The sequence below is a fragment of the Streptacidiphilus melanogenes genome, from assembly GCF_000787835.1.
Lineage (GTDB): Bacteria > Actinomycetota > Actinomycetes > Streptomycetales > Streptomycetaceae > Streptacidiphilus > Streptacidiphilus melanogenes.
Genome location: NZ_BBPP01000002.1, coordinates 48803 through 94087, shown reverse-complemented (window position 1 = coordinate 94087; position 45285 = coordinate 48803). Strand labels below are relative to the sequence as shown.

37 protein-coding genes are annotated in these 45285 nt (G+C 71.2%); 24 read left to right on the top strand and 13 right to left on the bottom strand.

Annotation, left to right across the window (positions count from 1 at the left end):
- Window positions 1-406 (top strand): carbohydrate binding domain-containing protein (locus TR49_RS02295; RefSeq protein WP_042376580.1); only part of this gene is annotated, 406 nt, incomplete at its 5' end.
- 42 nt (window positions 407-448) lie between these two features.
- Here TR49_RS02295 and TR49_RS02290 read toward each other — a convergent pair.
- Window positions 449-1834, bottom strand: a complete 1386-nt coding sequence (locus tag TR49_RS02290) for a class II fumarate hydratase (RefSeq protein ID WP_042376577.1) — start codon at window positions 1832-1834, stop codon at window positions 449-451.
- A 214-nt stretch (window positions 1835-2048) separates the two neighbouring features.
- The gene (locus tag TR49_RS02285; RefSeq protein WP_042376575.1) at window positions 2049-3707 is read right to left on the bottom strand and encodes a fumarate hydratase; all 1659 of its coding nucleotides are present in this window, start codon (window positions 3705-3707) and stop codon (window positions 2049-2051) included.
- A 149-nt stretch (window positions 3708-3856) separates the two neighbouring features.
- Between TR49_RS02285 and TR49_RS02280 the strand changes: the two genes are divergently transcribed.
- On the top strand, window positions 3857-4615 hold the full coding sequence (locus TR49_RS02280) for a DUF1707 SHOCT-like domain-containing protein (RefSeq protein ID WP_042376574.1): 759 nt from the start codon (window positions 3857-3859) through the stop codon (window positions 4613-4615).
- Window positions 4616-4889: 274 nt separating this feature from the next.
- Window positions 4890-5249 carry a WhiB family transcriptional regulator gene (locus tag TR49_RS02275; RefSeq protein WP_439654067.1) on the top strand — a complete coding sequence of 120 codons (360 nt, stop codon included), beginning with the start codon at window positions 4890-4892 and terminating at the stop codon, window positions 5247-5249.
- Window positions 5250-5341: 92 nt separating this feature from the next.
- Here TR49_RS02275 and glpX read toward each other — a convergent pair whose 3' ends face one another.
- On the bottom strand, window positions 5342-6382 hold the full coding sequence (glpX, locus tag TR49_RS02270; RefSeq protein WP_042376571.1) for a class II fructose-bisphosphatase: 1041 nt from the start codon (window positions 6380-6382) through the stop codon (window positions 5342-5344).
- 185 nt (window positions 6383-6567) lie between these two features.
- On the opposite strand from glpX, the gene TR49_RS02265 reads away from it, so the two are divergent.
- Window positions 6568-7122, top strand: coding sequence for a DUF4245 domain-containing protein (locus tag TR49_RS02265; RefSeq protein ID WP_236653186.1), 555 nt, complete (start codon window positions 6568-6570; stop codon window positions 7120-7122).
- 124 nt (window positions 7123-7246) lie between these two features.
- Here TR49_RS02265 and TR49_RS02260 read toward each other — a convergent pair whose 3' ends face one another.
- Window positions 7247-7846: a malonic semialdehyde reductase gene (locus tag TR49_RS02260; RefSeq protein WP_042376568.1), complete on the bottom strand. Its 600-nt coding sequence runs from the start codon at window positions 7844-7846 to the stop codon at window positions 7247-7249.
- Between the two features lie 114 nt (window positions 7847-7960).
- Window positions 7961-8290 carry an exodeoxyribonuclease VII small subunit gene (locus TR49_RS02255; RefSeq protein ID WP_084724484.1) on the bottom strand — a complete coding sequence of 110 codons (330 nt, stop codon included), beginning with the start codon at window positions 8288-8290 and terminating at the stop codon, window positions 7961-7963.
- 57 nt (window positions 8291-8347) lie between these two features.
- Here TR49_RS02255 and TR49_RS02250 point away from each other — a divergent pair, with 57 nt between their 5' ends.
- Window positions 8348-8830 (top strand): GNAT family N-acetyltransferase, encoded by a 483-nt coding sequence (locus tag TR49_RS02250; RefSeq protein ID WP_042376566.1) that lies wholly within the window; start codon window positions 8348-8350, stop codon window positions 8828-8830.
- An 87-nt stretch (window positions 8831-8917) separates the two neighbouring features.
- On the opposite strand, the gene xseA is transcribed toward TR49_RS02250, so the two are convergent.
- Window positions 8918-10168: an exodeoxyribonuclease VII large subunit gene (gene xseA, locus TR49_RS02245; protein WP_042376564.1), complete on the bottom strand. Its 1251-nt coding sequence runs from the start codon at window positions 10166-10168 to the stop codon at window positions 8918-8920.
- Between the two features lie 112 nt (window positions 10169-10280).
- On the opposite strand from xseA, the gene TR49_RS02240 reads away from it, so the two are divergent.
- On the top strand, window positions 10281-11261 hold the full coding sequence (locus tag TR49_RS02240) for a 4-hydroxy-3-methylbut-2-enyl diphosphate reductase (protein ID WP_084724483.1): 981 nt from the start codon (window positions 10281-10283) through the stop codon (window positions 11259-11261).
- Between the two features lie 167 nt (window positions 11262-11428).
- Window positions 11429-12181, top strand: coding sequence for a polyphosphate--glucose phosphotransferase (ppgK, locus tag TR49_RS02235; protein ID WP_042377023.1), 753 nt, complete (start codon window positions 11429-11431; stop codon window positions 12179-12181).
- A 66-nt stretch (window positions 12182-12247) separates the two neighbouring features.
- Here the strand turns inward: ppgK and TR49_RS02230 are convergent, their stop codons facing one another.
- Window positions 12248-12751 carry a DUF6542 domain-containing protein gene (locus TR49_RS02230; protein ID WP_152627022.1) on the bottom strand — a complete coding sequence of 168 codons (504 nt, stop codon included), beginning with the start codon at window positions 12749-12751 and terminating at the stop codon, window positions 12248-12250.
- 157 nt (window positions 12752-12908) lie between these two features.
- Between TR49_RS02230 and ychF the strand changes: the two genes are divergently transcribed.
- The 3 genes from ychF to TR49_RS02215 all read left to right on the top strand — a co-directional run bounded on the left by ychF (window position 12909) and on the right by TR49_RS02215 (window position 17419).
- Window positions 12909-13982: a redox-regulated ATPase YchF gene (ychF, locus tag TR49_RS02225; RefSeq protein WP_042376558.1), complete on the top strand. Its 1074-nt coding sequence runs from the start codon at window positions 12909-12911 to the stop codon at window positions 13980-13982.
- A gap of 188 nt (window positions 13983-14170) precedes the next feature.
- A complete protein-coding gene (locus TR49_RS02220; protein ID WP_236653185.1) occupies window positions 14171-15571 on the top strand; it encodes an FtsW/RodA/SpoVE family cell cycle protein in 1401 nt (466 codons plus the stop codon).
- Between the two features lie 132 nt (window positions 15572-15703).
- A complete protein-coding gene (locus TR49_RS02215) occupies window positions 15704-17419 on the top strand; it encodes a DUF885 domain-containing protein (protein WP_052433920.1) in 1716 nt (571 codons plus the stop codon).
- An 83-nt stretch (window positions 17420-17502) separates the two neighbouring features.
- On the opposite strand, the gene TR49_RS02210 is transcribed toward TR49_RS02215, so the two are convergent.
- On the bottom strand, window positions 17503-19770 hold the full coding sequence (locus TR49_RS02210) for an MMPL family transporter (protein ID WP_042376554.1): 2268 nt from the start codon (window positions 19768-19770) through the stop codon (window positions 17503-17505).
- 155 nt (window positions 19771-19925) lie between these two features.
- Between TR49_RS02210 and TR49_RS44875 the strand changes: the two genes are divergently transcribed.
- The 5 genes from TR49_RS44875 to TR49_RS02185 all read left to right on the top strand — a co-directional run bounded on the left by TR49_RS44875 (window position 19926) and on the right by TR49_RS02185 (window position 27791).
- Window positions 19926-20588: a TetR/AcrR family transcriptional regulator gene (locus tag TR49_RS44875; protein ID WP_052433918.1), complete on the top strand. Its 663-nt coding sequence runs from the start codon at window positions 19926-19928 to the stop codon at window positions 20586-20588.
- Window positions 20589-20603: 15 nt separating this feature from the next.
- Window positions 20604-21047 carry an RpiB/LacA/LacB family sugar-phosphate isomerase gene (locus TR49_RS02200; protein WP_042376551.1) on the top strand — a complete coding sequence of 148 codons (444 nt, stop codon included), beginning with the start codon at window positions 20604-20606 and terminating at the stop codon, window positions 21045-21047.
- Window positions 21048-21190: 143 nt separating this feature from the next.
- Window positions 21191-21598: an NUDIX domain-containing protein gene (locus tag TR49_RS02195; protein WP_042377018.1), complete on the top strand. Its 408-nt coding sequence runs from the start codon at window positions 21191-21193 to the stop codon at window positions 21596-21598.
- 755 nt (window positions 21599-22353) lie between these two features.
- Window positions 22354-24996 (top strand): SpoIIE family protein phosphatase, encoded by a 2643-nt coding sequence (locus tag TR49_RS02190; protein ID WP_052433916.1) that lies wholly within the window; start codon window positions 22354-22356, stop codon window positions 24994-24996.
- A gap of 236 nt (window positions 24997-25232) precedes the next feature.
- Entirely contained in the window at window positions 25233-27791 is a 2559-nt protein-coding gene (locus tag TR49_RS02185; RefSeq protein WP_084724481.1) for a SpoIIE family protein phosphatase, read from the top strand.
- A gap of 324 nt (window positions 27792-28115) precedes the next feature.
- On the opposite strand, the gene TR49_RS02180 is transcribed toward TR49_RS02185, so the two are convergent.
- The 4 genes from TR49_RS02180 to TR49_RS02165 all read right to left on the bottom strand — a co-directional run bounded on the left by TR49_RS02180 (window position 28116) and on the right by TR49_RS02165 (window position 32013).
- Window positions 28116-28883, bottom strand: coding sequence for a succinate dehydrogenase/fumarate reductase iron-sulfur subunit (locus TR49_RS02180; RefSeq protein ID WP_042376550.1), 768 nt, complete (start codon window positions 28881-28883; stop codon window positions 28116-28118).
- Window positions 28880-30844 carry a fumarate reductase/succinate dehydrogenase flavoprotein subunit gene (locus TR49_RS02175; RefSeq protein WP_084724480.1) on the bottom strand — a complete coding sequence of 655 codons (1965 nt, stop codon included), beginning with the start codon at window positions 30842-30844 and terminating at the stop codon, window positions 28880-28882. The genes TR49_RS02180 and TR49_RS02175 overlap by 4 nt, the downstream gene beginning before the upstream one ends.
- A gap of 21 nt (window positions 30845-30865) precedes the next feature.
- A complete protein-coding gene (gene sdhC / locus TR49_RS02170) occupies window positions 30866-31702 on the bottom strand; it encodes a succinate dehydrogenase subunit SdhC (protein ID WP_042376547.1) in 837 nt (278 codons plus the stop codon).
- 77 nt (window positions 31703-31779) lie between these two features.
- Complete coding sequence (locus tag TR49_RS02165; RefSeq protein ID WP_042376545.1) at window positions 31780-32013, bottom strand: Rv0250c family protein; 234 nt, start codon at window positions 32011-32013, stop codon at window positions 31780-31782.
- Between the two features lie 238 nt (window positions 32014-32251).
- Between TR49_RS02165 and TR49_RS02160 the strand changes: the two genes are divergently transcribed.
- The 3 genes from TR49_RS02160 to TR49_RS02150 all read left to right on the top strand — a co-directional run bounded on the left by TR49_RS02160 (window position 32252) and on the right by TR49_RS02150 (window position 35576).
- The gene (locus TR49_RS02160) at window positions 32252-33991 is read left to right on the top strand and encodes an ABC transporter family substrate-binding protein (RefSeq protein WP_052433914.1); all 1740 of its coding nucleotides are present in this window, start codon (window positions 32252-32254) and stop codon (window positions 33989-33991) included.
- A 98-nt stretch (window positions 33992-34089) separates the two neighbouring features.
- Window positions 34090-34617, top strand: coding sequence for a histidine kinase (locus TR49_RS02155; RefSeq protein WP_042376544.1), 528 nt, complete (start codon window positions 34090-34092; stop codon window positions 34615-34617).
- Between the two features lie 65 nt (window positions 34618-34682).
- Window positions 34683-35576, top strand: coding sequence for a DUF4097 family beta strand repeat-containing protein (locus TR49_RS02150; protein ID WP_042376542.1), 894 nt, complete (start codon window positions 34683-34685; stop codon window positions 35574-35576).
- 72 nt (window positions 35577-35648) lie between these two features.
- Here TR49_RS02150 and TR49_RS02145 read toward each other — a convergent pair whose 3' ends face one another.
- Window positions 35649-36824, bottom strand: a complete 1176-nt coding sequence (locus tag TR49_RS02145) for a hypothetical protein (RefSeq protein WP_042376540.1) — start codon at window positions 36822-36824, stop codon at window positions 35649-35651.
- A gap of 225 nt (window positions 36825-37049) precedes the next feature.
- Between TR49_RS02145 and typA the strand changes: the two genes are divergently transcribed.
- The 6 genes from typA to TR49_RS02115 all read left to right on the top strand — a co-directional run bounded on the left by typA (window position 37050) and on the right by TR49_RS02115 (window position 45230).
- On the top strand, window positions 37050-38954 hold the full coding sequence (gene typA / locus TR49_RS02140) for a translational GTPase TypA (protein WP_042376539.1): 1905 nt from the start codon (window positions 37050-37052) through the stop codon (window positions 38952-38954).
- Between the two features lie 424 nt (window positions 38955-39378).
- Window positions 39379-41019, top strand: coding sequence for a peptide ABC transporter substrate-binding protein (locus TR49_RS02135; protein ID WP_042376537.1), 1641 nt, complete (start codon window positions 39379-39381; stop codon window positions 41017-41019).
- A gap of 96 nt (window positions 41020-41115) precedes the next feature.
- The gene (locus TR49_RS02130; RefSeq protein ID WP_042376536.1) at window positions 41116-42039 is read left to right on the top strand and encodes an ABC transporter permease; all 924 of its coding nucleotides are present in this window, start codon (window positions 41116-41118) and stop codon (window positions 42037-42039) included.
- The gene (locus TR49_RS02125; RefSeq protein WP_042376535.1) at window positions 42032-43060 is read left to right on the top strand and encodes an ABC transporter permease; all 1029 of its coding nucleotides are present in this window, start codon (window positions 42032-42034) and stop codon (window positions 43058-43060) included. Before TR49_RS02130 ends, TR49_RS02125 begins: the two co-directional genes overlap by 8 nt.
- An 18-nt stretch (window positions 43061-43078) precedes the next feature.
- The gene (locus TR49_RS02120; protein WP_042377008.1) at window positions 43079-44137 is read left to right on the top strand and encodes an ABC transporter ATP-binding protein; all 1059 of its coding nucleotides are present in this window, start codon (window positions 43079-43081) and stop codon (window positions 44135-44137) included.
- Window positions 44130-45230: an ABC transporter ATP-binding protein gene (locus TR49_RS02115; protein WP_042376533.1), complete on the top strand. Its 1101-nt coding sequence runs from the start codon at window positions 44130-44132 to the stop codon at window positions 45228-45230. The genes TR49_RS02120 and TR49_RS02115 overlap by 8 nt, the downstream gene beginning before the upstream one ends.
- Window positions 45231-45285 lie beyond the last annotated feature (55 nt).

Sequence of the window (45285 nt, the reverse complement as noted above, 5' to 3'; positions counted from 1 at the left end):
CAACGCGAGCGGCGGAGGCGGCTCCGGCGCGCTGACCAACGGCGGGTTCGAGAGCGGCAGCCTCAGCCCGTGGACCTGCCAGTCCGGCAGCGTCGTGGTGAGCAGCCCGGTCCACTCCGGCAGCCACGCGCTGCAGGTGACGCCGACGTCCGGCACCACCGGCGAGTGCGACCAGACCGTCACCCTGCAGCCCAACCACAGCTACACACTGACCGGTTGGGTGCAGGGCCCGTACGCCTACATCGGCGTGAGCGGCGGCGCCAGCGCCAGCACCTGGTCCAGCGGCACCACCTGGAACAAGCTGACGGTGCCCTTCACCACCGGCGCCAGCGGGACGGTGACCGTCTACGTCCACGGTTGGTACGCGCAGGGCAACGTCGACGCCGACGACTTCAGCGTGAGCTGACGCCGCGGTCGCACGAACGGCTGCCGCTGAGGTGACGGCAGCTCAGGGGCGGGTCATCCGCAGCACGTCCAGAGCCTGGTCGAGCTGCTCCTCGGTGATCCGCCCCGCCGCCACATGACCGCGTTCGACCACGACCTGGCGGATCGTCTTGCGCTCCGCCAGGGCCTGCTTGGCGATCTTCGCGGCCTCCTCGTAGCCGAGGTAGCGGTTGAGCGGCGTGACCACCGACGGGGAGGACTCCGCGTACTCGCGCAGCCGCTCCACGTTGGCCGTCACGCCGTCGATCGTCCGGTCCGCGAGCAGCCGCGCGACGTTGGCGAGCAGCCGCACCGACTCCAGCACGTTCCGGGCCAGCACCGGCAGCATCACGTTCAGCTCGAAGTTGCCGCTCGCCCCCGCCACCGTGACGGTGGTGTCGTTCCCGATGACCTGGGCCGCCACCATCAGCGTGGCCTCGGGGATCACCGGGTTCACCTTGCCCGGCATGATCGACGAGCCCGGCTGCAGGTCCGGCAGGTTGATCTCGCCGAGGCCGGTGCGCGGCCCGGAGCCCATCCAGCGCAGGTCGTTGGAGATCTTCGTGAACCCGACGGCGATCGTGCGCAGCTGACCGCTCAGCTCGACCAGGCCGTCCCGCGCGCCCTGCGCCTCGAAGTGGTCGCGGGCCTCCGTGAGTGGCAGCCCCGTGGCCTTCGCCACCTCCGCGATCACCGCGGCGGAGAAGCCGGTCGGCGTGTTGATCCCCGTCCCCACCGCAGTCCCGCCCAGCGGCAGCTCCGCGACACGCGGCAGCGCCGCGCGCAGCCGCTCCACTCCGTGGCGGACCTGAGCGGCATAGCCGCCGAACTCCTGCCCGAGTGTCACCGGCGTCGCATCCATCAGGTGGGTGCGGCCGGACTTGACCACCGTCGCGAACTCCTCGGATTTGCGCGCGAGCGCGTCGGCGAGGTGGTTCAGCGCCGGGATCAGGTCGTGGGTGACGGCTGCGGTCGCGGCGATGTGGATCGAGCTCGGGAAGACGTCGTTGGACGACTGGCTCGCGTTGACGTGGTCGTTCGGATGCACCGGCCGACCGAGCCGTTCACCCGCCAGCGTCGCGACGACCTCGTTCACATTCATGTTGGACGAGGTCCCGGACCCGGTCTGGAACACGTCGATGGGGAACTGGTCGTCCCACTGCCCGGCCGCGACCTCCTTGGCCGCACTGCGGATCGCCCCCGCGGTCTCCGCGTCCAGCACCCCCAGCTTCGCGTTCACCTTCGCTGCGGCCGCCTTGATCTGCGCCAGCGCGGCGATGTGCGCGCGCTCCAGCCGCTGCCCCGAGATCGGGAAGTTCTCCACCGCGCGCTGCGTCTGCGCACCCCACTTGGCCTCGGCGGGGACGCGAACCTCACCCATCGAGTCGTGCTCGATCCGGAACTTTTCCATGTTCCGATCAGCATTCCAGCACGCCCCGCTGTTCCCGCCCCGGACGCGCCGAGGGCGTCACCGTACGTACCGCAGGCGAACGACAGGAGGCCCCTGCGCTGGGCGGGGGCCTCCTTACGAGTGAGGGCGAGCGGTCAGCCCTTCGGGCCGACCGGGCTCGTCACATGTCCCGGCTCAGCCCTTCGGGCCGACCGGGCTCGTCACATGTCCCGGCTCAGCCCTTCGGGCCGACCGGGATGTTGGTGATCAGCGGCTGGACCGGGCCCGGGTCGGTGAAGAAGTCGTTCCCCTTGTCGTCCACCACGATGAACGCCGGGAAGTCCTCGACCTCGATCCGCCAGACCGCCTCCATGCCGAGCTCCGCGTACTCCAGGACCTCGACCTTCTTGATGCAGTCCTGCGCGAGACGCGCGGCCGGGCCGCCGATGGAGCCGAGGTAGAAGCCGCCGTGCTTGCCGCAGGCGTCGGTGACCTGCTGGGAGCGGTTGCCCTTGGCCAGCATGACCATGGAGCCGCCCGCGGCCTGGAACTGGTCGACGTAGGAGTCCATGCGGCCGGCCGTGGTCGGGCCGAAGGAGCCGGAGGCGTAGCCCTCGGGGGTCTTGGCAGGGCCCGCGTAGTAGACCGGGTGGTCCTTCAGGTACTGCGGCATGCCGTCGCCCGCGTCGAGGCGCTCCTTGATCTTGGCGTGCGCGATGTCGCGCGCCACGACCAGGGTGCCGGTCAGCGACAGGCGGGTCTTGACCGGGTGCTTGCTCAGCTCGGCGCGGATCTCGTCCATCGGCCGGTTGAGGTCGATGGTGACGACGTTGTCGCTGAGGTGCTCGTCCGTGGTGTCGGGCAGGAAGCGGGCCGGGTCGCGCTCCAACTGCTCCAGGAAGACGCCCTCGGCGGTGATCTTCGCGACCGCCTGGCGGTCAGCGGAGCAGGAGACCGCGATGGCGACCGGCAGCGACGCGCCGTGTCGCGGCAGGCGGACCACGCGCACGTCGTGGCAGAAGTACTTGCCGCCGAACTGCGCGCCGATACCCAGCTTCTGGGTGAGCTCGAAGACCTTCTTCTCCAGCTCCAGGTCGCGGAAGCCGTGGCCGGTGGGGGAGCCCTCCGTCGGCAGCGTGTCCAGGTAGTGCGCGGAGGCGTACTTCGCCGTCTTCAGCGCGAACTCGGCGCTGGTGCCGCCGACGACGATGGCCAGGTGGTACGGCGGGCAGGCGGCCGTGCCGAGGGAGCGGATCTTCTGCTCCAGGAAGGCCATCATCGAGGCCTCGTTCAGGACCGCCTTGGTCTCCTGGAACAGGAACGACTTGTTGGCCGAGCCGCCGCCCTTGGCCATGAAGAGGAACTTGTAGGCGTCGCCGTCGGTCGCGTAGAGCTCGATCTGCGCAGGCAGGTTGGAGCCCGTGTTCTTCTCGTCCCACATGGTCAGCGGGGCCATCTGCGAGTAGCGCAGGTTGAGCTTGGTGTACGCGTCGTACACGCCGCGCGAGAGCGCCTCCTCGTCGCCGCCCGAGGTGAGGACGCCCTGCCCGCGCTTGCCCATGACGATCGCGGTGCCGGTGTCCTGGCACATCGGCAGCACGCCGGCCGCGGCGATGTTGGCGTTCTTCAGCAGGTCGAGCGCGACGAACTTGTCGTTCGGGCTCGCCTCCGGGTCGTCGAGGATCCGGCGCAGCTGGGTCAGGTGGGCCGGGCGCAGGTAGTGGGAGATGTCGTGCATGGCCTCGGCGGCCAGCAGGCGCAGGGCCTCCGGCTCGACCTGCAGGAAGGTGCGGCCGTTCGCCTCGAACGTGCTGACGCCCTCGGAGGTGATCAGCCGGTACGGGGTGTCGTCCTTCCCCAGCGGAAGCAGGTCGGTGTAGGCGAACTCGGGCATGGGCGGACAGTCCTTCACGGTCAGGCGTCGTCGTCGGCGCGCCTTCCAGGGTATCGACCGGTCTGACGGCCCCCTTGGGCGGTGCCGGGAGGGTGCGCGGGATCACACGTCACTGGCCACTTGACGGGACCGCTGACTATCCTCGGGCCGTGGACAACTCCTCGTCGTCAGCGCCGGAACCGGACCGCCTCCCGGAGACGACTCCGCAGAACCAGCCCGCTCCGAAGGCGGCTCCACAGCAGTCGTCCCCGTCGGTTCAGTCGGCACAGCCGGCCGGACGGCCGTTCGCCGAGCCCGCGGCGGGGGACCTCCGCGCCTCGGACGCGGACCGCGAGCGGGTGGCCGCGGCGCTGCGCGACGCCTACGCCGAGGGCCGGCTCGACGCCGAGGAGCACTCGCAGCGCCTGGACGCCGCCTATGCGGCGAAGACGCTCGGCGAACTGGTCCCGCTGACCCGCGACCTCCCGGCCCACGACCGGGTCCAGTCGCAGCCCGTGGCGGCGCCCGCCCCGGTCGAGGAGCCCGCCCCGGCCTCCGGCTCCAACCAGATCGTGGCGATCTTCGGCGGCTCGGTCCGCAAGGGGCGGTTCCGCGCGGGCCGCCAGATGCGGGCCAGGGCGATCTTCGGCGGCATCACCATCGACCTGACCGAGGCCGTCTTCGACGCACCGGAGCTGGTCATCGAGGTCGACGCGATCTTCGGCGGCGTCGAAGTGAAGGTCCCTGACAACGTCTCCCTGCACGGCGGCGGCGCGGGCATCTTCGGCGGCTTCGACGTCCGCGAGGAGGAGGGCACGGACCCGAACGGTCCGGTCGTCACCATCCGCGGCAGGGCGATCTTCGGAGGCGTCTCCGCGTCTCGTCGCCGCGGTCCCTTGCGGGCCCTGAAGGACCGGCGGCACCCGTAGGCGGCTCGCCGCAACTGTCCTTCCCTCCGCGCCTGCACGTCCTTTCGACCGGTCGCCTTTCCGGCTGCGTCATTGTCAAGCGTGGTGCGAGCCAAAGGCTTTGTCATATGACAGTCTGTCGATCGGGTTGTGTGCCGTGTGCATGAATCGGTGTACGCCGGGGTAGATCCCGTTTCACATCGCACTGTCGCAACGTCACCATGGCGTCCCCCAACGCCGCGACGTTGCGCGCGAGTTCGTGTACCCTCCCCCGGCCCGTCGTCAGGAGTGCGCCGTGCTGCATCCGATCGCGTCCCGTCAGGATGTCTTCCGCCCCCGCGTCGCGGACAGCACGGTACCGGCGCAGCGTGGCCCGGATCCGGAGGACAACCCCTGGCACACGGGCGCGGCCTGCCGCCGTGACGAGGCAGGGCTCTTCTTCGCCCCCTCCAAGGAGCCGACGGCCGCGCGCCTGGCGCGCGAGGAGCAGGCCAAGCAGGTCTGCGCCCGCTGCCCCGTCCTGCTGGAGTGCCGCGAGCACGCCCTCGACCTGCCTGAGCCCTACGGCGTCTGGGGCGGCCTCACCGCGGCCGAGCGTCGGGTGATCCTCACCCGCCGTCGCCGCCACGACCAGGACCTCCGCATCGCGGGCTAGAGGTACGCCAAGGGGCGCGGGGAACATTCCCCGCGCCCCTTGAGGTGCCGCTCGCTTCCGAAGGTGCGAAGCCCCGCGTGAAGCTCCGAGCGCTACTTCGCCCGGTCGAAGTCGATCGCGCTGTAGGCGCGGAGCTTCGACAGGCGGTGCACCGAGTCGATCTGCCGGATCGTCCCGCTCTTGGAGCGCATGACCAGCGAGCTGGTGGTCGCCGTCTCGGAGCGGTAGTGGACCCCGCGCAGCAGCTCGCCATCGGTGATGCCGGTCGCGACGAAGAACACGTTCTCGCCGCTGACCAGGTCGTCCGTGTGCAGCACACGGTCCAGGTCGTGACCGGCGTCCAGCGCCTTCTGCCGCTCCGCGGCGTCCTTCGGCCAGAGCTTGCCCTGGATCACGCCGCCGAGGCACTTGATCGCGCAGGCCGCGATGATGCCCTCGGGGGTGCCGCCGATGCCGAGCAGCAGGTCGACGCCGGTGCCTTCGCGGACCGCCATGACCGCGCCCGCGACGTCGCCGTCGGAGATGAACTTGATCCGGGCGCCCGCCTCGCGGATCTCCTGGGCCAGCTTCTCGTGACGCGGGCGGTCCAGCAGGACCACCGTCACGTCCTCCGGCGCCTTGCCCTTGGCGCGGGCCACGACCTGCACGTTGTGCGCGACCGGCGCGGTGATGTCGACCACGCCCGCCGCCTCGGGGCCGGCGACCAGCTTGTCCATGTAGAAGACCGCACTCGGGTCGAACATCGTGCCGCGGTCCGCCACCGCCAGCACCGAGAGCGCGTTCGGCATGCCCTTCGCGGTCAGCGTGGTCCCGTCGATCGGGTCCACCGCGACGTCGCACTCCGCACCGGTGCCGTCGCCGATCCGCTCGCCGTTGAAAAGCATGGGGGCCTCGTCCTTCTCCCCCTCGCCGATGACGACGACGCCGTTCATCGAGACGGTGTGGACGAGCGTGCGCATCGCGCGGACGGCCGCTCCGTCCGCGCCGTTCTTCTCGCCCTTGCCGACCCAGCGGCCGGCCGCCATGGCGGCGGCCTCGGTCACGCGTACGAGTTCGAGGGCGAGGTTGCGGTCAGGTGCCTCGGGGGCGACCTCCAGGGACGAAGGCAGACGGTTCTGGTGCTGCTCGGTCATCGATTTCCGTACCTCTCTGTACGCCGACGGCCGGAATGAGGGTGTTGCGATCGTATCTTCGACCTGGACCGATGTCTGTGGCGCCCGGCACGTGAAGGCTACGCGCAGGGCACGGAGGGGGCACGTCGGCGGTCTGCCGGCACCCCGCGGGCGGGGGCGCGACGGCGATGGTTCACCATGGTGGGGTGGCAACCGAGAACGTGACAGTGCGCAAGCGGCCGGGGATGGCCGCCAAATCCGTGCGCGACATGGTGTTGTCGCTGGCGGCAGTGCTGGCGGCCGGGATAGTGATCTACCTCTTCATCCCGCACAGCGGCGGCAGCGGCGTGCCCCCGGTCCAGTACCAGGACTCGGTTCTCTCCGCCCGCCGCGCCGCGCCCTATCCGCTGCTGGCGCCGCCGCCGCAGGCCCTGCCCTCGACCTGGAAGGCCACCTCCGTCAACTTCGACGCCTCCAACCCGGAGGCGGCCGTGTGGACGCTCGGCTTCATCGACCCGGAGGGGCAGTACGTCGCGATCGAGCAGAGCAACGCCCCGGCGGACTCCGTCATCCACGACGCGACGCTGGACGGACAGAAGACCCCCGCGACGACGCTGGTGAACGGCACGGCGTGGACCCACTACCAGGGCAGCCGCTACCAGGCGATCGTGCTGAAGGGCACCAAGGGCACGACGGTCGTCTACGGCACCGAGACCTTCGCCAAGCTGGGCGATTTCGCCGCGAAGCTCACCGACCACTGACGGTCGCCCCGTACACAGCCCGGAGTTCGAACCGGCGCGTACACAGCCAGGAGCCCCGACCGGGCGGTACTCGGTCGGGGCTCCTGGCTGTGTACGGCTCGGGCTGTGTACGGCCCGGGCCGGCTCAGACCGTGGTGACGACCTCGTCGTAGGCCAGGCGCGGGCTGCGCGGGTACCAGGCGTTCTCGCCCGGCTTGCCGATGTTCACAACCGCCAGCACGCCGTGCTCGCCGTCGCGGAAGAACTCCTTGTTGATGCCCTCGGCGTCGAAGCCCGTCATCGGACCGGCAGCCAGGCCGGCGGCGCGGACGCCGATGATGAAGTAGCCGATCTGCAGGGCGGCGTTGAAGGAGCCGGCCGTCTCACGGACCGGGCGCTCGCCGAACACGGCGTCCTTCGCCTGGGGGAAGTGCGGGAACTGCGTCGGCAGCTCCTCGTGGAACTCGTGGTCGGTAGCCAGGATGGCGACCAGCGGGGCCTTGGCGGTCTTCTCCTTGTTGCCGTCGGCCATCAGGTCGACCAGGCGCTCGCGGGCCTCGGCGGAGCGCACCAGGACGACGCGCAGCGGCTGCATGTTCATCGAGGTCGGCGCGTACTTCACCAGGTCGTAGATCGCCTGGATCTGCTCGTCGGTGACGGGCTCGTCCGTGAAGGCGTTCGCGGTGCGGGCCTCACGGAAGAGCAGGTCCTGGGCCGCAGAGTCGAGAGCGAGGACGTCGGTCATGTTCACACCTCAGAAGAAGATCGGTCGGCGGTGACCGGGGGCGTCACCGCTGATCTCCAACGTAGGTGAAGCTTCAACTATTTCCCAAGCAGGTGGCCGGCTACGTGACCGGGCTCACTCCTCCTCTGGCCCTTCTTCCTCGTCGTCCTCGTCCGCCTCGTCCGCGTCGCGCTCCTCGTCGGCGGCGAGCGCGGCGTCCAGCCGGGCACGGGCGCCGTCCAACCAGCGCTCGCACACGCGGGCCAGCTCCTCGCCGCGCTCCCACAGCGCCAGCGACTCCTCCAGCGTGCCGCCCCCGGTCTCCAGCCGACGCACCACGTCGAGCAGCTCCTCCCGGGCCTGCTCGTAGCCCAGCACGTCCTGGCCGTTGCCGCCGCCCGCACTCGTGCCCGACTTCGCGCTCGTCTGCGCGCCCGTGTTCGCCCCGGGCCCTGTCTTCGCCATGCGCCCAGCCTATGGAATGCGGCTGACAACGTGTGATGGCGCGACTAGGGTCCGGCCATGATCAGTGTGCGCCCCGCCCTGCCAGACGACGCCCCCGAGCTGGTCCGCCTGCGCGAGGTCATGTTCGCCTCGATGACGCACGCGCCGGCCGCCTCCGGCGACTGGAGGCCGCTCACCGAGAAGCTTCTGCGCGCCGGCCTGGACGGCGACACGGGCGGTCCCGTCCTCGGTGTCTTCGTCGTGGACGACGACGAACGCCCCGGACGGCTCGCGGCCTGCGCGGTGGGCACCCTGGAGCAACGGCTGCCCGGTCCCGGCCATCCCGACGGGCTGTTCGGCTTTGTCTTCAACATCTGCACCGACCCGGACCGCCGCCGCCGCGGCTACGCCCGTGCCTGCACCGAGGCGCTGCTGGCCTGGTTCGACGAGAAGGGCGCCACCCGGCTCGACCTCCACGCCAGTTCGCTGGGCCAGGGTCTCTACCGGGAACTCGGGTTCACCGAGTACTCGACCCCGCTCTCCCGCACGACGCCGCGCTGACGCGCCGTCGTCCAGGCTCGGACCGCCGGGGCCAGACCTGCCGGGCCAGACCTCCGGACTCGGACCTGCGGGGCCAGACCTCCGGACTCAGACCTCCGGCGAGGCCTCGCCCGCGTCGCCGGCGATCGTGCTGACCGTCACGGTGAAGGCGCCCTCGGCCACCCGGGCCCGCAGCTCCTCGCCGACCGACACCTCGCCCGGCGCGCGCACCACCGCGCCGCCGTCCGACGTGCGCTGCAGTACCGCGTAACCGCGCTGCAAGGTCGCCGCGGGGGAGAGGGCGACCACCCGGGCCAGGGTGTGGTGCAGTTCCGTCGCGGCCCGGTCGAGGCGGTGGCCGAGCGTGCGACGCGAGCGCTCGACCAGCGAGCGGACCTCCGCCGCTCGGTCGTCGATCAGCCGGTGCGGTGCAGCGAGCGCCGGGCGGGTACGGATGCTCGCCAGCCCCGCCTCCTCCCGGTGCAGGCGGCCCTCTATCGTCCGCCGCGCCCGGTCCCGCAGCGCGTGGACCCGCGCGAGCTCCTCCCGCACGTCCGGAACGACGCGCTTGGCCGCGTCCGTCGGCGTCGAGGCGCGCAGGTCCGCGACGAAGTCGAGCAGCGGCTGGTCCGGCTCGTGCCCGATCGCGCTGACGACGGGCGTGCGGGCCTCGGCGACGGCGCGGATCAGCGCCTCGTCGGAGAACGGCAGCAGGTCCTCGACGCTGCCGCCGCCGCGCGCGACGATGATCACGTCCACCTCCGGGTGGGCGTCGAGCTCCTTGATCGCCGTGATCACCTCGGGCACGGCGTAGGCGCCCTGCACGGGCACGTTCCGTACCTCGAAGCGCACGGCCGGCCAGCGCCGCCGGGCGTTCTGCAGCACGTCCCGCTCGGCGGCGCTGGCGCGGCCCGTCACCAGCCCGATGCACTGCGGCAGGAACGGCAGCGGCCGCTTGCGCTCCGCCGCGAACAGGCCTTCCGCGCCGAGGCTGCGCTTCAGCAGCTCCAGGCGGGCGAGCAGGTCCCCCAGTCCGACCAGCCGGATCTCGGCGGCGCGCAGCGAGAGCGTCCCGCGCGGCGTGTACCACTCGGGCTTGGCGTGCACGACGATCCGCGAGCCGGGCTGGATCAGCTGAGCGACGGGGTCGAAGACGGAGCGGTAGCAGGTGACGGAGATCGAGACGTTGGCGGAGGGGTCACGCAGCGTCAGGAACACCACCCCGGCGCCCGGACGCGGACTCAACTCGGTGATCTGCCCCTCGACCCAGACCGCGCCGAGCCGTTGGATCCACCCGCCGATGAGCGCGGACACACGGCTCACGGGGATGGGGGAGTCGGGCGAGGTCTCGAGTGCCATGCCCCGAGCGTACGGGGAGCCGGTGACAAGGCCGGGAACGCGCACTCCGGAGCGCTCGAGCCAGGCCTTTCCGGCGCGGTTCGCCGTGGGGGCGGGCGGTAGGCTGGGCCACATGTCTGCTACCGCTGCTCGCCGTGTCCTGCTCGCCTCCCCGCGTGGCTACTGCGCGGGCGTCGACCGTGCCGTGATCACCGTGGAGAAGGCCCTGGAGCAGTACGGGGCGCCGATCTACGTCCGCAAGGAGATCGTCCACAACAAGTACGTGGTGCAGACGCTGGAGAAGAAGGGCGCGATCTTCGTCGACGAGACGGAGGAGGTGCCCGAGGGCAACATCGTCGTCTTCTCCGCGCACGGCGTCGCACCCTCCGTCCACGACGAGGCCAAGGCCGGCAAGCTGGCGACCATCGACGCGACCTGCCCGCTGGTCACCAAGGTGCACAAGGAAGCGCTGCGGTTCGCGAGCGAGGACTACGACATCCTCCTCATCGGCCACGAGGGCCACGAGGAGGTCATCGGCACCATGGGCGAGGCGCCGGAGCGGACGCACCTCGTCGACGGCGCCGAGGACGTGGCACACGTCAAGGTCCGCGACGAGTCCCGGGTCGTCTGGCTGTCCCAGACCACCCTCTCCGTCGACGAGACCATGCAGACGGTGGACGCGCTCAAGCAGCGCTTCCCGCTGCTGACCAGCCCGCCCAGCGACGACATCTGCTACGCGACGCAGAACCGTCAGGTGATCATCAAGCAGATCGCGGCCGAGGCCGACCTGGTCATCGTGGTCGGCTCGAAGAACTCCTCCAACTCGGTCCGCCTGGTCGAGGTCTCCCTGGAGGCCGGCGCCAAGGACGCCCACCTGGTCGACTTCGCAGACGAGATCGACGAGACCTGGCTGGAGGGCGTGTCCACGATCGGCGTCACCAGCGGGGCGTCGGTGCCGGAGATCCTGGTCCAGGGCGTGCTGGAGTGGCTTGCCGAGCGCGGCTTCGGCGACGTCGAGTCGGTCACCTCGGTCGAGGAGCACCTGCAGTTCTCCCTGCCCAAGGAGCTCCGCCGGGACCTGCGCAGCGAGGCCGGCTCGCCGGGCGCCGAGTGACGTGGGGTAACGCGGAGTGACGTGCGGCGGGTGGCCGTAAGGGCGCCCGCGCAGGCGCTCGCACGGGGTTCCGAGCAGGCCGCCGGGTAACCGGTACGGCTGACGAATCGGGAGGAACCCGCCCGAGTTCCGGGCGGGTTCCGGCCGCCGCACGTAGCGTGGACTGCGTGACTGTCTTCGGAGTGGACATCGGCGGGTCCGGCATCAAGGGCGCGCCCGCAGACCTCGAGAACGGCCGGCTGGCCCAGGAGCGCTTCAAGGTGCTCACGCCCCAGCCCTCCGAGCCGACGGCCGTGGCCGGCGCGGTGCGGGAGGTCGTGGAGCAGTTCGACTGGCAGGGGCCGGTCGGCATCACCTTCCCCGGCGTCGTGGTCGACGGCCACACGCGCACCGCCGCCAACGTCGACAAGGGCTGGATCGGCGCGGACGCCGCGGGGCTCTTCGCGGACGCGCTGGGCGGGCGCCCGGTCGCGGTGATCAACGACGCCGACGCGGCGGGCCTGGCCGAGGTCCGCTTCGGCGCGGGCAAGGGCCGCGACGGCGTGGTGCTGATGCTGACGCTCGGCACCGGCATCGGCAGCGCCCTGTTCGTCGACGGCAACCTGGTGCCGAACACCGAGCTCGGCCACCTGGAGCTGCACGGCAAGGACGCGGAGAAGCACGCCAGCTCGGCCGCCCGGGAGAAGCACGACCTCTCCTGGTCGCAGTGGGCGTCGCGTCTGGACGACTACTTCGCCCACGTGGAGATGCTCTTCTCGCCGCAGCTGATCATCATCGGCGGCGGAGTCAGCCGTAAGGCGAACAAGTTCCTGCCGCTGCTGAAGCCGCTGCGCGCGGAGATCGTCCCGGCGCAGCTGCAGAACGACGCGGGGATCATCGGCGCGGCGATGCAGGCGTCCCGCCTGGCCACTCTGAGCTGACCCGGCCCTGTCGAGGCCGGCCCGCCAGGAGCTCGGCACGACCAGGACCGGTCGGCCGCGACACCCTCAGAACTGCGCCTTCTTCCTCGCGTGCGAGAGCGAGAAGTGGCGTGCCACCGCGATGGCGACGCTGAGCCCCGTTCCGGCGAAGAGCCAACCCGCGTCCAGCGCGAGCGCCTCCGCCAGCCCGATCACGTGGCCTCCCCAGCCGGGACCGAGGTCGGGACCGAAGAAGAGCAGCGCCAGCGCGAAGCAGATCGGTCCGCTGATCGGCGCCGCCGCCAGATCGGAGGAGCGGACCTTGACGGACGCCTGGAAGCTCGCGGCGATGTAGACGAGGCCGAGCAGCACGCCCGAGCTGTCGAACAGCAGCGAGTCCAGTGCCCCGGCGGCCAGGCACGTGACGAGGAGCAGCAGGCCGCAGCCGATCGCGGTCAGCCGCTGGGGGCCCCGGGTGTTCGGGGTCACCGGTCGGGCCGGGCGCACCAGCGCCTCGGGCGAACGTGCGGGCTTGGGCAGGGCCATGTTCCGCTCCGTCCCGGGCTGTGCGCGGCTGGTTCGGTACTCCACGTGACCAACGTACGGTCGGATGAACGCCGGACAAGGGCACAGACACGCCGATCGGCGAACCAGGGCATGCGATTGAGCCGTTCGGGCGTAACCGCGGCAAACCGTAGACTGGGGGGCTGTACGCTCTCGCCTCCTCGAACCCGGGACTCACGCCACCATGTCGCTCACGATCGGAATCGTCGGCCTGCCGAATGTCGGCAAGTCGACCCTGTTCAACGCCCTGACCAAGAACGACGTGCTGGCGGCCAACTACCCCTTCGCCACCATCGAGCCCAACGTCGGCGTCGTCGGTGTGCCGGACCCGCGTCTGGACAAGCTGGCCGAGATCTTCGGCTCCCAGCGCAAGCTCCCCGCGACGGTCGACTTCGTCGACATCGCCGGCATCGTGCGCGGCGCGAGCGAGGGTGAGGGCCTGGGCAACAAGTTCCTCGCGAACATCCGCGAGTCCGACGCGATCTGCCAGGTCATCCGCGCCTTCAGCGACCCGGACGTGGTCCACGTCGACGGCAAGGTCTCGCCGAAGGACGACATCGAGACCATCAACACCGAGCTGATCCTGGCCGACCTGCAGACCATCGAGAAGGTCCTGCCGCGTCTGCAGAAGGAGGCGCGGCTGAAGAAGGAGACCGCCTCGCAGCTTGCCGCCGTCGAGGAGGCCCAGAAGGTCCTCGAGTCCGGCACCACCGTCTTCGCCGCCGGCCTGGACCTCGCGCCGCTGCGCGACCTGCACCTGCTGACGGCCAAGCCCTTCCTCTACGTCTTCAACGTGGACGAGGCCGAGCTCGCGGACGAGGCGTTCAAGGACGCCCAGCGCGCGCTGGTCGCCCCGGCGGAGGCGATCTTCCTCAACGCCAAGATCGAGTCCGAGCTGATCGAGCTGGAGGACGACGAGGCGCTGGAGCTGCTCCAGGAGATGGGCGTCGAGGAGCCGGGCCTGGCCACCCTCGCCCGCGTCGGCTTCGACACGCTCGGCCTCCAGACCTACCTCACGGCCGGCCCCAAGGAGGCCCGCGCCTGGACGATCAAGAAGGGCGCCACCGCGCCCGAGGCGGCCGGCGTGATCCACACCGACTTCCAGCGCGGCTTCATCAAGGCCGAGATCGTCTCCTACGGCGACCTGGTCGAACTCGGCTCCATCGCCGAGGCTCGCGCCAAGGGCCGCGCCCGCATGGAGGGCAAGGACTACGTCATGCAGGACGGCGACGTGGTGGAGTTCCGCTTCAACGTCTGACGTCTGAGCAAGCCAGAGCCACGGCGGCGGCCCGGTCGCTCTTCGGAGTGTTCCGGGCCGCTTCGGCTTTTCTCGACCACGTCACATCCAGGCCGAGAAGTTGAGGCGCCATCGGGGCAACCGGACGCGTACGTACTACGTCCCCTTCTCAAGGTCCAGCCATACGGCTGACTGCGATGGGGGGATGCGTGGAGGCGACGGTTCGACGCCGGAACGTCGAGTTGGGGCTGGTGGTGGCGGCGGTCGCGGTCGCTGCCGGGGCGGATGCGAGCGCCGAGTTGGCGTTGCACGGCACCCTGCCGGGATCGTTCGCGATGGTCTGCGGCGGCCTCGGCGCCCTCGCGTTGGCGGCGCATGCCGCGGTCCGGCGCTGGGCACGCTACGCCGACCCGCTGATCCTGCCGATCGTGGTGCTGCTGACCGGGCTCGGGCTGGCCATGGTGCACCGGCTGGACATCTCCTACGCTCTCGTCGGCCTCAACGCCTCGGAGCGCGCCCCGGAGGCGCCGCAGCAGGCGCAGTGGACCGTCCTCGCAGTACTGCTCTTCGCCGCCGCGCTGGTGGTGGTGAAGCATCACCGGGTGCTGCAGCGCTACACCTACCTGACGATGGCCGGCTCGCTGGTGCTGCTGATGGCCCCCGCGTTCTTCCCGGCCGTGAACGGGGCCAAGCGCTGGATCTCGATCGGCCCGGCCCACCTCGAACCGGACGAGTTCGCCAAGCTCGGCATGATCGCGTTCTTCGCGGGCTACCTGATGGCCAACCGGGACGCGCTCGTCCTGGTCGGCCGCCGCGTCTGGGGGGTGAGCCTGCCGCGGATGCGGGATCTCGGCCCGCTGCTGGCGGTGTGGGTGGTGTGTCTGCTGGTGCTGGTCGTCGAGGTCGACCTGGGGACGTCGCTGATCGTCTTCGGCATCTTCATCCTGATGCTCTACGTGGCGACCGAGCGGGTCGGCTGGGTGGCGGTCGGCCTGCTGCTGGCGGTGGTCGGCGGTGGTGCGGTCGGCGCGACCTCCTCGCACGTCGGCCAGCGAGTCACCGCCTGGCTGCACCCGATGGACGCGTTCCTGCCGAACCCGACGGTGACCGAGCAGCCCGCCCAGGCCCTGTTCGCGCTCGCCCACGGCGGCATCCTCGGCACCGGTCTCGGCCAGGGGGAGCCGTGGCTGATCCGCTCGGCGGGGCGCAGCGACTGGATCCTCGGCGCGTTCGCCGAGGAGCTCGGCACCGCCGGGGTCATGGCCCTGTTGACGCTCTACCTGTTGCTGGCCCACCGCGGCTGGCGGACCGCGATCACTCTCACGGACCCCTTCGGCAAGCTGCTCGCCGCCGGGCTCGGGTGCGTCGTCGTGCTGCAGGTCTTCGTCGTCGCCGGCGGCGTCATCGGCCTGCTGCCCGAGACCGGCAAAGCCCTGCCCTACCTCTCCCAGGGCGGCTCCTCGGCGGTGGCCAACTGGCTGCTCGCCGCCCTGCTGATCAAGCTCAGCGACGCGGCCGGGCGCACCGAGCGCCGGCCCGCGCCGAACCCGGCGGAGACCCTGACCATCAGTGCTGCCGAGATCCAGGGGAGGATTGACGCTGTGTCATAGACGTCTCGTCGACGGGACCGGATCGGATCGAGCGCAGATACATCGGCAAAGTGGCATGTTCACACCCATACTTCGGACGTGGGCCGGATAGAACAAGGATGTGCCTGTTCCGTCGACGAGGGGTGGTTCTGCGTGGCAGCGGTGAGTGGGGCGAACGGCGAGGCGGCCGAGGAGTTGGAGCGGCTCGCGGCCGACTACTTCCGGGGGCATCTCGACACGCAGCCCGTCTTCGCCACGACGCTCGGTTTCGCCGGGTACGGGTCCCGGGTCGCCGACCCCTCGCGGGAGGCGGACGCGCGGTGGGTGGCGCGGCTGCGCGCGTTCGCGGCGCGCGGGGAACGGGTCGATCCGTCCGGGTTGGACCGCTCGCAGGCGCTGACCCGCGCCATCCTGCTGGAGCGCCTGCGGCTTGAGGCGGACAGTCTGGAAGCCGGCACGGGCGAGGTTTCCGTGTCCGGGAGCATCGGGGGAGACCTCTCGATGACGCTGTCCATGGTCGGTCACGCGTCCCTGCCGGACGATGCGACGGCCGAGGCCTTCGTCTGCCGACTGGAGGCGCTGGGCGGGTACTTCGACGCGCTCGGGCTGCGCTACCGGCGGGCGCGGGCGGACGGCCGGCTCCCCGTGGCGTCCGGAGTGCGTTCCGCAGTGCGGCAGTTGGACGGCTACCTGGCCGGCGATCCGGCGACGGACCCGTTGCTGCGGCCGCTGTTCGCGGCGACCGGCCCGGACGACGGCTGGCAGGCCAAGGCGGTCGGAGCCCTGCGGGCCCACGTCCGGCCCGCGCTCGTGCGGCTGCGGTCGGTATGGGCGGACGAGCTGCTACCGGTGGCCCGGGACGACGAACACCCTGGTCTGTGCCACCTGCCAGGAGGCGAGCAGGCCTACGGCGCGGAGATGCGCCTCTACACCACGACCGCGTACACGGCCGAGGAGATCCACCGGCTGGGACTCGAACGGGTCGCCGAACTCCGGGACGAGATCGGCGAGCTGGGCGAGACGGTGTTCGGGACGGGTCGGTGCGAGGCGGTCCTGCAGCGGGCGCGAACCGGTGGGGGCCGGATCTTCGACGGGCCCGAGGACGTGCTGGACTGCATCCGCGCCGCCCACCGCCGCGCGCAGGAGGCTCTGCCGGGGTGGTTCAGGGACCACCGGTTGCCGGACTGCGAGATCCGTGAGCTGGATCCGCATCAGGCGGGCGGCGGAGCAGCCGCCTACTACCTGTGGCCGTCGGCGGACGGCACCCGGCCCGGTGTGATGTGGGTGAACACCCGTCAGGCCGTGGGGCGACCGGTGGGCGGGGTCGAGGCGCTCGCCTTTCACGAGGGGGTGCCCGGCCACCATCTGCAGGTCTCGGTGGCGGCCGGTGGCGACGACCTGCCGGACTTCCGGCGGCACCGTCGGTTCTCCGCGCATTCGGAGGGCTGGGGTCTCTACGCGGAGCGCCTCGCCGACGCGATGGGGCTCTACGGTTCACCGGAGGCGCGCCTCGGGATGTGCACCGAGTCGTTGATGCGGGCGGCGCGTCTCGTGGTCGACACCGGCATCCACGGCTTGGGCTGGTCCAGGGGGCGGGCCCTCACGTATCTGCGCGCCAACTCGGACCGGTCGTCCGAGGCGGTCGAGAACGAGATCGACCGCTACATCGCGGTTCCGGGACAGGCGCTGTCGTACATGGTCGGGCAGGTGCGGCTGGAGCAGCTTCGGGACGAGGCAAGGGCGGGGCTCGGGTCGGCCTTCGACATCGCGGAGTTCCACGATCTCGTGCTGGCCGACGGGTCGATGCCGCTCGACGTGCTGGCCGCCTCCGTCGGCGAGTGGGTGAAGGACGGGGTACCGGCGCGGTAGCGCCGAAGCGGTTCGGGCCCGAGCAGGCTCGCCAGGAGGCCGCCGGACCCCGCACCCGGTCCGGCGGCCTCCTCGGACGGGGCTCAGTCGACGGGATGCGGCTGGCGGGCGTCCGTGGCCGGGACGGCCGGGGCGGCATCCGGGCCCGGGTGCGCGATGGCGTGCTGGAGGCGTTCGCCCTCGATGTCGAGGTCCGGGAGGAGGCGGGCCAGCGGGCGCGGAAGCCACCAGGCGGCGCGGCGGGTGAGGGCGAGGACGGCCGGGACGAAGGTCATGCGGATCACGAAGGCGTCCAGCAGCACGCCGGTGGCCAGGGCGAAGGCGATCTGCTTGAGCATGATGCTGTCCGTGCCGAGGAAGGCTGCGAAGACGGAGATCATGATGAGCGCGGCCGCCGTGACGACCCGGCCGCTGTGGCGGGCGCCGGCGTGGACGGCCTGGAGCGGGTCGCCGGTGGCGGTGTAGGACTCGCGCATGCGGGAGACGAGGAAGACCTCGTAGTCCATGGCGAGGCCGAAGAGCACGGCCAGCAGCAGGATCGGCAGGAAGCTGCTGATCGGGCCGGTGGTGTCCAGGCCGAACAGGCCGCCCAGGTGCCCGAGTTGGAAGACGGAGACGACCGCGCCCAGGGTGGCCGCGATGGACAGGACGAAACCGGCGGCGGCCTTGAGCGGCACCACGACCGAGCGGAAGACCAGGAGCAGCAGGAGCAGCGACAGCCCGACCACGACGGCGGCGAAGGGCAGCAGTGCCGCGTTGAGCTTGGCGGCGACGTCGATCTGGACCGCGGTGCTGCCGGTGACCTGGATCGCCGCGCCCGTCTGCCGCTGGATCGCGGAGCGGTCGTCGCGGATCGTGTTGACCAGGGTCTTCGTCGCGCTGTCGCTGGGGCCGGTCCGGGGGACGACCTGGATCAGCGCGGTGTGCGTGGCCGGGTTGAGGACCGGCTTGCCGACGGCGGCGACATCCGGGAGGCCGTGCAGGGTCGTGGCGATCTGCCCGGCCGCCTGCTGGGGGTCGGCGCTGCCGCCGGTGTCGGCGAGGACGAGCAGCGGACCGTTGAAGCCCGGGCCGAACTTCTGGCTGATCTCGTCGTAGGCGACGCGCTGTGAACTGCCTGCCGGCGCGGTGCCGTTGTCGGGGAGGGCGAGCTTCATGGAGTGCGCCGGCCAGGCGAGCGCGCCGACGGCGACCGCGACCGCCGCGAGGGCGAGCATCGGACGGCGGGTGACCTGACGGAACCACGCCTCGGCCGCGTTGGCGGCCCGGCCCTTGCCGGCGTCGGCGGTCGCATTCGCCGCCGCCTCGCGGCGGGCCGCGCGCGAGCCCGGACGAGGCGTCAGGCGTGCGCCGGCGAAGCCGAGCAACGCGGGCAGCAGGGTGGTCGCCACCAGGACCGCGGTGAGGACCGCGCCCGCCGCGGCCAGTCCCATCGCGGTCAGGAACGGGATGCCGACCACGGTGAGCCCCGCCATGGCGATCACGACGGTCAGTCCGGCGAAGACGACCGCGCTGCCCGCCGTGCCGACGGCCAGCGCCGTGGACTCCTCCGGGTCCATGCCCTGGGCGAGTTGGGAGCGGTGGCGGGTGAGGATGAAGAGCGCGTAGTCGATGCCCACGGCCAGGCCGATCATCAGGGCCAGGCTCTGCGCCGTGGACGAGATGGCGACGACGCCGGTCAGCGAGAGCAGCCCGAAGATCGCCGTGGCCACCCCGAAGACGGCGGTCACCAGCGGTATCCCGGCGCTCAGCAGCGAGCCGAAGGTGACGACCAGGATGAGCAGTGCGATCCCGACGCCGATCAGATCGCTGTCGGACTTGCCCGGAGCGTTGCCGTATGCGGCACCGCCCACCTGGGTCTTCATGCCCGACTCGGCGCCGTGGGAGACGGAGGTCGAGACGGCCGACTTCAGCGCGTCCAGCGAGCCGGGGGCGAGGCTGCTGCTCGGCACCTCGTACTGGACCTGCGCGACCGCGGTGGTGCCGTCGGGTGAGACGGTGCGGGCGTCGAACGGGCTGACCACCCGGGCCACCTGCGGCGCGGTGGACGCGGCGTTCACGGCGGCGCGGATCGCGGCGGCATCCGCCGGGTCGGTGACCTTCTGTCCGGGCGGGGCGGTGAAGACGATCTGCGCGCTGGTGCCCGAGGAGGTCGGGAAGTCGGTCTTCATCCGGTCCAGGGCCTGCTGCGACTCCGAGCCGGGGATCGAGAAGGTGTTGTCGAACTTGCCGCTGCCGCCGAAGGCGACGGTGCAGGCGACCACGGCGGCCACGACCGCCAGCCAGAGCGCGAGCACGCTGCGGCGGTGGCGGAAGGCGAACCTGCCGAGGCGGTGGAGAACGGTGGGCATGGGGGCTCCGGTCGATGGCGATTGCGGTGCAGGAAGACCGCGGTGCAGGGCGACCGCGGTGCAGGGTGACCGCGATCCGAAAAACTGGCAGTTCTGCCACGTTAGCAAAGTGGCAGAACTGCCAGTTTCATCCTCAAGGCTGAGATGCTGGGTGCGTGGACACGACCGCAGGAGGATCCGCGCCCCTGAGCGAGCAGGCCGAGGGCCGGCGGGAGCAGAACAGGCGCCGCACCCACGAGGCCCTGATCGAGGCCGCCGGCCGGCTCTTCCAGGAGCGCGGCTACGACGCGACGACCGTCCGGGACATCGCCGCGGCCGCCGGCGTCGGGGAGCGCACCTTCTTCCGCTACTTCCCGAGCAAGGAGAGCCTGGTCCTGCAGCAGGTCCGCGACCTGGTGCCGTTGCTCGCCGCCGAGATCCGCGACCGTCCCGCCTCCGAGCCGCCGCTGCTCGCCCTGCGCAACGCCGTTCTGGAGGTCGCCCGCCGCCACGGGACCAACCCCGCGGTGCTGCTCGCCGGCTCCGGTCCAGTGCACGGGATCACCCGCCCCGACGGCCGCACCGACGGGCGCGGCGACAAGCACCTGCTCCACGACATGGAGCAGGCGGTGGCCGTGGCGTTCACGGAGCGGCTGTCGCGCGAGGGGGGCGAACCGGGGGCCGTCGCGTTGCGGGCTTCGGTGCTGAGCCGCGCCGGCGTCGGCGTGCTGCGAGCCGTTCGGCTGGCCTACGGGAGCGTCCCCGAGACGGAGCGACTCCTGGTCGACCCGGTCGACCTCGTGGAGCGGGCCTTCGCCTGCCTGGACGTACCGGGCTGAAGCTACGCTTCCCGTATGCGGATCTCGGTTTCCTCCGACATGGACGAGGGCGTCGCCCGGCAACTGGTCGCCGAGCTCCAACGCCGGGGCCACTCGGTGATCAGGCACGGTGCGCTGCAGCCGGACGAGAAGGAGGACTGGGCCTTCTGCAGCGAGGCCGCGGCGCGCGACGTCGTCGAAGGCCGCGCCGACCAGGCCGTCGTCTGCTGCTGGACCGGCACGGGCGCCTCGATCGCCGCCAACAAGCTTCCGGGCGTTCGCGCCGCCCTGTGCACCGACAGCTACACCGCGGGCGGTGCGCGCCGCTGGAACGACGCCAACGTCCTCGCGCTGAGCCTGCGGCTGACCTCGACCCCGATGCTGTCGGAGATCCTCGACGCGTGGTTCGACGGTGCGCCCAGCCAGGAACCGGACGACCAGGAGAACATCGCCCACCTCGGCCGGATCGGCCTCGGATGAGCGGCGGCGCCCGGACCGGCTGGATCCTGATGCGTCAGGACGACAACGGCAACCGCGTGGAGATGGCCCGGTTCGACGTCCGCGGGGAGGCGGAGGCCGCCGCAGCGGAGTTCGAGGCGCGGGGGCACAAGCAGCTGTACTGGGTGGCGCAGGCCGCCCGGGTCGTCGTGGGGGCAGCGCTTCTCGACGCAGGTGGTGACCGGGGTCGTCGCGTCCTGGCCGCGCGCCGGTCCGCGCCGGAGGCGCTGGCGGGCCGCTGGGAGTTCCCAGGGGGAAAGGTCGAGCCCGGGGAGAGCGTGCCGGCGGCGCTGGAGCGGGAGCTGCTGGAGGAGCTGGGCGTCACCGCCCGGGCGGTGGAGCGTCTGCCCGGCGCGTGGGAGGTCCGGCCGGGGCTAGAGCTGCAGATCTGGACGGCGGAGCTGCTGTCGGGCGAGCCCCGCCCCCTCCAGGACCACGACGAACTGCGCTGGCTCGACGCGGCCACGCTGGACTCGGTCGACTGGCTCCCGCAGGACCGCTTCGCGCTGCCGCACGTGGCCAGGTTGCTCTAGACACAGACGCACACGCCGTCGTGCGGCGCCAGCCTCGGCCCGGGCGGGCGCCCCGGCGTCGGGCCCGCAGGGTCCCCCCGGCGTCGGTCCGAGGGGTGCCCCCGGCCTTCGGCCTGGCAGGTGCCCTGGCGTTGGGCCTGCAGGGCCCCTCCGGCGTCGGTCCGAGTGATGCCCCCCGCCTTCGGTCCGGGCGGGCGCCCCCGGCGTTGGGCCCGCAGGGTTCCCCCGGGTCGGTCCGAGGGGTGCCCTCGGCCTTGGGCCTGCGAGATCCGCCCGGACTTCGGCCCGGGCGGCGCTCCGCGATGCCCGCGGCCGACGCGGCCAGGATTGGAGGCTGGGCACCGGCTGCGGCATCGCTCGACCGCCTCAGCCGTCGGGTACCGGATGTGGCCTGCCTCGGTGACGCGGACACTCTCGTCGCCCCCGGCGGCGGTACTGGTCGACGCCCGCGCCTGCGCCACCGTCCGCCTGACGGCCGGGGTGCTCCCGCGATGCCCGCGGCCGACGGGGCCAGGGTTGGCGGGATGGGCACCGGCTGTGCCTTGGTCGGCGGCGCGGGAATCCCGGGCGGAAGGCCCGGTCGGGCGGCCGGGCCGAGCGTGCGGGGGCGGACCGCGCAGGTGGGTTTCCCGGGCTCCCGGAGGGGCACTGGGATGGCTGATCGAAGATGACCCATCCGGCGGGGTACGGGTGGTTTCAGGTGGGTATGTCAGTATCCGGTCACCCACCGGAGCGGTGGCCGGGACTGGGGAGACGTGAGGCGAGCTGACGCGCGTGCGCGCCTGCGGCGAAGGCCCGCGGCGGGTGGTGTCGGGGGGATCGTCCGTCGCGCCGGGTCGCGGGCGGCCGCGCCTGCGCGTTTTCCCGACGCGCTGGCGGCCGGGGCGGAGCTGGACGAGCGCGTCGGGCGCCGGACCGACAGCCTGCTGGACCTGGTGCGGGTCGCGATCGCCCTGCTGGACGAGCAGGGGCGGGTGATGCTCTGGAGCCAGGCGGCCGAGGAACTGCTCGGCTGGCCCAGCGACGCGCTGGTCGGCCGCGACCTGGAGGTGCTGCTCGGGGACGACGCCGAGATGTTCAAGGTGGCGCACGACGCGATCGCGGGCGTGCTGCGCGACGCCGAGTCGTGGTCGGGGATCGTGCGGCTGCAGCACCGCGACGGGCAGGGCGTGCGGCTGGAGGCTCGGCTCTCGCTGTTGGAGAACGGCGACGGCGTACCGTTTCTGCTCTGCCGTTTCGCGGACGCCGCCGCGCTGCTCGGGCTGGAGCAGGGGCTGGCCGTGCAGGAGGCGCTCTTCGAGCAGTCGCCGCTCGGACTGGCGATCTTCGATCGCGACCTGCGGTACGTCCGGATCAACGAGACGCTCGCCCACATGAACGGCCTGCCCGTCGACGCGCACCTCGGGCGGACGGCCGGGGAGGCGCTGCCGCAGCTCGCCGCGGACGAGGTGATGGCGGTGCAGCGGCAGGTGCTGGCCACCGGTGAGCCGGTGATCGACGTGACGGTCAACAGCGCCGATCCGGGCGAGCCCGGCTACCGTTCCGTCTCCTACTCCCGGCTGCACGACCGCTCGGGCCGGATCCTCGGCCTCACCGGCATGATCATGGATGTGACGGACCGCTACCGCTCCGTCGCCAAGGTTGAGCACGCGCGACAGCGGCTCGCGCTCCTCAATGAGGTCGGCAGCCGGATCGGGGACCTGCTGGACGCCGAGCTGATCGCACAGGAGCTGGCCGGCGCGCTCGTGCCGCGTCTCGGCGACCACTCCGGGGTCGCCCTGCTGGAGGCCGTGCTGGACGGCTCGGAGCTGCCGCGCCACCCGCACACGCGGCTCACACCGCTGATCATGGCGGCGGCCGCCGCCGTCGTGCCCGGCCCGGACGCGGACGCGATGCAGACGCCGGGGGCGCGGATCGAGATGACCGACGAGTCGCTCTTCGGCCGGGTGCTGAGCACGGGCATGCCGCTGACCCTGGACGCGGCCACACAGCTGGAGGACGTGTCCGGGCAGGGCGACCCGCGCGTCCGCGCCGCGTACCGGCTGGGTGTGCACTCGATGCTGGTGGTGCCGCTCCGGGCGCGCGGCATCGTGCTCGGCCTGCTGATCCTGGACCGGGCGGGGCGGCGTGAGGGCTTCGACCACGACGACGTCGTCTTCGCCACCGAGCTGGCGGACCGGGCCGGGGCCTCGCTCGACAACGCCCGCCTCTACGCGCGCGAGCGCGCCGCCGCGCTGATGCTGCAACGCAGCCTGCTGCCGCAGACGGTGGCGCAGCCGCCGGGCATGGAGGTCGGCTACCGGTATGTGCCGGGCAGCAGCGGCGCCGAGGTGGGCGGCGACTGGTTCGACGTGATCCCGCTGCCGCGCGGTCGTACCGCGCTGGTGGTCGGCGACGTGATGGGACACGGCCTGCGGGCCGCCGCGACGATGGGCCGGCTGCGCACCGCGGTGCGCACCCTGGCCGGGCTCGACCTGCCCCCGCACCGGCTGCTGCAGAAGGTGCACGACCTCGCCGACGACCTGGCGCAGGGGCCGGAGGAGGCGCTGATGGCCACCTGCGTCTACGCGGTCTACGATCCGGCGACGCGCAAGCTGCTGCTCTCCAAGGCCGGCCACACCGAGCCGCTGCTCATCACGCCCGCCACCCGGACGGCCGACTCGGGCCCCGAGCGGCTGGCCGGCGGATCGGCGACGGTGCTGGCGCTGCCCTCCGGCACACCGCTCGGTGTCGGCGGCGTCCCCTTCGAGGTGACCGAGCTGACCGTGCCGGAGGGCAGCCTGCTCGCGCTGTACACCGATGGGCTGGTCGAGTCGCGCACGGAGGACATCGACGTGGGTACGCGCCGCCTGAGCGCCGTCCTGGAGCTTCCGCACGCCTCGGTCGAGGAGGCGTGCGAAGCGGTCGTGCGCACCCTCGACCAGGGACAGGAGCCGGACGACGTCGCGCTGCTGCTGGCCCGGCTCGGAGGGGTGCGCGAGCCGACGGTGGTGCGGGAGGAGCGCTGGACGCTCAGCGCCGAGCCGTCCGCGCCCGCCCACGCCCGCCGCCTGGTCCGCAGGACGCTGCACGACTGGGACGAGGAACACCTGCTGGACACGACGGAACTGCTGGTCAGCGAGCTGGTGACGAACGCGGTGCGGTACGCGAGCGCCCCGATCGGGTTGCGGCTGGCGCTGCGCGAGGAGTCGCTGCTGGTCGAGGTCGCCGATCCGCTGCCGGACCCGCCGCGCGAGCGCGAGGCGGCCGGCACCGACGAGGGCGGTCGCGGGCTGCAGCTGGTGCACCGGCTCGCGCACCGCTGGGGGACACGGCCCGAGGGGGCGGGAAAAGTCGTCTGGTTCGAACAAATCCGGTCCGATGGTCCTGGTGAGAGTGGCGTCTCCACCAGTTCTTGATCAACTGGACACGTCGAGTACCTCCCGCTCGGCCTGACTGAGGCGTATGGTTCCGATTCCGGACACCGTGCCCCGCGGTGGCAGGGGATCGCCTCACGTTCCCTCGCTCGATGTGATGTTGAGATCGGTCAGGGCGTAGGCGAGATCACCGGGATGATGAATACTCGGAACGCGACATGCTCCACCGGGCTTCGGCCGGGAGGTGCGCCAGCGCAGATCGCCACAGGAGTCGGTAGTTGAGCGACACGCCGTCACGTGAGGCCGCCGAGCCGGCCGCGTTCACGCCCGGGGTCGGTGCGGACGCCGTCATCCCGCACCCGGGCGGGGAGCTGCGGCCGCGCGGCACGTCGCCGAGCCCGTGGGGTCACGGGGAGCCGGGCTCCGTCTACGACTACATACAGGTCGCCGCCTTCTCGCTGGACGGCGACGGGATGATCTCCCAATGGAGCGACCGCGCCGCCGAGTTCTTCGGCCTGCGGGCCGAGGACGTGGTCGGCGCCGACCCGGTGACCACCTTCGCCCCCCGCGAACTGTGGCGCAGCGGGCGGGCCCGGATCGAGGAGACCCTCGGCGGCAAGGAGTGGGTCGGCACCGCGCCCTACCGCGACGCAGACGGCCAGGAGCGCGTCGCCGAGCTGTACTTGATGCCCGCTCGCGGCCGTGACGGACGCCCCGGTGTCGTCTGCCTGGCCGTGGACCTGCGCAAGCTGCGCGCGATCGAGACCGAACTGGCCGCCTCCGAGGCCGTCTTCGGCCAGGCGCCGACGGGCTTCGTGCTCTTCGACCGCGAGTGCCGCATCCGCCGCGTCAACGACAGCTTCGCCGAGGTGCTGGGCCTCCCGGCCGAGGACCTGGTCGGGCTCGCCCCCGTCGACCTGATGGCCCCCCGCGACGCGGTCCGGCTCGGCCGGGCCGTCGCCGACGTCCTGGACAGCGGCGAGCCGGTCGTCGACCTGACGTTCAGCGGGGTACTGCCGACCCGCGGCAGACGCCGCTGGTCGATCTCGCTCTACCGCCTGCTGAGCACCGGCGACCGCCCCATGGGCGTGGCCGGGCAGGTCGTGGACGTCACCGGCCGGGCCCGCGCCGAGCGCGAGGCCGCCAGCGCGCGGCGCAGCCTGGCCCTGCTCAACGAGGCCAGCCGCCACATCGGTTCGACCCTCGACCTGGAGACCACCGCCCGCGAGCTGCTCGACGTCACGGTCCCCGGTTTCTGCGACGTGGCCACCGTCGACCTCTACAACGCCGTGCTCACCGCCGACGCCGAGGGCCGGCGGGTCGACGACGGCGACGGCACCGGCGAGCTGCGCCGCGTCGCCTCGGCCAGCACCGTCCACCACGACGCCGCTCCGACGCACGACGGTCCGGCCACCCCGGCTGCGGAGGTCGGCGGCGCGTTCTGCTACCCGCCGCGCTCCCCCTACGCCAAGGCGCTGCGCACCGGTCGCAGCCTCACCCTCATCGGGCCCGGCAACCCGGACCCCAACCCGCTGATCCAGAGCGCGGTGGTGGTGCCGATGGTCGCCCGCGAGAAGGTGCTCGGCCTGGTCCAGCTTTCCCGCGCCAAGGGCAGCGAGCCGTTCGACGCGCGCGACGTCGCCATCGCGACCGAGCTGGTCGCCCGCGCGGCGGTGTGTATCGACAACGCCCGCCTGTACCGCCGTGAGCACGAGCGCGCACTGATCCTGCAGCGCTCCCTGTTGCCGCCCGGCAACCCCGAGGCCTCCGGGTTGGAGATCGCCTGCCGTTACCGTCCGGCCGGCAGCGGCACCGAGGTCGGCGGGGACTGGTTCGACGTGATCCCGCTGCCCGGCAACCGCACCGCGCTCGTCGTCGGCGACGTCATGGGCCGCGGGCTGCGCGCGGCGGTCGCCATGGGCCAGCTGCGTACGGCCGTGCGCACGCTCTCCCTGCTGGACCTGGACCCGGCCGACGTGCTGACCCAACTCGACGAGATCGCCCGCGGGCTGTCCGCCGATCCGGAGTCCGACGGCGGCGAGTCCGGCGAGCTCTACCTCGCCACCTGCGTGTACGCGGTCTTCGACGCGGTGACGCGTCGCTGCACGATCGCCAACGCGGGCCACCTCCCGCCGGTCGTGGTCGACCCGGCGGGCGGCGACAACCCGGCGCTGATGCTGGAGGTTCCCGAGGGCCTCCCGCTCGGCGTCGGCGGCGAGCCCTTCGAGGAGGTCACCGTCGAACTCCCGGACGGCGCGCTGTTCGGGCTCTACACCGACGGGCTGGTCGAGTCCCGGAAGCACCAACTCGAAGACGGCCTCTCCGCGTTGCGCTCCGCGCTCAGCGGCCCCGAGCGTCCGCTCGAAGCGCTCTGCGACCAGCTGCTGACGGAGCTCGACCCGCATCACGGCGAGGACGACATCGCCCTGCTGATGGCGCGGGTCCGCGCCCTGCCGAGCAACTCGGTGGGCGACTGGATACTGCCCTCCGAGCCCACGTCGGTCGCCCGCGCCCGTGAACTCGCCTGCGGCTGGCTGCTCGCCTGCGGCCTGGACGAACTGGTCGACACGGTCGAGCTGCTGGTCAGCGAGCTGGCGACGAACGCGCTCCGGCACGGCCGCGGCGACATCCGCGTGCGCCTGCTGCGGGACTCGGTCCTGGTCTGCGAGGTCTGGGACAACGGCTACGCCCAACCACGCCAGCGCCGCGCCCGCGACACCGACGAGGGCGGCCGCGGCCTGCAACTGGTCAGCCTGCTGGCCGACCGCTGGGGGAGTCGCAGGACTCCCAACGGCAAGGCGGTCTGGTTCGAACTAGGGCTCCCGGCAACCTCCTAGGGGCGAGGGGAACTGCGCGAGCAACCACCGGCGTGCGGATGGCCCTGCTCGTTCGGCGACTCACCACTATGGGTGGCTTGTCGCGCAGTTCCCCGGGCCCCTAGGGGTGCAACCTCAGGCGGGAGCGACGGGTGTCGTGGGTCGCGGCCGCGCCGCGGAGCGGCTTGTCGGCACAGCCCCGGGCCCCTAGGGGTGCAACCGCGGGCGGGAGCCACGGGGTGCCGTGGGTCGCGCCCGCGCCGCGGAGCGGCTTGTCGGAACAGCCCCGCGCCTGCCCCTAGGGGTGCACCTCAGGCGGGAGGCACGGGTGCCGTGGGGCTGTGCCTACCCGCGCCGGAGGCCGATCTTGCTGCCGAGCCAGACCAGCGGGTCGTACTTGCGGTCGACGGCCCGTTCCTTCAGCGGGATCAGCGCGTTGTCCGTGATCTTGATGCCCTCCGGGCAGACCTCGGTGCAGCACTTGGTGATGTTGCAGTAGCCCAGCCCGTGCTCCTCCTGGGCCGTGGCCTTGCGGTCGAGGCCCGAGTCAGCGGCGGCGTCCAGCGGGTGCATGTCCAGCTCGGCGACGCGCATCAGGAAGCGAGGGCCGGCGAAGGCCGGCTTGTTCTCCTCGTGGTCGCGGACCACGTGGCAGGTGTTCTGGCACAGGAAGCACTCGATGCACTTGCGGAACTCCTGCGAGCGGTTCACATCCTCCTGCTGCATCCGGTACTCGCCGGGCTTCACGCCCTGCGGCGGGATGAACGAGGGGATCTCGCGGGCCTTCTGGTAGTTGAAGCCCACGTCCGTGACCAGGTCCCGCAGCACCGGGAAGGTGCGCATCGGGGTGATGGTCACCGTCTCGTCCGGCGGCAGGGTCGACATGCGGGTCATGCACATCAGCCGTGGGCGGCCGTTGATCTCCGCGCTGCACGATCCGCACTTGCCGGCCTTGCAGTTCCAGCGGACGGCCAGGTCGGGCGCCTGGGTCGCCTGGATGCGGTGGACGACGTCGAGCACCACCTCGCCGTCGTTGACCTCGACCTGGAAGTCCGTCAGTTCCCCGCCCTCGGCGTCGCCGCGCCAGACCCGGAACGTGGCCTCGTAGCTCAATGCTCCGCTCCGTTCTCACTCTTCTTCTCGGCGTCCGTGTCCGCGCGCTGCGGAGGGAGGTCCGCCTCCGCGCCGGGCAGCTCGTCCTCGGTCAGGTACTTCTTCAGCTCGTCGACGCCGAACAGCCCCAGCAGGTCCTCGCGGATCGCGGGGTTCGCCTTCCGCTGGAGGACGATCGCGCCCTCGCCGGGAACGGGCTTGTCGGCGAGCGAGCAGGCGAGCAGCACGCGGCGCCACTCGGCGGCCATCGTCGGGTGGTCCTCGCGGGTGTGGCCGCCGCGGCTCTCCTCCCGCTCCAGCGCGGCGCGGGCCACGCACTCGGAGACCAGCAGCATGTTGCGCAGGTCCAGGGCCAGGTGCCAGCCGGGGTTGAACTGGCGGTGGCCCTCGACGCCCGCGTTCACGGCCCGCTCGCGCAGCACCGCGAGCCGCTGGAGGGCCTCCTCCATCTCGCCCTCACGGCGGATGATGCCGACCAGGTCGTTCATCGACTGCTGCAGTTCCTGGTGCAGGCCGTAGGGGTTCTCGCCGCCCTCGGCCGAGAAGGGCGCCAGCGCCTCCTCCGCCGCCGCGTCGATCTGCTCCTGCTCGACCAGCGGGCGGTCCTCCTGGGCGGCCTCCGCGTACTGTGCCGCGTGCAGCCCGGCACGGCGGCCGAAGACCAGCAGGTCGGAGAGGGAGTTGCCGCCGAGACGATTGGAGCCGTGCATGCCCCCGGCGACCTCGCCGGCCGCGAACAGGCCGGGCACGCAGGAGGACGCGGTGTCCGGGTCGACCTCGACGCCGCCCATGACGTAGTGACAGGTCGGGCCGACCTCCATCGGCTCGGCGGTGATGTCGACGTCCGCCAGTTCCTTGAACTGGTGGTGCATCGACGGCAGCCGGCGCCGGATCTCCTCGGCGGGCAGGCGCGTGGAGACGTCCAGGAAGACGCCGCCGTGCGGGGTGCCGCGACCGGCCTTGACCTCGCTGTTGATGGCGCGGGCCACCTCGTCGCGCGGCAGCAGCTCCGGCGGACGGCGGTTGTTGGCCTGGTCCTGGTACCAGCGGTCGCCCTCCTCCTCGGTCTCCGCGTACTTCTCGCGGAAGACGTCGGGGATGTATTCGAACATGAACCGCTTGCCGTCGCTGTTGCGCAGCACGCCGCCGTCGCCGCGCACGGACTCGGTGACCAGGATGCCCTTCACCGAGGGCGGCCAGACCATGCCTGTCGGGTGGAACTGGACGAACTCCATGTTGATCAGCGACGCGCCCGCGAGCAGCGCCAGCGCGTGGCCGTCGCCGGTGTACTCCCAGGAGTTGGAGGTCACCTTGAACGACTTGCCGATGCCGCCGGTCGCCAGGACCACGGCTGGCGCCTCGATGACGAAGAAACGCCCCGACTCGCGCTGGTAGCCGAAGACCCCGCTGACCCGGTCCCCATCCTTCAGCACGCGGGTGACCGTGTACTCCTGGAAGACCTTGATCCGCGCCTCGTAGTCGCCGTGCTCGCGGAAGTCCTCCTGCTGGAGGCTGACGACCTTCTGCTGCAGCGTGCGGATCAGCTCCAGGCCGGTGCGGTCGCCGACGTGGGCGAGACGCGGGTACTCGTGGCCGCCGAAGTTGCGCTGCGAGATCTTGCCGTCCTTGGTGCGGTCGAAGAGCGCACCCCAGGTCTCCAGCTCCCAGACCCGCTCGGGGGCCTCCTTGGCGTGCAGTTCGGCCATCCTCCAGTGGTTGAGGAACTTGCCGCCGCGCATGGTGTCGCGGAAGTGCACCTGCCAGTTGTCCTGGTCGTTGACGTTGCCCATGCTGGCCGCGATGCCGCCCTCGGCCATCACGGTGTGGGCCTTGCCGAAGAGCGACTTGCAGATGATCGCGGTCCGCTTGCCGTGCTCGCGGGCCTCGATCGCCGCCCGCAGCCCGGCGCCGCCGGCGCCCACCACCACCACGTCGAAGCCGTGGCGCTCCACCTCGGTCATGAAGTTGTTCCCTTAGGTCTCTTAGAAGAAGCGCGGGTCGCTGAAGGCGCCGCTCGCCAGCAGGTACACGTAGAGGTCGGCCAGGCCCACGCTGAAGAGGGAGGCCCAGGCCAGCTGCATGTGGCGGGCGTTGAGCTTGCTGACCCAGGTCCACATCCGGTACCGCACGGGGTGCTTGGAGAAGTGCCGCAGCCGACCGCCGACGATGTGCCGGCAGGAGTGGCACGAGGCGGTGTACGCCCAGATCAGCGAGACGTTGACGAGCAGCACCAGCGTGCCGAGGCCCATGTGTCCCCAGTGGCCCTGCGGGTCACGGAAGCCGAGGATCGCGTCCCAGGTGAGGATGCCGGCCACCGGGATGGCGACGTAGAAGAAGTACCGGTGGATGTTCTGCAGGATCAGCGGGAATCGCGTCTCGCCGCTGTACTTGGCGTGCGGCTCGGCGACCGCGCAGGCCGGCGGGGAGGACCAGAAGGACCGGTAGTAGGCCTTGCGGTAGTAGTAGCAGGTGAGCCGGAAGCCCAACGGGAAGATCAGCACGATCAGCGCGGGGGAGAGGCTCCACCAGCCGCCGAACAGCGCCCAGTCCGCGCCGCCGTCCATCTTCGGGCAGTTCGCCGCGAGGCAGGGCGAGTAGAACGGGGAGACGTAGGGCGCGGCGTACGAGGTGTGCAGGCCGAAGAAGGCCCGCCAGGTCGAGTACCCGATGAAGAGCAGCAGGCCCGCGGCGGTCATGACCTGGGGGAGCCACCAGCGGTCCAGCCGCAGATGCCGTTGTGCGATGGCCGCGCGCCCAGGGGAGTGGACCCCCCGGCCGGTGCTGTCCGCGGCCTCGGGGGGCCTCGTCTCCGTCGTCACTGCTGTTCCTCGTCCTCTCCTGGGCGGTTCCGGTCCTGGGCGGTACCGGCCGGGCCTTCGTTCCGGATCGTCTCCGGTCAGTGGCGGTGCCCGCCGATGCCTTCGTCCTCGGCGCCGTGCCACATCGCCGGGTCGTACTGCTCGTCCGACACCTCGATCGGGCTGCTGCGCTGCTCGGGCGTGCCGCACGGTGGCAGGCACGCGCGGAGCCGCGCGAGCGCGAGCCGGGTCTCGTCGACCGCCCGATCGAGCTCGGTGAGCCGTCGGTGGGCCTCCGCCAAGGCGGTGGGATCGATCGTGTTCGAGGGCATGACTCAGCTCCCCTCCACGCGCATGGGTATTCGATTCCTGATGTTCTGTCAGGAACGCGCGGAAGCGAGTGTGGCCCCGATCGCCCTCACCTGAAAAGGCTTTGCTCACGATTGGCGGATTACACCTCCGCGGCGCGCGCCCCCGCACGGCGCAATCCGCTGCCCCGATCGGGTGGCTCCGCCGACTTTTCCGACGTGTCGTCAGGCGTCCTGCGGTCCGCAGCCCTTGAGTGGGTGCGTGGTGTACCGCAAACCCCTCCTCCGTGCGCCCCGCGAGACGTCCGCCGCGGTGCTGGCCGCGGCCGTGGCCCTCGTCCTGGCCGCCTGCTCGGGCTCGGGCGCTCCCGACGTCCGCGCCGACGACATGTCGCACGCCGCCCGCTCGGCCGTCGCCCAGGGCGGCACCCTGCACTGGGCGGTCGACGCGCTGCCGACCACCCTCAACGCCTTCGCGACCGACGCGAGCCCTGCCACCAGCCTGGCCGACCAGGCGCTGCTGCCGACGCTGTTCACGCTGGACGCCTCCGGCAAGGCGACCGCGGACCAGGACTACGTGCAGAGCGCCGAACAGGTCTCCTCCTCGCCGCAGACCGTCGTCTACACGCTCAATCCGAAGGCGGTCTGGAGCGACGGCAAGCCGCTCGGCGTCGCGGACTTCGCCGGTCAGTGGCACGCGCTGAGCGGCGCCGACCCGGCCTTCGCCGCGGCGGGCGCGGCACACGCGGACGGCTACGACAGCATCACGTCGGTCACGGCGGGTGCGAAGCCGCACCAGGTCAAGGTCGTCTTCGCACACGGCTACGCGCCCTGGCGTTCGCTGTTCACACCCCTGTATCCCGCCGCCGCGACCTCATCGCCGCAGGCGTTCACAGACGGGCTGAAGAACACGCTCGCCGCCGACGCCGGTCCGTTCACACTCAAGGGCCAGGCGGGCCAGGGGGCCCAGAAGACACTGACCGTCGCCCGCAATCCGCGCTGGTGGGGCGATCGGGCCAAACTCGACGCGATCGCGTTCACAGCCGTCGCCCCGGGGGACGCCGCGTCCGCGCTCGCCGCGCACCACGTCGACGTCGCCGACCTCAGCAGAGCGGCCGACGACTCCGGCAACACCCCGGAGGCCACCTCGGGCACCCAGGTGCTGCGCGCCTCCGCGCCGGGCTATCTCGCCCTCGCCTTCAACGGCGGCACCGGTCTGCTCGCCGACCCGCAGGTGCGCCGCGCGGTCGCCGACGCCGTGGACCGTCAGGCCGTGGCCGACACCGTCCTCAAGCCGCTGGATCTGCCGGCCGTGCCGCTCGGCAACCACCTGCTGATGGCGGACCAACAGGGCTATCAGGACGACGCCGCCGCGCTCGGTGCGAGCGCGACGAACGCCGCCAAGCTCCTCGACGCGGCCGGCTGGCGTCTCGGCGCGCACGGCGACGCGGCGTCCGGGGCGACGCGTGTGAACGGGGCGAAGCCGCTCACGCTGACGCTCCTGACCCGCGCGGGCTCCGCGCGCGACACCGTCATCGCCAAGCTCCTGACCACGCAGCTCGGCAAGGTTGGCATCGGCCTGACGACCAAGGCGGTCCCCGAGGCGGACTTCTTCACCAAGGACGTCGCGGCCGGGGACTTCGACCTCGCCCTGGTCACCTGGCCCGCCTCCCTCTTCCCGGTGGCCGACGAGCGCGCCCTGTTCGCCAAGCCGCAGGTCAACGGGGACGGCTCGCTTTCGGTGGGCCAGAACCTCTCCGCGACCGGCACGGACGAGATCGACCAGTTGCTGAACCAGGCGGTGGCCGCGACCGATCCCTCCGACGCGACCCGGCTGACCAACGAGGCCGACATCCGCATCTGGCAGGCGGCACCGTCGCTTCCGCTCTTCCAGTCGCCCGAACTCGTGGGCATCCGCGACAACGTCCGCAACGTCGGCGCGTTCGGCTTCGCGACGCCGCGCTTCCAGGACATGGGCTTCGCCTCCGGGCAGGCTCACTAGGGGTCCCGTTCTCGAGTGGCACCAGTGGTGAGCTGGCCAGACGCCAGTGTGAGCCAGAACGACTTGCACTGGTGCCAAAGTGGTGCCACTCTAGGGCCATGGACCTCACCCCTTATGTCGAGCAGCTCCGCCGGGAGCTGACGACCGCAGCCGAGGTCGGCGGCGAGGACGCCCGCGCTCTCGCCGACCGGCTGCTCCAGCCTCTCGACGCCGCCGTCCGGCTCACCCTGCTGGAAGCCCTCTCCGCCGCCGCCGAGGAGATCTCCGCCGAACTCGCGCCCGGCTCCGTCGACGTCCGGCTCCGGGGAGGCGCGGCCGGCTTCGCCGTGACGCCCCCGCCCGCCCCCGCGCCGGCGGCCGCCGACGTTCCCGGGCCCGTCGACGTGCGGCTGCCCCTCGCCGAGGGCGACGACGCCGCCATGGTCCGGATCAACCTGCGGCTGCCCGCCAACCTCAAGGCCCTGATCGAGGACGCCGCCGCCTCCGGCGGGCTCTCCGTCAACGCCTGGATCGTCCGCGCCGCCGCGGCCGGACTCGCCGCCCAGGGCCGTGGCGCCGCCCGGCCCGCCCCCGCGCAGAAGCCCGACCGGACCCTCGGTCAGAGCTTCACCGGCTGGGCCCGCTGACGTCGCACCGCCGCACCGCCGCACCACCGTTCCTGGACCGTCCGCCCGAGTTAAGGAATCCCGAGATGTCTCTCTCGACGTTCGAGACCCCCGCCCCGATCGCCGTCGTCCTGGACCTCTACGTCGCCGAGGTCCGCCTCGCCGCCTCGGACCGCACCGACACGACCGTCGAGGTCCGCCCGAGCGATCCGGACAAGGCGGCCGACGTGAAGGCGGCCGACAACACCCGCGTCGAGTACGACGAGGCCACCCGCACCCTCGGCGTCGTCTCCAAGAAGCCGCTCAACCGGTTCGTGAACTTCAGCAGCAAGCGGCCGGAGTCCGTCACCGTGCTGATCCAGCTGCCCACGGACTCGGCTGTCCGCGGCGAGGCCTCGATCGGCGACTTCCACGCCGAGGGCGCGCTCGGCGCGGTCCTGCTGAAGACCGATCTCGGCACTGTCCGGCTCGCCGAGACCGGCCCGCTCGAGCTGCGCAACGGCGTTGGCGAGATCACCGTCGAGAGCGTCGGCGGTCCCGTCCGGATACACGCCAGCTCCAGCGACATCCGCCTCGGCGCCGTCGACGGCACCGCCGAGGTCGACAACAGCAACGGCAAGGTGCAGATCGCGGTCGTCACCGGCGCGGCGGACGTCAAGTGCGCCAACGGCTCGGTGAACGTCGAGCGCGCGCTGTCGGACATCACCGCCGCGAGCGCCAACGGCGAGGTGCGGATCGGCGAGGTCGTCCGCGGCAAGGTCTCCGCCAGCTCCAAGAACGGCGGAGTGGAGGTCGGCGTCCGCGACGGCAGCGCCGCCTGGCTGGAGCTGAACACCGGCATCGGCCGGGTCTACAACGACCTCGCCAGCACCGACGCCCCGGACGCAGGCGAGCCGGTCGACAAGGTCGAGGTCCGGGCTGAGACCAAGCTCGGCGACATCACCATCCGCCGCGTCGCCCGCCTCGACGAGCAGGCCTGAACAAGGCGGCCCCGGCGTCCGGTCCGGGCGCAGCCCCGTTCGGATGCAGCCCCGGTCCGGACGCAGCCCCGTTCAGACGCGGTCCCGCAGCAGCGGCAGCTCGTCGATCAGACGTTCCACCGTCGCGATCCGGGCCAGCTCCGGGGCGAGCGCACGGGCCCGCGCCAGGCTCGCGCGGGCGGAGGGCTGGTCGCCGGTGACAGCCTGGGCGGCGGCCAGCGTGCACAGGCAGTAGGCCCGGGTCAGCTGGTCGGACATCCGCTTCAGGGCGGTGCGCGCGAGCACCGCCGCGTCCGCCGCGCGTCCGTTCAGCAGGGCCTGCGTCGCCAGGACGTCGCTCGCGGCGAGCAGGCGAGGATGGCGCTCCCCGGCGAGGGCGATGCCGACGGCGGCCGCCGCCAGGGCGTCCTCGCGCGGCATCGTCCCGGCCTCGGCGGCGAACAGCCCCGCCCGGGCCAGCAGCAGCTCCTCGCCGGGGACGCGAGGTGCGAGTCCGCGGGCCTCGGGTGCGCCGCGGAGGGCCTCGACGGCCTCCGCGTAACGCCCGGAGACGACGTCGGCAGCGGCGTGCAGGCGCACCTGGGAGAGCGTGTCGGCGGGGACGCCGTCCGGCGCGGCGCGCGCCTCGGCGACGCGGCCGCCCAGGAGCGCGCGCTGCGCGGCCAGCTCCCGGGGGCCGAGGGCCAGCTGCGGCAGTAGCGCGGCGTCGGCGAAGGGCGCGCGCAGCAGCATCCAGCCGGTCGTGCCCGGCGTCCGGGGCGCGCTGAGCAGCAGCAGGGGCACGAGGGCCAGCCCGGGGCCGAGGTAGCGCAGGGGCGTGGCGCTCCACATCAGCGCGACGCCGAGCCCGGCGGGGACGGTGACCCGGAGCAACCCGTTCAGGAAGAGACGGAGCCGCAGGCCGTCGACGGCCGTGATCGCCTCGCCGACGAGCAGCGGGACCAGCGGGACCGGGCGGATCAGGAGGGTGACCCCGCGCAGCCGGCTCACCAAGGGGCCGCCGCCGACCATGAGCAGGACCGGCGCGGTGCCGCCGAGTCGGCCGAGTGCCAGGCCCACGAGTGTCTGGAGCTGCAGCGCGAGCAGCGCTCCCGCGAGGAAGCCGGGCGCGAACGCGAAGGCGTCGTCGCTGTGAGCGAGGCCTGGTGACGTCGTGGTCACCACGGCGACGCCGAGCCCGAAGAGGAAGGGGAGGATGCGAAAACGGCCGGGGCGACGAGGCGCTCCGGGCGCCGGGAGCTGGGTCACGGCGCGTGATCATGCCAGCTCGCGACCGGCGAGGCCAGACCCGGTCATCCGGCAGGCCAGAAGGGGTTCGTCCGCCGTTCGCCGGGCGGCGCGCGAGTGTACGAGGGTAACCACGTACCATAGGACAAAGCCGTGGCATGTTCAGATGCCCGGTGGGTGGACCGGCGGCACGGACCGTGCTCGGCGGGTGCCACGCCCTGTCGATTCGGGAGAACTGTACTCCGTATGCCCACGCGCAATGACATCCGGAACGTCGCCATCGTCGCGCACGTCGACCACGGCAAGACCACGCTGGTCGACGCCATGCTGAAGCAGGCGGGCGCCTTCGCGGCGCACCAGCACCTGGACGACCGCATGATGGACTCCAACGACCTGGAGCGTGAGAAGGGCATCACCATTCTCGCGAAGAACACCGCGGTCAAGTACCACCCCAAGGGGGGTGGCGACCCGATCACGATCAACATCATCGACACCCCCGGCCACGCCGACTTCGGTGGCGAGGTCGAGCGCGGTCTGTCGATGGTCGACGCCGTCGTGCTGCTGGTGGACGCCTCCGAGGGCCCGCTGCCGCAGACCCGCTTCGTGCTGCGCAAGGCGCTGCAGGCCAAGCTGCCGGTCATCCTCTGCATCAACAAGACCGACCGTCCGGACTCCCGGATCGACGAGGTCGTCAACGAGACCTACGACCTCTTCCTCGACCTGGACGCGGACGAGGACCAGATCGAGTTCCCGATCGTCTACGCCTGCGCGCGTGACGGCATCGCCTCGCTGACCAAGCCGGAGAACGGGACCGTCCCGGCCGACAGCGACAGCCTGGAGCCGTTCTTCTCCACCATCCTGTCCGCCGTCCCGGCCCCGGTCTACGACGAGGACGCGCCGCTCCAGGCCCACGTCACCAACCTGGACGCGGACAACTTCCTCGGCCGTATCGCGCTGCTCCGCGTCGAGCAGGGCTACCTGAAGAAGGGTCAGACCGTCGCCTGGATCAAGCGCGATGGTTCGATCTCCAACGTCCGCATCAGCGAGCTGCTGATGACCGAGGCGCTCACCCGCAAGCCGGCCGAGCAGGCCGGTCCGGGCGACATCTGCGCCGTCGCCGGCATCGGCGAGATCATGATCGGCGAGACCCTGGCCGACCCGGAGAACCCGATCGCGCTGCCGCTGATCACGGTCGACGAGCCGGCCATCTCGATGACCATCGGCACCAACACCTCGCCGCTGGTCGGCAAGGGCGGTTCCGGCAAGGGCGCGGACGCCAAGTCCGGCGCGAAGGTCGACCGCAAGGTCACCGCCCGCCAGGTCAAGGACCGCCTGGACCGCGAGCTGATCGGTAACGTCTCGCTGCGCGTGCTGGAGACCGAGCGTCCGGACGCCTGGGAGGTGCAGGGCCGCGGTGAGCTGGCGCTCGCCATCCTCATCGAGACCATGCGCCGCGAGGGCTTCGAGCTCACCGTCGGCAAGCCGCAGGTCGTCACCCGCGAGATCGACGGCAAGACCCACGAGCCGGTCGAGCGCCTGACGGTCGACGTGCCCGAGGAGCACATGGGCGCCGTCACCCAGCTCATGGGTGTCCGCAAGGCCCGCATGGACAACATGTCGAACCACGGCTCCGGCTGGGTCCGGATGGAGTTCGTGATCCCCTCCCGCGGTCTGATCGGCTTCCGCACGGAGTTCCTCACCTCCACCCGCGGCACCGGCATCGCGCACTCGATCCACGAGGGTTACGAGCCCTGGTTCGGCGTGCTCACCACCCGCAACAACGGCTCCCTGGTCGCCGACCGTTCCGGCGTGGTCACCGCCTTCGCGATGACCAACCTGCAGGAGCGCGGCGTGCTGTTCACCGACCCCGGCACCGAGGTGTACGAGGGCATGATCGTCGGCGAGAACTCGCGCGCCGACGACATGGACGTGAACATCACCAAGGAGAAGAAGCTCACCAACATGCGTTCCTCGAACGCTGACGTGGCCGAGTCGATCGTCCCGCCGCGGAAGCTCTCGCTGGAGCAGTCGCTGGAGTTCTGCCGCGAGGACGAGTGCATCGAGGTCACGCCGGAGACGGTGCGCATCCGCAAGGTGGTGCTGGACGCGCAGACCCGCGCCCGTACCCGCGGCCGCGCCGCCAAGGGCTGATTCCCGCCGGGGGCCGACCCCGGTAAGGACCCTCGAAGCCGCCGGAGGCACCGCCTCCGGCGGCTTTCTTGCGCCGTTCGGCAGTCACTCATGGTAATGACATTCCGGCCGAGTGTCAGTGCCAGTGTGTACGGATATCGGTGTCACGATGGCTATCAGCGGTATTCCATGTCCGGTTCGACATCTGTTGCACCCACCTGGTGATGCCCAAGTTGCGAGATACAGCTCACAGGCGTGTGATCAAACCGCAATCTCGTTTGGTCGGAAGCATCGCCGAGAGTGACGGATAGTAGAGACACCGACGCTCGGGTCACTGGGTCGGCTGCCGACCACGGTGGCGGCTCACGAGCCAGGCGCTGCCGCCCAGGGGTGGGCGAGGGCGCCGCAGAACAAGTGCAGAAAGCACGTCTGAGGAGGCACGTCCATGCGTGGAGCCACGCAAGCGAAGTTCGCCGCCGGGGCCATCGCCATCGCCCTGGCCGCCACGGCCTGCAGCACCTCGAGCTCCAGCGGGTCCAGCTCGGGCAGCAACGCCAACGGCGTGGTGACCGCATGGTGGGGTGACCCCCAGAACCCGCTCATCCCGACCGACACCAACGAGGTGAACGGCGGCGCGGTCCTCAACATGATCTTCGAGGGTCTGCAGCACTACAACCCGAAGACGGGTGTCGCGGAGCTGGCCAACGCCCAGTCGATCACGACCACGGACCAGCAGCACTTCACCATCACGCTGAAGTCCGGCTGGAAGTTCAGCGACGGCACCCCGGTGACCGCCAGCTCCTACGTGGACGCCTGGAACTGGGGCGCCTACCTGCCGCACGCGCAGAACAACACCGACCCGTTCTTCACGTCGATCCAGGGCTACGACGCGGTCCACCCGGCGACCGGCTCCCCGACGGCGACGACCATGTCCGGCCTGAAGGTCGTCAACGACACCACCTTCACCGTCGCCCTGACGCAGAAGTTCTCGCTGTGGCCGGACACCCTCGGCTACTCGGCCTTCTACCCGCTGCCGCAGTCGTTCTTCAAGAACCCGACCGCGTGGGAGGCCCACCCGGTCGGCAACGGTCCGTACCTGATCAAGTCCTGGACCAAGGGCACGGGCATGTCCCTGACCCCGAGCTCGACGTACTCCGGCAACTACAAGCCGAAGAACGGTGGCATCGACCTCAAGGTCTACACCGACCCGAACGCCGCCTACGCGGACCTGCAGGCCGGCAACCTGGACATCGACAACGGTCTGTCCACCACCGCGCTGAAGACGGTCCAGTCCGACCTCAACGGTCGCTACCTGAACGAGCCGGCCGGTATCAACCAGACCATCTCCTTCCCGCTGAACCAGCCGCAGTGGAACACCGCCGGCGCCAAGCTGGTCCGCGAGGGTCTGTCGATGGCCATCGACCGCCCGACCATCACCAAGGTGATCTTCCAGAACACCCGTACCCCGGCCACCGACTGGACCTCCCCGGTCCTCGGCGCCGAGGGCGGCTTCAGCAGCACGCTCTGTGGCGACGTCTGCACCTACAACCCGACCAAGGCCAAGCAGCTGATCCAGCAGGGCGGCGGCATCCCCGGCGGGCAGCTGACCATCAGCTACAACGCGGACGGCCCCCACAAGGAGTGGGTCGACGCGGTCTGCAACAGCATCAACAACGCGCTGGGCAACACCAACGCCTGCGTCGGCAAGCCGATCGGCACGTTCGCGCAATTCCGCAACCAGATCCAGAACAAGCAGATGACCTCCGCCTTCCGCACCGGCTGGCAGATGGACTACCCGCTGATCCAGGACTTCCTGCAGCCGCTGTTCTACACCAACGCCGCGTCGAACGACTCGCACTACAGCAACCCGCAGTTCGACAGCCTGGTCAACCAGGCCAACGCCGCCAGCACCAAGGCGACGGCGGTCTCGGACTTCCAGAACGCCGAGAAGCTGCTGGTCACCGACCTGCCGTCGATTCCGCTGTGGTACCAGAACGGCACCGTCGGCTGGTCCTCGAACGTCTCCAACGTGTCGCTGGACGTCTTCAGCGTGCCGGTCTACACGAACATCACCGTCAACAAGTAAGTCGTCGGTCCGCCGGCCGACCGCCGCGCGAGCCGGACGGCGGCCGGGAATCCACGAGATTCCCGGCCGCCGCCGCGACGAATCCCTGGAGGTTCCATGGGGCGCTACGTCATCCGACGACTGCTCCAAATGATCCCGGTGTTCATCGGGACAACGTTCATCATCTTCGCGATGGTGCACGCTCTCGGTGACCCGGTTGCCGCATTCTTCGGCGACAAGGCTCCCGACCCGGCCGCTGCCGCGCAGATCCGGCAGCAGCTCGGGTTGGACAATCCGCTGATCGTCCAGTACGGCAACTACATGAAGGGGATCTTCTCCGGGAATCTCGGGACCGCCTTCAACGGCCAGCCTGTCACGGATCTGCTGAAGATCGCCTACCCGACCACCCTGAAGCTCGCCCTGGTGGCCTTCACCTTCGAGGTGATCATCGGTATCGGCCTCGGCGTCCTCAGCGGTATGCGCCGTGGCCGCCTCGCCGACACCGGCGTGATGATGATGACGCTGATCGTCATCTCGATCCCCACCTTCGTCATCGGTTACGTCCTGCAGTACCTGTTCGGTGTGAAGTGGGGTCTTGCGGACGCGACCGTCCCGCCCGGGGCGCCGTTCCAGTCACTGCTGCTGCCCGGCATCGTGCTCGCCTCGGTCTCCCTCGCGTATGTCGCCCGGCTGACCCGCACCACCATCGCGGAGAACAGCAAGGCCGACTATGTGCGCACGGCCGTGGCCAAGGGCCTGCCGCGCCGCCGGGTGGTCACCCACCACCTGCTGCGCAACTCGCTGATCCCGGTCATCACCTTCCTCGGCACCGACCTCGGCGCCCTGATGGGTGGCGCGCTGGTCACCGAGCGCATCTTCAACATCCACGGCGTCGGCTACTACCTGTACCAGGGCATCGTGCACCAGGACACGTCGACCGTCGTCGGCTTCGTGACCGTCCTGGTGATCGTCTTCCTCCTCGCCAACCTGCTCGTCGACCTGCTCTACGCGGTCCTGGACCCGAGGATCCGTTATGCCTGACCAGCAGCCGAACAAGCCGAACGGCGTCCCCGACGACGCCAACACCGAGCTCTCCAGCGCCTTCGCCCAGACGCCCACCCTGGGCGCCATGGAGGTCGAGGGCATGCTGGAGAAGGAAGACCTCACCCACGCGCCGGAGGTGTCCACCGAGGCGGTGGGCCTCGCCGACCGCGAGGTGCCGCGCAGCCTGTGGCAGGACGCCTGGCGTGAGCTGCGGCGCAACCCGATCTTCATCATCTCGGGCATCCTGATCATCTTCCTGATCATCGTTGCCATCTTCCCGGGCCTGTTCGACTCGACCAGCCCGCTCCAGTGCGACCTCTCGAAGTCCCAGCAGGGGCCGACCTCCGGGCACCCCTTCGGCTTCGACACCCAGGGCTGCGACGTGTACGCGCGCACCATCTACGGCGCCCGCGCGTCCATCACCGTCGGCGTCTTCGCCACCCTCGGCACCGCCCTCCTGGGCACGCTCCTGGGCGGCCTCGCCGGGTTCTTCGGCGGCTGGCTGGACGCGGTCGTCTCCCGCATCGCGGACATCTTCTTCGGCATCCCGATCCTGCTCGGCGGCCTGGTCTTCCTCTCGGTCATCCCGAGCCGGTCGATCTGGATCGTCGTCGCGTTCATCGTGGTGCTGGGCTGGCCGCAGCTCGCCCGTATCGCCCGCGGGGCGGTGATCACCGCCCGTCAGCAGGACTACGTCACCGCGGCGCGCGCCCTCGGCGCCGGAAACGCGCGGCTGATGCTGCGGCACATCCTGCCGAACTCCCTGGCGCCGATCATCGTCGTGGCGACGATCGCGCTCGGCACCTACATCTCGCTGGAGGCGACGCTCTCCTACCTGGGTGTGGGTCTGAAGCCGCCGACGGTCTCGTGGGGCATCGACATCTCGGCCGCCGCGGACACCTTCCGCAACGCGCCGCACATGCTGCTCTTCCCGGCCGGCGCGCTCTGCATCACCATTCTGGCGTTCATCATGCTCGGCGACGCGGTCCGCGACGCCCTCGACCCCAAGCTGCGCTGAGGAGGCGGAACCGTGGGTATTCATGCAACCGAAGTCACCGCCGAAGCCGGACGCGGCCGCACCGCGGACAGCGAGGACGCCCCGCTGCTCCAGGTGAAGAACCTCCAGGTCGAGTTCCGCACCCGCGACGGTGTGGCCAAGGCCGTCAACGGCGTGAACTACAGCGTCCGCGCCGGCGAGACCCTCGCCATCCTGGGCGAGTCGGGCTCCGGCAAGTCGGTCTCCTCCCAGGCCGTCATGGGCATCCTGGACAGCCCGCCCGGGTTCGTCACGGGCGGTGAGATCGTCTTCAAGGGCCAGGACCTGCTGAAGCTCTCCAACGAGAAGCGCCGTAAGATCCGTGGCACCCAGATGGCCATGATCTTCCAGGACGCGCTGTCCTCGCTGAACCCGGTGCACACCGTCGGGACGCAGCTGGGCGAGATGTTCCGGGTCCACCGCGGCACCTCCAAGTCCGAGGCCAAGAAGAAGGCCGTCGAGCTGATGGAGCGCGTCGGCATCCCGGCCGCCAAGGAGCGGGTCAACCAGTACCCGCACCAGTTCTCCGGCGGCATGCGCCAGCGCATCATGATCGCCATGGCGCTGGCCCTGGAGCCGGACCTGATCATCGCCGACGAGCCCACCACCGCCCTGGACGTGACCGTCCAGGCCCAGGTGATGGAGCTGCTGGCGGATCTCCAGGCCGAGTACAACATGGGCCTGATCCTGATCACCCACGACCTCGGCGTGGTCGCCGACGTCGCGGACAAGATCGCGGTCATGTACGCCGGCCGCATCGTCGAGACGGCCCCGGTGCACGAGCTCTACAAGCGCCCGGCGCACCCGTACACCCGTGGACTGCTGGACTCGATCCCGCGCCTGGACCAGAAGGGCCAGGAGCTCTACGCGATCAAGGGCCTGCCGCCCAACCTGCTGCGCATCCCCTCCGGCTGTGCGTTCAACCCCCGCTGCCCGATGGCCCAGGAGATCTGCCGCACGGAGGTCCCGCCGCTGCACGCGGTGACCGAGGCCGACGGCGCCCCGCTCGAGGGCCGCGGCAGCGCCTGCCACTTCTGGAAGGAGACCATCCATGGCTGAGCCGACCGCCCCCGAGGTGGCCATCGAGGCCGTGATGGACAAGCAGGTCGAGCGCGGCGAGCCGATCCTGCAGGTGCGGAACCTGGAGAAGCACTTCCCGCTGACCCAGGGCATCCTGATCAAGAAGCAGATCGGCGCGGTCAAGGCCGTCGACGGGGTCTCCTTCGACCTGTACCAGGGCGAGACCCTGGGCATCGTCGGCGAGTCCGGCTGCGGCAAGTCGACGCTGGCCAAGGTGCTGATGAACCTCGAGACCGCCACCAGCGGCGAGGTGCTGTACAAGGGCGAGGACATCTCCAAGGTCTCCGGCCGGGCGCTCAAGGCGATCCGCCGGAACATCCAGATGGTCTTCCAGGACCCGTACACCTCGCTGAACCCGCGCATGACGGTCGGCGACATCATCGGCGAGCCCTACGAGATCCACCCCGAGGTGGCTCCCAAGAGCGACCGCCGCAAGGCGGTCCAGGACCTCCTCGACGTCGTGGGCCTGAACCCGGAGTACATCAACCGGTACCCGCACCAGTTCTCCGGCGGCCAGCGCCAGCGCATCGGCATCGCCCGCGGCCTCGCCCTCAAGCCCGAGATCATCATCTGCGACGAGCCGGTCTCGGCACTGGACGTCTCCGTGCAGGCGCAGGTCATCAACCTGCTGGAGAAGCTGCAGGACGAGTTCAACCTCTCCTACATGTTCATCGCCCACGACCTGTCGATCGTGCGCCACATCTCCGACCGCGTCGGCGTGATGTACCTCGGCAAGATGGTCGAGATCGGCTCGGACGAGGAGATCTACGAGCACCCGACCCACCCCTACACCCAGGCGCTGCTCTCCGCAGTGCCGGTGCCGGACCCGGAGGGTCGCGAGGGCCGCGAGCGGATCATCCTCGCCGGCGACATCCCCTCTCCGGCCAACCCGCCGTCCGGGTGCCGCTTCCGCACGCGCTGCTTCAAGGCGCAGGAGAAGTGCGCGATCGAGGAGCCGCTGCTGGCGATCCCGCAGGTCTTCAGCGGCCAGGACACCCCGGCCGCGCACGAGTCCGCCTGCCACTTCGCCGAGGACGTCGACATCGTCGGCGCCACCAACGGCGAGGCCTGAGGACGTTCACGGGCGCGGGGCTCGACTGACGCGGGGCTCGACTGATGTGCGGCAG

Bases quoted from the DNA above. Each gene is read 5' to 3' on its own strand.
- TR49_RS02290 (WP_042376577.1), bottom strand. From the start codon at position 1,834: ATGGAAAAGTTCCGGATCGAGCACGACTCGATGGGTGAGGTTCGCGTC.
- TR49_RS02285 (WP_042376575.1), bottom strand. From the start codon at position 3,707: ATGCCCGAGTTCGCCTACACCGACCTGCTTCCGCTGGGGAAGGACGAC.
- glpX (WP_042376571.1), bottom strand. From the start codon at position 6,382: ATGACCGAGCAGCACCAGAACCGTCTGCCTTCGTCCCTGGAGGTCGCC.
- TR49_RS02260 (WP_042376568.1), bottom strand. From the start codon at position 7,846: ATGACCGACGTCCTCGCTCTCGACTCTGCGGCCCAGGACCTGCTCTTC.
- TR49_RS02255 (WP_084724484.1), bottom strand. From the start codon at position 8,290: ATGGCGAAGACAGGGCCCGGGGCGAACACGGGCGCGCAGACGAGCGCG.
- TR49_RS02250 (WP_042376566.1), top strand. From the start codon at position 8,348: ATGATCAGTGTGCGCCCCGCCCTGCCAGACGACGCCCCCGAGCTGGTC.
- xseA (WP_042376564.1), bottom strand. From the start codon at position 10,168: ATGGCACTCGAGACCTCGCCCGACTCCCCCATCCCCGTGAGCCGTGTG.
- TR49_RS02240 (WP_084724483.1), top strand. From the start codon at position 10,281: ATGTCTGCTACCGCTGCTCGCCGTGTCCTGCTCGCCTCCCCGCGTGGC.
- ychF (WP_042376558.1), top strand. From the start codon at position 12,909: ATGTCGCTCACGATCGGAATCGTCGGCCTGCCGAATGTCGGCAAGTCG.
- TR49_RS02210 (WP_042376554.1), bottom strand. From the start codon at position 19,770: ATGCCCACCGTTCTCCACCGCCTCGGCAGGTTCGCCTTCCGCCACCGC.
- TR49_RS02200 (WP_042376551.1), top strand. From the start codon at position 20,604: ATGCGGATCTCGGTTTCCTCCGACATGGACGAGGGCGTCGCCCGGCAA.
- TR49_RS02175 (WP_084724480.1), bottom strand. From the start codon at position 30,844: ATGACCGAGGTGGAGCGCCACGGCTTCGACGTGGTGGTGGTGGGCGCC.
- TR49_RS02165 (WP_042376545.1), bottom strand. From the start codon at position 32,013: ATGCCCTCGAACACGATCGATCCCACCGCCTTGGCGGAGGCCCACCGA.
- TR49_RS02155 (WP_042376544.1), top strand. From the start codon at position 34,090: ATGGACCTCACCCCTTATGTCGAGCAGCTCCGCCGGGAGCTGACGACC.
- TR49_RS02150 (WP_042376542.1), top strand. From the start codon at position 34,683: ATGTCTCTCTCGACGTTCGAGACCCCCGCCCCGATCGCCGTCGTCCTG.
- typA (WP_042376539.1), top strand. From the start codon at position 37,050: ATGCCCACGCGCAATGACATCCGGAACGTCGCCATCGTCGCGCACGTC.
- TR49_RS02135 (WP_042376537.1), top strand. From the start codon at position 39,379: ATGCGTGGAGCCACGCAAGCGAAGTTCGCCGCCGGGGCCATCGCCATC.
- TR49_RS02130 (WP_042376536.1), top strand. From the start codon at position 41,116: ATGGGGCGCTACGTCATCCGACGACTGCTCCAAATGATCCCGGTGTTC.
- TR49_RS02125 (WP_042376535.1), top strand. From the start codon at position 42,032: ATGCCTGACCAGCAGCCGAACAAGCCGAACGGCGTCCCCGACGACGCC.
- TR49_RS02115 (WP_042376533.1), top strand. From the start codon at position 44,130: ATGGCTGAGCCGACCGCCCCCGAGGTGGCCATCGAGGCCGTGATGGAC.